This window comes from Pseudoalteromonas piscicida (assembly GCF_000238315.3).
GTDB classification, from domain to species: domain Bacteria; phylum Pseudomonadota; class Gammaproteobacteria; order Enterobacterales; family Alteromonadaceae; genus Pseudoalteromonas; species Pseudoalteromonas piscicida.
The window spans coordinates 173,014-230,684 of record NZ_CP011925.1 but is presented as its reverse complement, the minus strand read 5'-3'; the positions used below and the strand labels follow the sequence as shown (position 1 = coordinate 230,684).

Below are 57,671 nucleotides of genomic sequence, written 5' to 3'. Positions count from 1 at the left end.
CACCTACCGCTACACATTCTACATCCAAGCTCTTTGCCATCTGTACAATCAATTTTGCAATATCATTTTGTGAGGCAACAGACTGAGGGGTCGCAAGGAAAGCTGGTGGAATTTTAATGGTTTCAAACGTGAGCTTTTGCAAGTACAGCATGCTGGTATGCCCAACACCAAAATGATCAATTGAGATCCGCATGCCGGTTTGCTCTAATTCCGCCATCACTTCCGGTGCTTTATCAAGTAGTTCTATCAGGTCAACTTCTTTGATTTCTATTTCAATTTGCCGAGATGGCAACTGATGTTGCGCAGCCTGCTCCATAAAGTTTTTTATTACTGTTTTATTGGTGAGTTCAGCAAGCGAAAAATTAAAGCTAACCACAAGATTATCGTACTCGTAAAACCATGTTTTCATCGCCTGAAAGGCCAGTGCTCTGAGCTGTTGCCCAATTTCTACCATCAGATCGCCATCACATGCCGCTTCAAAAAAGTCTTCAGGTACCAACAATTGTTCATCTTGCTGCCACCTTGCGAGCACTTCAAGTTTTTTAATCTTGCGGGTATGCGCATCGACAATAGGCTGATAATAAGGAATAAACTCTCGATTATCTAACCCCTGAATGATCCGACTTTCTTGCACTAAACGCTGCTCCGACTCGTGATCTAGGCGTGCGTTATAAAATTGAAACTCCGTTTGTGTGGCTTTTTTAGCTCGATACATTGCGGTATCAGCATGCTTTAGCAAAGCTTCCGTGTTGTCACCATCATCAGGGTAAATTGCAACGCCAGCACTCACCGTGGCTTTTAGACTCACTTGGCGCAAACAATATTGTCCATTAACGCTACTCAATACTTTACTCACCACCTTACGTACATATTTTTTATCTTGGATCCCGTCAATGAGTAACACAAATTCATCGCCTCCCATTCTGGCAACGGTGTCGCATCCTCGAATTTGCTGAGTTAATCGACTCGCAATTTCTTTAAGTAATAAGTCGCCATAATCGTGTCCCAGTGAGTCGTTAATTTTTTTGAATTTGTTGACGTCAATAAATACCAAAGCAAACTGGTGACTCATGCGCTTAGCTCGTTTACATGCCTGCACTAAACGGTCATGCAGCAATAAGCGATTGGGTAACCCAGTTAATGCATCGTGATGGGCAAGGTGATTCATTTTTTTCGCCATTAATCTCGACTCTGTCACATCTTGAAAGACCATTACAGTGCCTAGGTAGCTGCCATCTTTAGCTATAATAGGTGAGAAGGAATCTTGGATAGCAAAGGTAAGGCCAAGATGATTGGTAATGGAAGTGAGTTCAGGTAAACAAATGGTATGGCCTTGCTTTAGACAAAGTTCAGGAAATTTATTCACCGAAGCTTTGGTTTCTTCGTGATACATAGACATAACATCATCAAATCGCCGCCCGACCACTTCTTCATTTAACATCGCGAGAATGGCTTCTGTGACTGGATTAATATAAGTGATCACGCCATTTACGTCTGTACAGATCACGCCATCACCAATAGAGCTCAGCGTCACTTCGAGCAATTCTTTTTCTTCTTCTAGTGCCTGAGCGAGGCGATTTTCTCTGTTGCTAGTATTAAAATAACAGAGATATCCTGTAACGGTACCCGCGACTTTAATTGGTAAAGCAACAGGACTAATAACTTTGCCACTGTGTTTGGTCGTGCAATTACCATAACTTTGCGTTACGAGCGCTTCGAACATGCTTGTTGCACCACTCTTGCCCTCGCTATGGATGTTACCGCTCACCGCGATTAAATTTTCAAGTTTTAACCCTATTACTGAGCTGCCAACACCCAGTATGGATTGCATTTGGTCATTGGCTTGTAGGATAACGCCGTCGCTGTCTAATACCATTTGTGGCACGGTAGAGCCATCATCAACCATAATTTTATTAGTATCTTGTGCTTGCCACCAAAGCAGCGCGACAAACAAAAAAACTAAAGCGCTGATGATGATATAAGTAACAGGTGACAGTAAGTATAGGCCCAATTTATCGGCCATAAGCATGGTTAAGGAGAGTAAAATACCAACAACTAAGAATATCCGTCTCATTGCCTAATCAAACCTAAGTATGGTGATGATGCATTTAGCGGTGTTTTGTACAATGATTGCCCTTGCCACCTGCACTTCTACGCTAAACCTAAACCCATTAGATAAGTCTATTGGCTGATTACGCAATAAGTAGGTATCAAACACAAAGAGATGTTTGCATCAGTGTTTAATAACTATTGTTCACAATAGCAACGAATTCAAGTTTTTATCTGATCTGAAAACGAAAGATTATTGCAGCAAAACCTCTGTATTACGTGTGCTGTAAAGGGGCTTTACAGCACACCGTTTGGTTATTTAAGCTGAGGTTTGAATAAGGGATGTGTTAACTAATTATTTTTAAGCTCAGGTTATTTAGACCACACCGCAAATTCATTGCCGCTCGGCTCAATAAAGTGAAAGCGACGACCGCCAGGAAATTCAAATATAGCCTTGCTTATCTCTCCGCCTGCTTGCTCTACTTTGCTTTGCACCGCTTCCAATTCATCGCTGTACAACACTACGAGCGCTCCACCTTGCGCTTGTTTAGAAGACACATCGGCTCGGAAAAAGCCGCCGTCAAGGCCTGAGTTTGCAAACGCAATATAATCTGGCCCGTAAGATTCAAATTGCCAATCAAACACCTGCTCGAAGAAAGCTTGTGTTGCTATTAAGTCTTTTGCTGCTAATTCTACATAGTTTATATGGTTGTTCATTTTTTATTCCTTTTAAAATCTGTGCTTCATTTATGCTGTTATCGCCTAATAGAAAGCATTTTGTAGTCGCTTCTAAATCAGTGTTAAAGTGTAGGCAATTTTATTCAGCGTTTATTATTGATTGTGCGATTATTATCTTTGCTCACTACTTTAGGAACTATCACATTCATGAGTTTCATCACTTCAGCTCACGCAACAGCAGCACAAGTGCCACTGACCACTTCGCAAATGCTTGGACAAAAGCTTATGCTCGATTTCCGCTATTACTGCGGTGAAAGCAAAAAGCCTAGTGGAGATTGTAGAGCAGCGATGACAACTTTACCGCCTGAGCTGTCCGAATTAATTAGTAAATACGACATCGGCGGCGCTATTTTGTTTGCCGAAAATGTGCAAAACACCGCGCAAATCGTCAGTCTAACCAATGCTTTGCAAAGTGCGGCACAACAAAGTAAAAGTCAACTTCCTTTATTTATTGCCATCGATCAAGAAGGTGGTCGTGTTGCGCGAATAAACCGTGAACAAGCAACGTCGTTTACCGGCAATATGATTATAGGGGCAACCTATCCAAAACAGGGCGATATTTACGCAACCAAAGTGGCAAGCGCAATTGGAAAGGAGCTAAATATCTTAGGGATCAACGTAAACTTCGCCCCAACGGTGGATGTGAACAGCAACCCGAACAATCCGGTGATCAATGTGCGCTCATTCTCGGAAAATCCGGAAGTGGTCGCCAAATTAGGTCTTGCTCAGGTAAAAGCATTTGAGGCCGCAGGTGTTCTCTCTGCGCTAAAGCATTTTCCTGGCCACGGTGATACACATGTTGATAGCCACACGGGACTACCTCGTGTTGATCACGACCGCGACAAAATAAACCAGCAAGATTTATTGCCCTTTGCCGAGATAATCAAAGCATCGCCTCCCGGCATGATAATGACTGCCCATATTCAATATCCGGCGCTCGACAACAGTAGAGTCGTTAACTCTCAAGGTGAGAGCATGATAAGGCCTGCGACTATGTCTTCTCAGATCATGACACAACTACTAAGACACGAGCTGGGATACCAAGGCGTGACCGTCACCGATGCGCTAGATATGGCTGGGATCAGCGACTTTTTTAATCCAGTCGATGCGACAATTGAAACGTTTAATGCTGGCGTGGATATCGCGCTAATGCCTATTGCTATTCGCAATCGTGCAGACATCAAACGCTTTGAGCAATATATGGCTCAGCTAGCTGACGCGCTTGAGACCAATAAACTAAACCAAGAACAACTTAGCAGTTCTATGGCGCGTATCGCTAAGATCAAGTCAAAGCTGCCACAATCAAGCGCTTCTTTGGCCATTGCTAATTCAACGCTGGGCAATCCAAGCCATCGTCGTTTAGAAGCAGAGCTTGCACTAGCGGCTATCACCGAAGTAAAAAACGATGGGGTATTACCGCTCAGAGATAACGCACAAGTTGTTCAGCTTATCATGCCTGACAGACAAAAATGTTTTGCACTGGAGCAAGCATTACAAACATACAGCAAAAACTCGCTGACACTTTCTTGTACAAGCCTACAAGCCTACGACCCGGACATTGCACATGATGCAATTAAACAGGCCGACGTGATAATCGCCGCACATGCATCACCACCACAAAGTGCAGTAGAAATTGGCGGCATGGACGATGTGAAAAAGTTACGAGAGCATGGGGTGGCGCGTAATGTACAACCCGAAGCGCTGAAAGCATTACTGCAATACGGTCAGCAACAGGGTAAAAAGCAGCTATTTATCAGCCTAAGAGCACCATACGAAATTAGTACCTTTGGTCCTCTTAGTAACGCAGTATTAGCAAGTTATGCTTATAATGTAGACGTAAATCATGATAAAAAAGTAGCTGGGCCTGCCTACACGGCGCTGGCCAAAGTGATTTTGGGAATAGCGAAAGCGGAAGGTTCACTGCCTGTTACAGTAAACCACTAATTGGAGGAATCTATGGATCCCAGTGCTTCTTTAAGTGCACCTCATGCAATAAGAAAAATGATCAAGGATGGTGATTATACGGGTCCTACTAAAGGGTTCGTGCCTGGGTTCACACAATGTAATGTGATTATTTTGCCACATAGCGAAGCATATTCATTCTTTCGCTTTTGTGAGAGTAATCAATCTGTTTGCAAGCTGATTATTCCGCCCAGCGAGCCGGGCAATTTCAACTTTGACACTTTAGGGAAAGATATAGACATTCGCTACCACCTCCCCAAGTATCAGATTTTAAAACATGGCCAGCTCGTTCAAGAATGCCATAATATAGAAGAGCACTGGCGCGACGACTTAGTTACCTTTGCTTTTGCCAGTTATCTTTCATTTGACAACTTACTCGCGCAGTATGGAATCAACCCGCCATCGGCGAATCCAACCACGCCTTTACCACTCTACATCAGTAATTTATCTTGCAACTCAGTAGATAAGTACGAGGCGAATCAAATATTGGCGATGCGCCCATTAACCAAGCTAAATCTTATTAGTGCCATTCAAGCGGCAACACTGAGCCGACTTCCCTATGCGTTGCCACTTCATTTTGGTGAGCCAAATGAGGTTGGGATCAAAGATCTTAGCAAGCCTAACTTTGGCGAGCCATTGACTTGTAAAGAGGGGCAGCTTCCGGTTTTTTGGGGTTCCAGCCTGACAGCTCAGTTAGCCATAGCAAAAGCGGCACCTGAGTTTTGTATTATGAATAGTCCACACCATTTATTGGTGACAGATAGACAAGATTTAGAACTTGCAGTAACGAAGTAGGAAATAAGCATGTTATTAAATTGCGACTTGGGTGAAAGCTTTGGCGCTTGGAAAATGGGGTTAGACGAACACGTAATGCCACATATCGACATGGCCAATGTCGCTTGCGGCTTTCACGCAGGAGATCCTGATGTACTCGCGCAAACACTCAAGCTGGTCAACACGCATCAAGTGACGCTTGGCGCACATCCAAGCTATCCAGACCGCCAAGGGTTTGGCCGCCGCTCAATGCAACTCTCTGAGCAAGAGATCACCAACGCCTTACATTACCAAATTGCCGCAATTGAAGGGATGGCAAAGGTGCAAGGCTTGACGCTAAGTTATGTAAAACCACACGGTGCGCTTTATAACGATATGATGAAGTCACAAAGGTTATTAAGCTGTGTTATCAAGGCCATTTCACACTACCCAAGTGAGCTTAAGCTGATGGTGCTAGCCACTGCGCAACAAGCAAACCACCAACAACTCGCCGACGACTATAAAGTATCACTGATTTTTGAGGCCTTTGCCGATAGGCTGTACACTGATGAAGGCTTACTTACTCCCCGTTCTGAAGCGGGCGCAGTGCATGACAAATCAGCGCTACTTGCGCAAGTTAAGCAATTACACCAGCAAGGCAGTGTCACGACTGCAAGTGGGAAGTCACTTTCCTTGCGCGCCGATACCTTATGTGTTCACGGTGACAATGAGGCGAGCATTGCCTTAATTGAAGAAATAAGAAACGTGATAAATCAATAATTTGTGATAGTCTGGCCGTACATGTTTAATAAGTGAAAGTTAACAAAGCGAAAGGACTTTACATGCAGCTCACAACAGAAAGACTTACCTTAAGACCCATACTTAATACAGATTGGCCGCTTTGGTTAGAACTTCATCAACAACCAGATGTCATGCGTTTCGTCGGTGAAATTACCGATGAAGCTACGCTGCGTGATAAATTTAACCATGGTTTAAGCGCCGGACTTGGGCAGTGGAACAAAGAAGATAACACTTGGCTCACCTTAGTGATTGAAGAAACGGCCACAGCGACCCCAATCGGGCTACACGGATTTTTAAGTATGTGGACACCGTTTCAACAGGCCGAGTTAGGTTTTATGCTCTCTCCCGAATTTCAAGGAAAGGGTTACGCCTTTGAAGCGTCTAGAGCAGTCATTGATTTTGCCTTGCACGAATGTAATTACCACAAGCTCATCGCCACCGTTACCCAAGGAAATCATGCCTCTCACCATCTACTCAAAAAACTAGGATTTGAGCTTGAAGGCACGCTAAAACATAACTTCCAAATTAACGGCGAGTGGGTAGATGACGAGAAGTTTGGATTATTGAGGATATGATCCGTACAGCAAGAACAAAACTTGTTGCACTCACTTCAGAGTATGCTGAGAAGCTTGTTACTTATCACTTAGAGAATCGCGATTACTTTGCACCGTGGGAGCCGTCTCGACCAGAAAGCTACTACTCAATGGACTATTGGTTGGGTCATGCAGAGCAAGCCGAACATGCCGCACGATCCGATACCGCTTATCACTTTATTGCGTTATTGCCAGAACGGCCTCAGATAGCTGGGCTATGCAGCTTCACCCAAGTTGCACGAGGTCCGTTTCAAGCTTGTTATTTAGGCTATTCCATAGCATCACAATTTGCGGGTCAAGGCTATATGACCGAGATCTTAGAAGCTGCAATCTCACATATGTTCGATCAGCGAAACATGCATAGGATCATGGCAAATTATATGCCTAGCAACGTGGCAAGCGCGAGAGTGTTGCAAAAACTAGGCTTTGAACAAGAAGGCTATGCTAAGCAATATCTGCGCATTGCTGGAAAATGGGAAGATCATGTTTTAACAGCCAAGCTAAGAGCAGAATAAACCCCGCGTTGACTATTTTTACATTCATTAACACCAACCTCTGTACTTAAAGACCCTAAAAAGGGTAAATTTTTAGTAAGTATATTGTAACAATCAGAGAAAATAATAATGAATAAAAAAATATTTCAACTCTCTTTAATCAGCTTAGGGTTAGTACATCTGAGTGCTTGTGACCTTTTTGGCGGTGATGATAAGAATACTCCACCAGAAATCGTAACCGCAATCGAAGCAAGTATTGGGGAGCGGAGCTTCCTAAGTGGTGGGGTGACAATTTCAGACAGTGATGGATCAATTTCGTCTCGCACTATAAAACAAACTTCAGGGCCAGACGTCATCGATCTTACCTTGGGCGATTCTAGTCTTTCTTTTACTGCACCAGAAGTCACTGAAGATACCAAAGTAGCCTTCTTGATAACTGCTACAGATGATGACGGTGATAAGGCAGAAAAAGAAGTTTCTGTCACCATCAAACAAATAAATAAATAAATAGAGCCCCTCTAATTACAGGGTCAGAACACAGCCTTGAATATAACAACACCTTAGAATTTACTCTGGATGTAAAAGATGAAGATGGCGATGCACTGGAGGTCACTTTCGAGCCGGCACTTTCGGGTGTTGTTGAATTAATTAATGCAACAACGCAGACATACAGCTATACCCCAACTCATAACAACATAACTAAAGAGATTTTGCACTTCGGCGTGAGCGATGGCGACCTCACAAACTCTGCAGAAGTTCAGATAGAAATTATCGATACAACAGCACCACGACTAATGACAAGTTTGCCAGAGTCCTCAGCGACTCGGGTTAGCTTAACAGGTGAGATCCAGCTGCACTTTGACGACAATATGTCCGCGTCTTGGTCAAGTGAAATTGGTACTTCAGAGTGTAATGGCGCAATTCATATAAGAGAATCTGGTAATCAAACTTGCGTAGAATTTTCAGTAGGACAAACACAGCAAGAAGATGGATACGCTTTTTCTTTAACACCAATGGAGCCCCTTAAAGCAGGCACTGAATATGAATTAACCATCTCAGAAACGGTGACCAACTTTTATGGGACTGCCATCGCCCAAGCTGAAAAGCTTACTTTTGTTACTGGACAGAAAGATTTACTTATCACCGAGATTTCATCGTCTAGGTATATCGATGATAACCGCTGGGTAGAAATCTACAACGGTACAGACGAAACTATCGATTTGAGTAATTATCAACTCGTTGCCGAAAGCATCGAGTTGGAAAACTACAATGATGGCGGCACTAAAGTCTTTCCGTTGAAGTCACAGCTACTTGAACCGGGCGAATATATCGTAGTGCAAAATGAACATGGACCTCAAACATGGCAGCGCAGCGTGACAAGCTCTAATCAGTTGATGCTAGTCGGCGATGGACAGTTTGCGCCAGCATGGTATATATCTGGGTATGTCGAATTACAAAACAAGCAAGGTGAAACGGTTGATTTTGTCCGTTTTGGCGAAAGTGATAAAGCACCAGCAACGCCTTCAGAATGGCAAGAAAGTGCCGAGTTATTACCAGTTTCAAATCAACTAGGTCAAAGCCTTGTTAGAACAAGCCTATTAACAGATACCAATTCGATTAGCGATTGGCAATCTGCCGCCTTTTTTACACCTGGCGGCAATAATGATGTGCTCTGTGATAAAGATGAGGACTTAGATGGAATCCCTGATTGTTCAGAGCAACCTGGTGGCACATTCGCAGGTCTACCTTTATACGAATGGGGTGCAAGAGCTGGCGTCAGAGATATTTTCATAGAAGTTGACTATATGGAAAGTAATGATGCAGGTATTACGCCTCACAAACCCGCACTCGACAAAGTAAAAGCGGCGTTTGCAGCTCAAGATATCGCAGTGCATTTTGACGTGGGTAATTTGTATCACCAAGCAGAAGGCTTATCACCTGAACAACATGATTTAGGAGGCGGAGAGCAGATCCCCTTTGTACAAACTACAACCTTTGCAAGTTCAGAGCAAGCGCCGAGTATTCTTGATCACAAAGCCAAGCATTTTGATCTTAAACGCCGACCGATTTTTCATTATATGCTGATGGCCAACAGCCAAGAAGCAGACGGCAGTGGCGGATCTTCTGGCTTAGCTGAATTATTTGGCAACGACCTTATTATCTCGCTGGGGAATTGGGGACTGAACTTAGAATCAGAACTTATGACCAATGTGACCTACAACTACCAAGCAGGAACAATTATGCACGAATTGGGGCATAATCTCGGTTTGTATCACGGCGGCAATGAAAATACTAACTTTAAGCCAAATCACTTTAGCGTGATGAATTATTTATATCAACTCAGTGGCTTATCAACCATTGGCAATAACGAAGGCGATCGATACTTACGTCGCTGGTTCCGTAAAAACGAAAACTGCTTTCCGGAAGGCTCTGCAATTTTAAACGGCCCGACAGATGATATTACGAACTTTGTTATTGACTACTCTCATGGTAAAAACCTGCCATTAGACGAAGCCAAATTGGACGAATCAAAAGGCCTTAATAATCCCAACTCAGAAGCCATTGATTTCAACTGTAATGGCAGCACTTCTGATGTTTTAGTGGACTTTAACCTCAATGATGACAGCGAAAACGCATCCATTTTGACTGACTACGATGAGTGGTCAAGTTTAATACTGAATTTTACACGCTTTTGGAGTGGTGCGAATAGCGGTCATTCGCATCAAACTACTGAAATACGTCCTAAACAGTCCATCATGCATTCCGACATTCAATTAGTACATGAGGAAACGGCACCACCGAAAGCGGTATTTGAACAAATTAAACGTTGGTCAAGCTATCAACAATAGATATAACGCACGAATAGGCCCTAGTTTGGGCCTATTTTTTACATTAACGTTAACCACTATTACGCTCAGAAGGCAGATCACTCATATATTCCACAAACTCAATTTCGTATCCGGCTGGATCAATAAAGTAAACGTTTTTTCGGTGTGGATGCTGCGCTCCGACTTTATCGACTACATAACCTGCTTCGGTTAACCTATTGACGACACGCTCGACACTTTGAACCACATAGGCAAAATGTGCCAAGCCGACTTGGTGACCTTCGAGTGCTCTGTTTTGACCCTCACCGTGATCGCTAAACGCTATATAATGATAGTCATCACCAAAATGCAGCCAGGTTCGTGCTTTGCCATACCACTTGCCGTGCCCTTTGCTTCTAACTTTCCAGTGAGGAAATGCGGCGCGATAAAAGTGAAGTACTTCTTCTAGGTCGCTAACTACCAAATTTACGTGTTCTAAGTACATATCATCCTATTCATTATAAATTTCGATAACTGCTGGCAACGATAAAACCGCAAGATAAGTTGAGGTAAAGCACTTTTTTATAGATTTTTAATTTGTTCACCGCAAAGAGTTGATTAAGCTGCAATATGGCGCATAGTGGAAATGATAATTAGAAACAGGATGAGTCATGAAATACTTTCTAGCAGGTGTCGCTATTGCAAGCTCAGCTTGCGCTGTGCAAGCCGCATCGCTTGAGCCAACCGATATATTTAATCTTGAATATGCTAATCAAATTGACATCACCAATGACGGTGACAAAGTCTTCTTCGTGCGCAACCGCATGGATATCAAAAGTGATAGAAAAGTCGGTAATATCTGGTCTGTAGACCTTGCTACCAATGCAATGCAGCCCGTTACCTCTGGATTGCACATGGATTATTCTCCTGTGCTGTCGCCTAGTAATGATCGCATCGCTTTTGTTTCTACTCGCGACGGTAGCAGCCAAATTTATGTGAAATGGTTAGCAACCGGTGCCATTGCCAAGATCAGCAATTTAGCCCATGGACCATCGGGACTACATTGGTCACCAGATGGTAAAAGCTTATACTTTAGCCAGTTTGTTCCCAGCCAAAAGGCACCACCGGTATCTGTTGCAGGGAAACCCAAAGGGGCAGAATGGGCAAAGCCACCCGTATTTATCGATGAGGTATATTATCGCGCCGACGGTGCTGGTTATACCGAACCTGGCTTTAATCATATTTTCAAAATTGACGCCAACGGTGGCAATGCAAAACAGTTAACCTCAGGCAACTTTGATCATGGCGGCGAACTGAGTTTTGCTGATGACGCAAAGACACTGTATTTTTCGGCTAATCGCCACAAGGATAACCAGTTAAACCCAACCAACAGCGAAGTCTATAAGCTAGACCTAAATTCGCTTGAAATCACAGCGGTAACTGACCGAGTTGGCCCAGATAATCACCCTGAGGTGTCGCCTAATGGCCGCTTTCTGGCTTACCTTGGTTATGATGATAAAAAAACCAATTACGAGAATAGCCTACTCTATGTCAAAGATCTCAAATCAGGCGAAACCAAAACCTATGCAGCCGATTTAGATAGAAGCCTTGCCTCTATCACTTGGGCCGCCAACAGCCGTGGCGTCTATGTAAGTTACGACAGTGAAGGGAAAACCACACTTGGCTATCAGCCGTTAAAAGGGCGTTTTGAGCTGATAACGAATGCCATTGGTAGTGTTAGTTTTGGTCGCCCCTATTCAGGTGGTGACTATGCCATCAGTGATCGTGGATTAGTAGCTTTTACACTCGCAGATACCCAGCGCCCTGCCGATGTTGCAATCGTAAAACGCGGCGAGCCAAGACCAATTACAAAGCTTAACGAAGATGCACTTGGCGATAAAACACTGGCAAAAGTTGAAGAAGTTTGGCTAAAGTCGAAACATGATCAATTGCCAATTCAAGCTTGGGTCGCCTACCCTCCCGGGTTCGATAAATCTAAAAAGTATCCGCTCGTACTTGAGATCCACGGTGGCCCAGTTGCAAACTACGGCCCACATTTTAGCGCCGAAGTACAACTTTTTGCCGTCCAAGGCAGCGTGGTGCTTTACATGAATCCACGGGGCAGCGATTCCTACGGCAAAGAGTTTGCCCAAACTATCCACCACAACTACCCAAGTCATGACTTTGATGACCTAATGACAGGTGTGGATCATCTGATCGGCGAAGGCTATATAGACAAAGACCGCTTGTTTGTTACGGGCGGTTCAGGTGGTGGCGTACTCACCGCGTGGACGGTCGGTCACACGGATAGATTCGCAGCAGCAGTCGTAGCAAAGCCAGTGATCAACTGGTATAGCTTTGTATTAACAGCAGATTTCTATCCATTTTTTGCGGACTACTGGTTCCCAGGAAAACCATGGGAGCACATGGAACATTATATGAAACGTTCGCCTATTAGCTATGTGGGTAATGTAAAAACCCCAACTATGCTACTGACAGGTGAAGCGGATTATCGTACGCCAATCTCAGAAACTGAGCAGTATTATCAAGCGCTTAAGCTACAAGGTGTAGAAACAGCTATGGTCAGAATCCCAGATGCCTCACACGGAATCACCAAAAGGCCATCCAACCTGCTAAACAAAGTGGCTTATATTCAGTGGTGGTTCGACAAACACGATCCGAAGAAATAAACGGGATCCCAACCAAGCCGGGGCAGTCTTGCCTCGGTTTATTTACTAATTTATCTAACTTGTTTATTGTTAAAGAAAATTCACAAAAATAGGGAATTCAATATGGATTATGTCTCTCTCAATCGTGCGGCATGGGAAGAACGAGCCAAGGCACATTTTGACTCTGAGTTTTATGACGTCAATCGCTTTTTGCAAGGTACCTCTTCGCTCAATCCCATTGAATGTGAGCTACTTGGTGATGTATCAGGCAAGAGTCTGCTTCACCTACAATGTCACTTCGGCTTAGATAGCCTATCATTCGCAAGGCTGGGGGCTAAGGTAACTGGTGTCGACTTTTCGACAGAAGCCATAACCCGAGCAAATACATTGGCTCAACAAACTCGGCTTAATGCCAGTTTTATCTGTCTGGATATCGCGCAATTTGGGCTTGAGAATACCACACAATTCGACATTGTCTTTGCATCCTATGGCACCATCTGCTGGTTGCAAGATTTATCTCAATGGGCTGCCACTATTGCCCGTGCATTAAAGCCCGGCGGTCAGTTTTGTCTCGTGGAGTTTCACCCCAGTATTGACCTTCATTTAGGTTACCCTTACTTCCCACAAACTCAGCCGGATATTAGCGAAGAATCAACCTATACTGAGAACCACCAAGATAGCGAACAAACCATTGCGACTTGGCCACACTCAATCGCCGAAGTGATGCAGTCCTTAATGCAAGCAGGTCTTACAATTACCCACTTCGATGAGCACCCTTTTAGTCCATATAACTGCTTTGAAGGTTTAGAGGCGGTGTCTGGACACGGCTTTCAATTATTGAGCAAAGGGCATCAAGTGCCACTACTATTTTCAATATTGGCGAATAAAGCGGAGTAGAACTCACTACTCCGACATCTTTATTTTATATCCAATACAATCACGAGACTTTTTTGCACAATCTTTGCGCACCTAGCTAGCTACCAAAATTCAATATGATCTTACAAGCTTTCTGTTTTAAGCTAATTATTGCAAAATACTAAATTAAAGTTTTACTTCAAAAATATTCCCGCTATAGGAAAAATATAACATCTTGATAAATATCATTTTTTATCGATTTATTTTTCCGAACATACCAATTTGTTTTTCTGGATTTTCTCTTTTTAATTTGTGAACTAAAGTTTAACACGCAGTTTGAGACACACTTTAATTACGAGGGAAAACCCCATGAATAGAAAATCTAGAACGATGTTGTCTGCCGTAGCGCTCGCAGTAACAACAACGCTATCAGCCCCGAGCTTTGCTGCAATGAGTGAAGCAAAAACCAACCAATTTTGGTGGCCAGAACAACTAAACCTAAGCCCATTAAGACAACACAGCCCAGAATCCAACCCTTACGGCGCAAACTTTGATTATGCAGCTGAATTCAATAAATTAGATCTTAAGCAAGTCAAAAAAGACATTGAGCAAACACTCACCAATTCACAAGACTGGTGGCCTGCCGACTGGGGACATTATGGTCCGTTTATGATCCGTATGGCATGGCATAGCGCTGGGGTCTATCGTGTACACGATGGCCGTGGTGGCTCGGCAGGTGGCCAACAACGTTTCGATCCGTTAAACAGCTGGCCTGATAATGCAAACTTAGACAAAGCAAGACGATTATTATGGCCGATTAAACAAAAGTACGGTCGTAGCCTATCGTGGGCAGACCTAATGGTCTTAGCGGGCAACGTTGCGCTTGAGTCAATGGGCTTTAAGACCTTTGGTTTCGCCGGTGGCCGTCAAGACGATTGGGAGCCAGATTTAGTTTATTGGGGTCCAGAAGATGCTTTCTTAAAAGACGAGCGTCGTGACAAGAAAGGCAAACTAAAGGGCCCATTAGCAGCCGTTGAAATGGGACTTATTTATGTCAACCCTGAAGGCCCACACGGTAAACCAGATCCATTACTTGCCGCGAAAGACATTCGCATGTCATTTGGTCGCATGGCCATGAACGACGAAGAAGTGGTCGCTCTTATCGCGGGTGGTCACACCTTTGGTAAAGCACATGGCGCGAAAAAGCCATCTGATTGTGTGGGTAAAGAACCAGCCGCTGCAGAGATTGAAGCACAAGGCCTAGGCTGGAAAAATAAATGCGGCACGGGTAAAGGTGCAGACACCACGACAAGTGGTTTAGAAGGTGCTTGGACGGTCACACCAACTCAGTGGTCAACCAATTATCTCGACAACCTAATGAACTTCAATTGGGTAATTACAAAAAGCCCAGCTGGTGCGACCCAGTGGATCCCAGATAACAAAGCTGCGGCAAACCTAGTACCAGACGCCCACATTGAAGGTAAACGCCATGCACCGATAATGTTCACCACAGATTTGGCATTAAAATTTGACCCTGAATATCGCAAGGTCATTGAACGCTTCCGCAAAGATCCAAAGCAATATGAATTGGCGTTCGCGAAAGCTTGGTTCAAATTGACTCACCGTGATATGGGCCCAAGAGCCCGTTATGTAGGTTCGGAAGTACCGAGCGAAGTACTTACTTGGCAAGATCCAATTCCAAAAGCAGACTATAAGATGATTGATAGTAAGGACATAAATGCCCTGAAAAAATCAATCTTGAACTCAGGTCTAACAAAGCAAGAACTGATCAGAACAGCATGGTCGGCAGCATCTAGCCACCGTGTTACTGATATGCGTGGTGGTGCTAACGGTGGCCGTTTACGCCTTGAGCCTCAGATAAGTTGGGAGATAAACAACCCTGACGAGGTAAACAAAGTGCTAGCTACATTGACGGACATTCAAACCCGCTTTAATAAGCGCGCTGGCAAAAAAGCAGTCTCTATTGCCGACTTGATTGTGTTAGGTGGTTCTGCAGCAGTTGAAAAAGCTGCAAACGACGCAGGCTACAAAGTAAATGTAGCGTTTAAACAAGGCCGTACCGATGCCTCACAAGCACAAACGGACGTCTTATCATTTAGCTACCTTGAGCCAAAGGCAGACGCGTTCCGTAACTATTACAGTGATGAGGCGTTTATGTCACCAACTGAAATGTTAGTAGACAAAGCCAATATGCTGGACCTATCTGTACCTGAGATGACAGTACTATTAGGCGGCCTACGTAGCTTAGACGCAAACTACAAAGGTGCAGAGCACGGTGTATTTACTGACAAACCAGGTCAGTTGAGCAACGACTTCTTTGTTAACCTGCTAGATATGTCGACTAAATGGTCAAAGGTAGAAGGTCAAGAAGGCCTATACGAAGGCCGTGACCGTAAAACTGGAGAGATAAAATGGACGGCAACACCAGTTGATTTAATCTTTGGTTCTAACTCTGAGCTTCGCGCAATTACCGAAGTCTATGCATCGGACGATGCCAAACAGAAGTTTGTAGACGATTTTATCGCCGCTTGGGTGAAGGTAATGCAACTAGACCGCTTTGACTTAAAATAAACCAATTAAGTAGAGCAAACAGGGCCTAATTTCGGCCCTGTTTTTTATTCGTGCTGCAAACCTTTCAAGGTCAAAGTCAGCTCTCAGATTATAAAGGTTTGATTTGTACTGCTGCCACGGCTATGCGCTAGGCAAAGTTAGTAAGTGGTTAGTAAACAATTCCTTCTATCAAACTCTAGTTTTCAAGGTCTCTGCCGATAACAGTTCACCTGCAGTAAACCAATTAATTTTGTATGAACACCTCTCCTAAAGTTAGTACTTTATCAACGCAAAACAGCGAATATAAAATTGAAGCAAATAAAGTAGGATACAAATTAACTTCAACTGAGCTAAATAGGCTTTCTGGCCGTGAAGCAACAGAAAAAGCTGAACAAGATAAAAGAAGTGAGTTACCAAGTCATATTCAAAAAATGGTTGAGCAGTTAGAAAAGCTTAAAGAACTTTTAGAACAGGCAAAGAAGCAACTTGAAAAGTTAAAAGCTCAAACAAACCAAGATGACGAAACTCTCAAAGCACAAATAGAATTGCAACATCAAATGGTAGCTCAGTTACAAATGCAAATGATGACCCTAAGTAAAGAGATCGGGGAAGCAATGAAAGAGGCTGATATCAGCGACCCGGGAGTTTTACTGTCAGTGCTAATCTGAACTGGTACAGCAAATATGGATGATTGTTTATCTGGCCGACCTTGAAATAGTTGGCTTTATACAATAGTTAAAGAGCCAATTCTCCAATGGCTGGTGGTAAATAGATTTTATATGCACTTATTTTATTCAGTTTTTAGTTTGTTACAAACGTGGATGTCAATTCAGCTAGGTTCTTCAATTTAGTTGGTGCAGAAAAAATCGGCGCTTAGCGCGCCGTGTGACCGGAGTGAACTTAATGATCGATCATATCTGCTAAAATTATGGCTGCGTGGGTTTCCACCACACCTGAATCGAAACCATACATATGCCCATATTTGTTCGCTAGTTCGGAATGCACATTGTTGACGATCTCTTCTTGCCAGCGTTTGAACCAAATGAAGTGGTTGCCGTCACTAAAAATTGGGGTGTAGGGTGCAACTTCTAATTGTTTACCGACTTCAGTTCTAACATCAACAATGTATTCCAGCAGATCTTTTACGTCCTTTTTTGAGCCTATATTGCCATGACCTCCATTAATAAAGTTCCAGTGCTTACTGAGGGGTTTCCTCAGAAGATTTTGTAGATCCACTTCGTAACCATGGAAATCTCCCGCTCCCGCGAAATTGTAAAACGGCAGCTGATCAGGGTTAATCATGTCGGCGAAATGCAGCACGCGATCGCTTGGAACTAGAATCATCGTGTTATCCGGTGTATGACCAGAACCTTCTGGTGCCATCATCTTCAGCCTTATTGAGCCAAATTTGACCGTTCTAGCTCTTTTCAAATCGTACACTTCATTTGGTGCTGGAACTTTAGGGGTTCTTACACCGTTTTCGTCCAATTCTGCGTGGAGGTTGATCTTGTCAGCAACGGTTTGACTAGCGATAACACGGACATGCCCCACCCTTGGATAACTTTTCTTAATTAAGTCAATTAGTTGATTACCTCCTCCGACATGATCTAGGTGATAATGAGAATACATAATAGCAGTGATCGGCTTATTGGTGATGGATTGAATACCTCGAAAAAGCGCATCAATACGGCCATCACCAAGAGGGTCAATCAGCAACACCGAGTCTTTGGACACCACAACGGTAGCATTGTAGTAATTTACTCCGATCCAGTAGGTATTTTTACCCAATTTTTGCACCGTGAATTTACTGTCATCAAACTGGCGTTCATAAAGGTTATTGATTTTTTGGCCGATTTTCAGCGAGTGCTTTGTTGATGGTTCGACTTCGGTTTGAACCGTTTCACCAGGGAATAAAATCGCGTGCTGGTTATTATGGTCATGGCCTTTCGCACTGACATTAAAAGCAAACACTGCAGCAGCAATAGGGGTTAAAGCTAAGGTGGATAGTTTCATTTTTCTCTCCTCAATAAGATGAAAAAAAGATAAAACAAAAACAAACATATCAAAAATGCATGTTTGTTATAGTATGTAGATCATTTACGCATAATTTTATACGGTGATGGTATGGGTGTACCTGAGTTAAATCTACGTAGTATTGACTTAAATCTGTTAACGATCTTAGAGAAGGTGTTGATCCACAAGCATATTAGTCAAGCCGCTCAAGCATTAAACATGAGCCAGCCAGCAGTGAGCCGAGCCCTGATGCGCTTGCGTAAGCAATTTGCTGATCCATTATTGGTAAAGGTGAAAAATGAGTACCGTTTAACTGCAAAAGGTGAGCGCCTTCGTAGCGAACTCGAGCTATCACTTACTACTATTCGTCATATGTTGGTGGATGACGAGTTTGATCCCCTGCAATACTCAGGCGTATTCACTATAGGGGCGCTGGATTTCGAAATGATGATGATAGTGCCGAAATTGTTAGCGCGTTTTCAACAGCGTGCTCCAAATTTGAAATTACAAATTGTGTCTTACAACTCGTTTATACCGCTTCATGACTACTTGGAAAAGGTGGCGGATTTACTACTGTACTCCACGGATGAGACACCCACCAACGTATTTAAACAGCGCTTATTTAATGATAATTATGCCATAGTAATGTGTTGTCAGCATAAATGGGCTCATCAGCCTATGACGTTAACCTGTTATTGCCAGAGCCGACATCTCATCATTTCTGGTAATGGCTTGTGCAAAACGGATATGGATCATGAGCTGAAAAGGTTGGATGCTCAGCGGGAAGTAGTGGCATCTTTACCACATTTTTCGATGGTGCCGGAGTTATTGATTAACACGGATCTGATTGCCACATTACCAAAACGTCTGGTCACTCATTTAAGTAGACGTTATGACATCACGGTGGCCGATTTACCGTTTCACACTGCCGATTTTCAAGTTGAACAATTTTGGCATCTCATTCATCACAATAGTCCAATCCACCAGTGGGTGAGGCAGGAAATAAAAAGCTTGGTGGATGAAGAAATCGGTGAAGCGGTGTAAGTCCACTCAATTGAATCGCCTTTTCACTCGGTCTCCTAACTGAGCATTAGCTCTTTCGACAGTTCTGTTATTGCACAGCGCTTCGCACAGTTAGACACCCAGAGTTCTTTTTAGGCAGTGCAGCAAAGATAATCCGAGATACGAACTTATCCGTCACCACATCGCTTTGCGCTTTATCGCTACTGTTATAGAGTTGCAATTGATTATTTTCGACGAAGTAAAACCCCAATTGCTTTAATCGTGCCGCCCATCGGTATCCCGATGCTAAATCACACTTTATATAAACACTTAACTCTCGATATTGCATTTGCGGATCACCGCCCCACAGCAACTGATAAGGCACATTTGCACGCTGTAAAGCCCCTTGCCAAAATCGTGATAAGCGCTGATTTTTATCTTTACAAAGTACCTTTCCATGTGGATTCCACAGACTTAAGATAGCGCCCCGTGTATCAAAGCGGATTGGCTGTAATGGTTGAAAATATACTTGTAAATAAAGCTGCCACAGGTTTGGTTCAATTTTCATGTTTTACTGCTTGTTTGATTGTATTGACCAGTTACCAAGATAGGCTCATGGCTGCAGGTTTGGCTGCTCCACGTAACCGGCTTATACATCTTATCAATAACTAAAAAATTATCACTTAACCAATACAGCAACTCGCTTTTGCTCGTTCTCCGTGAAGGTTTGTTTGAGTAGTGATTCGACTTTTTCTTTTGCGATTTGGCTATCACCAAGCTCGGCTAAAATATTTTGCTTTTGCAGCATAAAGCTTTGTAGTTTTTGCTGCCAATGCTTTTGTTGCTTCTGGACTTCAAGTATACGCGTTGCGGCTTTATCGCCGTAGTCAGCACTTAGTTCATTATAGTGTTTTTGCTGCCAGTTTGCGTTTAGGGTGTGTAACTGGGCTGAGGTTTGAAATAACACTTGTTCGCGCTTTGGAAGCCCACTGATATGCGTTTCAATTAATTGCTGTTTTTGCGACTCAGATATAGATGCGTCTGACAAAATTTGCCAGCGACTCAAAGCTTGCGTATCCCACGCATTATCATCTTCAAACCAAACTGCAATCACTTCATCCGTAAAAAATTGCCGCTGCAGTGCGTGTAGCAGTTCAACACGTTCTTGTAGATTAAGATGTGTGTCCACATCAATTAAGGCCTGCTTAAATTGCACGTAGAGACCTGCAACTTCGTGAAGGCATTGTGGTAATAATTCCAGATAAGCTTGCCACTGATCGGCTTGGTTATGGTTTTGTAGCTCAAAAAGCCAATCGTCTATTTGGTGCTTATGCTGTTTATTAATGATCTCACAATGTAAGCTTGCAGGTGCACTCTTTTTGGGTTGTGGGACCTTATGCGCATCATTTTTCAGCTCCGATAACTCCGCGAACCGGGGAACATGACGCGGCGTCTCTTGCTGTTCACTCTCGATATAAACCAGCGACAGCATAGTCAAAATGATTAGCAAAAGGCCCCACTTTTTCATAGCGCCAGACCTTTTAAGCGGCGAATATGCTGGCGATAAACGGTTAATGGGTCTGTTTCGAACAAGTGATGAATACCAATGGTGTGGTTTACCTGATCTAAATGGTTCATTTTGAATTGGTTATTGATCACCTGACCTAAATTACTAGAACAAGCTGATACTAGGCCGTCGTTGGCCTCATCAAAAACTTGAGAGAACAGTGCAAGTGCGTTGTCAGCAGGGTCAAATACGTTGGTCCACGCTTTGCTGCCACTCCATGAAAAATAATGCACGCCATTGCTCGCTAGACTTTGCGTTTCGCCACAATAATGGCTTGGCACACCCTCAGGGTATTTTTGGTTAAATGCTAATGTGCCAGCCGTGGTCAAAGCGCCTAGCGCTTCGAGTGCGTCTTTTGGTGCGGTTGCTTTACCAGATAACAAATCAATCAACCCCGCAAGGCCGTTAGCAAGCGACGCTAAAAACTGCTCCGAAAATGAACCACTGTCTACTCCACCGCGAACAACATCAGCAAAACGGCTACCCCAGTTTACGCCACCAATACTAGTCGCTGAGGCCACCCACTCAGGTTTAACTGAAGCAACGTAGCGAATAGTTTGCGCGCCTTGGCTGTGACCAATTAAATTAACTTTGTCTTTCCCCGTTAATGCTCGAACCAACGCAACTTGCTCTAGTAGTTGCTCACCACGCAATTCTGAATTATGGGCTGATGATACTTCTGCAACATAAACCTGCCCACCTTCCTCATGGATCACTTGTGGTACGCGATAAAAATAATCTACTCCGAGCAGATTATCAAAGCCAAACAGACCGTGAACTAATACCACGGGATACTCTAATTCCTCACCGCTGTGGGCGGGAGAGGTAACGACCGATAGCAACCCAAGCAGGGCGCTGAGAATTAACCTTTTCATGTACTTGCTCCAATTATTACAATTTAGTAACAAATAAACTTTAGATTACAATGGTCAGAGGTCAAGCCAGAATAGTGTAAAAAATGAAATTTTGATGAATATTACATAAACAAAAGTAAATAATGGGGGTGTAAGTTAGTACCTAGGATTCCCCAAAAGAAGCCAAAATACGGCTCCTTTTGCGAATTTCTAAAAATTTGGATCAATCGAGGGGAAGGTCTACAAGCAATCAGCGTGAGGATAAGTTGTGAGCTCACCTAAATGCACTTGGTAACTATTGCCGGTAATAGCTGTGGTACCGTAATGCCCGGCATCAGAACCAATAGTAAACGCCTCTGAAGCTGGGATCCCCGCTTTGATAAAGGCTTCAGCATCTGTTTTCGCATTACCATAAGCACGAACGACATCAATACCCTGCGCTTTTAAGCGATTAATTTCCGCAGTTTTATATTCTGCTGTTTTAAACAGGCTGGTTTCATTGCTAAGTGATGTGCGTAGAAAGCCTTGCGGTAAGCCCATCCAATTTAACCAACCGCGTGTCCCTTTAGCATACCAATACACTCTGGCTGTCAAAAATACGGGTTGATAGCCCAAATCAAGATAGTGGCGAACTAAATCATAAGCGCCATCTTTGGGGTCGGCATGATCTATTCCGGTATAGTCGCCAATTTGCTCGGCATCGGATTCGGTCAATGTGCCATCGATGTCAAACAGGACCGCTTGAGTGCCTGGCTCAACAACCGTGACATAACCTTGTGCACCAGTGCCATCAGCTGGTACGCCTGCGTATATACGATACTGACCCGCCGATAACTCAGGCAAGGTGATAAACGCCTTGCCATCGCCATTGGTGGTTTGCTCACCAAGATATTGCCAATTTGTGTCCGACTCAGCACGGTAGTAAAACTCCACCGACTCGAACTCCAAGTCTTTATGAGTGATGCTACCGTAGTCAAATTTAGCAGTGATCTGAGTTGAAGCACCGGCAGCGGTTACTTGATCGTGCACCATATGGTAACTCGGCAACCAAGATAAGTATTTGTTAAACGAGCTAGAAAAGCTACGCTTGACCATATTAGGTGCAGCATAATGGGTTTCTAATGCGGTAATACTTGGGCAAGTATGGGTTGCCAGTGATGAAAAAGAGGCAAATAACGCTGCGGTTAAAATAGAATGTCTCATGCACGACTCCGTGTTTATTATTGTCATAACGAATATGTCACCCAAGCAAATAATCGACTTACGTAGGTAACAAAGAGCAAGGCACAACAGAGTTGGCCTTGTCATAAAACGCTAGAGCATAAACTCGAAATGTGTCAAATTTGTTAACCTAAATATTTTATTTAACATTCCATAGATGTTCTACCATCTCTTGTGTACTGACTTCCATGCAACCTTGGCGGTTAACGCCTGCCCAAAGGGGGCTAAAATCGCCGCATCCTTGCTTTTCAGCAGCAGCGCGCAATGGCGTCAAAGCAGCTGATGCATATGGAAAAGTCGGTACGTCTTCGTTAATGAAGTTAAGATCTATCATTAGCCGATTTTCAATCCCACGGGCAGGGCGACCAGAAAACACATTGGTCACGGCAGACGGCTCAGCCAGTGATTTAAGTGCATCACGATGTACCAAAGAGGTGCTAGCTTCATCACATAGTAAGAAGCAAGTGCCTATTTGTGTTCCACATGCACCCAGTTCATGCATCATAGTAACATCATGATGAGAAGCAATCCCCCCGGCAGCCACTACAGGAACCGATAGCGCATCAGCGAGGATAGTTACCAATTGACGAGTATGTAGTTGAGACTCAAGCTTTGTCTCTGTGAAGGTTGCCCTATGCCCACCCGCTTCAATCCCTTGTGCTATTACGATGTCTGCACCATTTTCAGCTAACCATATCCCCTCTTCTAAGGTCGTTGCGGAAGATAAAATAGTCGTCCCCCACGATTTTACGAACTCGACCAATTCAGTATCAGGAAGCCCAAAATGAAAACTGATCACGGGAGGTTTATAAGGCGCGATGGCCTCAGCCATTTCCCTATCAAATGGGCGTCTTAAGATCCCCATGTCATCGCTAGGTGTTAACTCCAGCTCATCGTAATATGAAGCCAGCTTTTTCTTCCACTTGTCTTGTTGATAAGGGTCAAGTTCCGGCATTTCATGGCAAAAAAAGTTAAGATTATATGGGCCTGAAGCATATGCTTTAAAATGCTCAATTTCAGCAACGACCTGCTCTTTACTCAGCATCCCACAAGGAATTGAACCGAGTATTCCGGCATTTGTTGCTGCAGCCGCTAAGCGCCAATTTTGCACACCCGCCATTGGCGCTTGGATCATAGGAATAGAGATATTAAGTAATGTGGTAAACTGCATCACAAGGTCCTTGTTTTTGGGCAAAACGACATAAAGCCGAAAGTGCTTTCCAGTGTGAGGAAGAAGCGCTTAACGGTCAATGATTGTGCGGCTAATAAAGCAAACTTTCTCTTGCCAAAACAACCATGTTTGAAATAGTGTTTCTATAACAATACAAGGACGCCGTGATGAATATCTCTCTAAGAGCCATTGATAAACACAACTACGAAGCCATTTGCGATTTAGATGTCAGCCCTGAGCAGCAAGATTTGGTAGCCTGCAACATGTTTTCCATCGTGGAATCAAAATTTAATGATGGCTATACCACGCGCGCAATTTATCACGATGATGAAGCTGTTGGGATGCTAATGTGGGTACAAGAGAGTATAGAGCGCATCTCCATTTGGCGCTTTATGGTTGATCAGCAATGTCAGCAACAAGGGATTGGGCGTAAAGCGCTCACCCTCGCACTCAAAGAAATCAAGCTGACACCAAACCTTACCACCATAGAAATCTGTTATGTACCGAGCAACCCCGTTGCAAAATCGTTTTACGCGAGCTTTGGCTTTGAAGAAATTAGAATCAATGAAGATGATGGTGAAATGCTTGCTGTGATCAAACTGCCTCTCTAACAAGTTGTAATCTCCAGTAATTTGCGCAATTGGAAGCGTAGGTTAAACTCACTAAGAATGAAGTACGGTTGTTCAAGGGAAGTAGAGTTAACATGCACGAGCATACAAAACGCATTTGTGATTTTCTCACCGAAATTCAGCTACCTTTTCGATTTCATGAAGTCGAGGAAAATACATTTTTACCTGGTCTAAAAACGGTAAAAGGTACACTTTATATCGATAACGAGAAATTGCTATACCCCGGTGATATATTGCACGAAGCCGGCCATATCGCCGTATGTGAGCCGATATTCCGCGACCAACTCCATGAAGACGTGTATAAAAATGGTCTCAAAAATGGCCGAGAAAAACAAGCCATGCAAGGGGAAGAAATGGCCGCCATTGCTTGGTCGGTTGCTGCCATCCAATATATTGGTTTGCCTTTAGAGGTCGTATTACATAAGGATGGCTATAAAGGCGCTAGCGCTAGCTTCGTAATTGCTTTTAAGGAAGGAAACGGATTCGGCTACCCATTACTCAGTGCATGGGATATGACTTGCCCAGAACAAGGCTTTCCTAAAATGCAGAAATGGATCAGGGATCATCGCTGGATTAATGAATTAAGTTAATCCCTTCCCTATCCAAACCTTAAGTTATCTAGGGCCTGCTGACCTTTTCTGTTTGATTTTTGTTCTCCTGAGTGTGTTTTGATCGCGACGCTCGACTTGTCGCCTAGTAATCTAGGCAAAAGTTGAGCAACAATGAACAAAGCGCACTCAGGGGAACCCAAAGGGCAGCGCTTGATTGGCATTTCTACTGTGTTATCGCCTAACTTACATAGAATAACTATGCTACGCAGGCTCTGCCTTGTATAAATACCAATCAAACTGCTGCAAAAACAAACTTGAAAGGTCAGCAGGCCCTAGCAGCTCGAAATAAAAAAGCCCGACTACAAAGTCGAGCTTGGGGAGGCGTGGCGCTTTGGATTGCCACTTGCTTACTGATTAAATTCTTTCTCAGACAGTTTGCCATCTCCGTCGCTGTCTAGCTTATCAAAGATTGAAGCAAGAGATTCTGACAGTGACGCTTCGCTTTTAGAGATAAAACCATCTTTGTCTAAATCAAAATCGTTAAATTCTGCTGCCATTGCTGAGCCGGCAAAAAGTACTGTGGCGGCTGTAATTGCTGTTGCTAACTTTTTCATTGTGACCTCCTAGCCTTTAAAGTTAGAGAATTCAGAAGCGCTTAGCTGACCATTTTTGTCTGCATCTAGCTTCTCGAACTGACCAAGTAATGTTGATGATACTGATGCTTCTTGCTGGCTGATCTGCCCGTCTTTATCCTTGTCTACATCTTGAAATGATAAGGTTGCTGCCAGTGCCATCGTACTCACCAATACACCTATGGTCGTTGCACATACCGTTCTAAGTTTCATAGCCATTCTCCTCACTATGCCCGTCTCTCATTGCGGCTCTAGTCGCAAATTAACCTTTAAAGTTAGAGAACTCAGTTTCGTTTAGTTCTCCGTCAGCGTTTACATCTAGGTCTTTAAACTGCTCAATAAGCGCTGTATTTACTTTTGCTTCGCTCATGCTAATAGCACCGTTGCCATCTGTGTCATAGCTTGCGAAATCTTCACCAGCGATAGTATTTGCTGAAGCTAATGTTAAACCCGTGATTGATAGTGCGATAAGTACATTTTTCATCATTTTGCTCCTAAAATTTCCTAAATATGATTTGCTTCTGGACGGCTTGACTAGCCCTGGAAGTTTGCGAATTCAGACTCGCTTAACTCACCGTCGGCATTGCTGTCTAGTTGCGTAAATTGCTCTGCAAGCGACTGATTTACTTTTGCCTCAGTCATGCTGATGGTGCCGTTACCGTCAGTATCATATTTAGTGAAATCTTCACCAGCTAATGCAGAAGCTGAAGCGAATGTTAAACCTGCAATTGAAAGTGCTGCTAATACGTTTTTCATGATAGTCCAATCCTTCTGTCGTTTTCGTAATGGTGTTAAAGGCAGTGGGCGCTAAGCCCACCTAGCAATTAACCTTCGTAGTTCGCGTACTCAGATTTGCTTAGCTCGCCATCGGCGTTCGTGTCTAAGTCTGCAAACTGTTCAGTTAACGAAGTGCTTACGCTTGCTTCAGTAACGCTGATTGAACCGTTGCCATCAGTATCTAGTTTTTCGAAATCGCCACCAGCAAATGCTGATGCTGAAACCATTGATAAACCTGCGATAGATAGTGCTGCTAGTACGTTTTTCATAATCTAATCCTTCAATTGTGTCATTTTGTTCTGATGAGCTAGGCATGCGGCCCAGCTCTTTAACTCATTATTAAATCCAGTGCCAAATTAGCCTTCGTAATTTGCGTATTCAGACTTGCTTAGTTCGCCATCGGCATTAGCGTCTAAATCCGCGAACTGCTCGCTCAATGACGCGCTTACGCTCGCTTCAGTTACACTGATTGAACCATTGCCATCAGTATCCAATTTTGCGAAGTCATCACCAGCGAGTGCTGACGCTGAAACCATTGATAAACCTGCGATTGATAGTGCTGCTAATACGTTTTTCATAATCTTTTCCTTAAATTGGGGTATTTTTAAATTTTGCTATTATGTCGTCGGCTTGTGATTAGCCTTCAAAGTTATCAAACTCAGACTGGCTTAATTGGCCGTCTTGGTCGGCGTCAAGATCTTTAAACTGCGCCATCAAATTTGGATTTGCTTTTGATTCGCCTAGTGAGATGTAACCATCTCCATCAACATCGTATTTATCAAACTCAGAGTTTGCGTGAGCACCTACTGATGCGAAAGAAAGTACAGCTGCTGATAGTGCGATTGCTAAAGTTTTCATAATCAGTTCCTCTCATATTTCTAAACTTGTCGTTTCTGCTTCTCTACGTTGGTTTGTGTTGAAGCGAATGTTTTTTGCTTTCGAGATAACTATTCCAACTTTGATGCCAAAGTTTAAAAGAATATAAAAATCAACAAGTTAAAAACAAAGATGAATTTTCATTAAGGATGGATTCAGTGAGATTGTTGCCATTTAGCAACAGGAGATGTCGAGATAAAATTAAAACTTATTTATTTTCAATAAGTTAAACTGTCGCATAAAAGCAACACCTTAAAAAATTAGGATGTAAGTGCAGCCCAAAGCGGTTAAGTTTCATGCGACAATCATTCACATTCGGTATTGAGCAGAACCGCCAGAAAAAATTTTTATAAAAATATCGAAAATTTTTCCTTATCTTTCCTAAAAAATCAGAAAACAAATAAAAAGAATTAAAAATCAACACATTAAAATAGGTTTTCATCCCAAAGCAATTGCTATAAAAGTGACGGAGTGAGCAGGAAACTGACGAAAAACAGAAGTATTTTAAAAAAGTAGCAGAGAAAAAAGAGAGATGTTGCTAAAAAGCAACACACGAGGGCCTGTTGAGCTTTGCTGTTTGACTTTTGTTCTCCTGAGTGTGTTTTGGTCGTGACGCTCGACTTGTCGCCTAGTAATCTAGGCAAAAGTTGAGCAACAATGAACAAAGCGCACTCAGGTGAACCCAAAGGGCAGCGCTTGATTAGCATTTCTTCTGTGTTACCCCACAAGGATGTGGGGTAAGGTGACTTTGCAGAAGCACAAAGTCTTTATCGCCTGACTCACATAGAGTAACTATGCTACGCAGACTCTGCTTTGTATAAATACCAATCAAACTGCTGCAAAAACAAACTTGAAAGATAAACAGGCCCTAAATTTGTGTTAGATTACGAAGCGGTACCCAACCTTGCAGCTCAGACTTTTTACTTGAACACCACACCCAACCATTGAGTTGGTTATGCCCCAACAGGTGTTCATCTTGAACTACCGATAGTTCCTGAGCGGTATAGTCCATTAATGCAACACCTTGTTTGGGATTGACTAAGCGAAATACTTGAGCAGGTACCCAACCAGACACTTGCCCCTCAGTTTCACAGAAAAACCAATTGTCCCACCCCTCTTCGCCTTCATATTCTTCACCAACGTTCAATCTGGCGCCTTGTTTAAACGTGATGGGGGTCGGAAACTCATTGATATGTTCCTTGATTACTCGATATTCGATATCTAACTGCTTATTTTCCAAGTTTTAATTCCATGTAGACAGACAGCGGATCCGATTTGTAATCACCAAATTCTTTTCTTTCGATAAAACCAAACTGCGCATATAACCGGAGGGCTTCTGGTTGCTTAACTCCGGTTTCTAACCGTATCAGTGGATATTGACGATTATCTGCAAAAGCGATTAACTCGGACAAGATTGCTTTTGATAAACCAAGACCGCGATGATTTGGCTTTACATAAAGTCTTTTCAACTCACCATAGAGACAATCATGATGCTTTTCGACGATTGCGCCGCAAGCAATGATCTCGCCATGCTGGATAATGCCAATAAAATGCGCAGTAGGTGAACATAACTCTTGCAATGCCGATAGCTGGTTGCTTTCAGCGGGGTATAGCGAGTTCATCAGCGCATCAATTTCTACTATTAATGTATCAAGCGATGGAACACTCGCATCAAGTGCAACGATTTGCATTTATCATTTCCTTGATTTTCGGTATTAATTAACTAGAGTCGATAATTAAGCTGAATACTCAAGTACAACTATTACTAGTTTGGTAAAGCTCAGCTTCTCCCTCAGTTAGCCTTAATGTACATCAACCATTAGACTGGCGTTTTAACTCTTCTAGCATACGCTCATCGCCCATCAAGTTTTTGAGGATGGCTTTAACCTTAGGGTCCGATGCATTTTCGTAGAGAGACAGCAAATCTTGTGCGATCCTTTGTTGCTGCTTTGGATCAGCGCCTGACTGGAAGTACTGTGACATCAATCCTTCTGCTGCGAGACTTTTCACGTAATCATTAGGCTCTTGCTCTAACATTTTCACAAACGACTGTGACAAACGCTCATCAACGATAGGTGTACGCGACACAAGCTCAAGCGCCTGTAGCCTCAACTTTTCATCACTCATGTTATGCGTCATATTGAGGATAGATTCTACAGCTTGATAATCATATTGCTCTAATTCATTGCGATTTAGCATAAACATGTTCATTTGCAGCTGACTCATTGCAGCTAAACGTTCTGCCGCCGGCAAACTGTTATTTAGAATTTTCTGTTTTAAGTCGTTGCTGATTTGACTTGCGTACTCAGGATCAGTTTTGATCCGCATTTCGTAGTCTTCGGGTAAGTCTTCATAAAAGCCATAAATGGGGTTTTCTGCTTTCATCTCGTCAATTTTCTGCTGCTCACGCTTTTCTATCAAGGAGAAGATTAAAGACTCAAACTCATCCGGCGCTTGCTCAGAAAGTAAATCAGACTTTTCCATCGACAATGCCTGTAACCTCGTTTCAAGTTTATTGATCCGAGCCATTAACTTAGTAACTTGTTCAGACTCATCAGTTGAAATCTGAGTGCTCTGCGTATACTGAGTTGCATTATAGTGAGGCTGTTGAGCTGAGCTCTGATATACGTGCGTTGCCACAGGAGAGGTTGCTAATTTGGTTTGAATGACATTAAACCCAGAAAAAGCCAATGCAAGAACTGAGCATGAAAGCGCTATATTGAGTTTAAGATTAGACATGAACGAGTTACCCTTATAAAAAGTAGCAATGTAATAGATCTGCAAGACAAATACTGTAAATGATTGTACTGTAAATTGATACAGCAAGAGGCAATTACGCAGATAATTATTACACTTTGCATAAGGTGAAAAAACGAGCCTCTAAACAGCTTGCCATAATTGCCAACAAGGAATGACTGTGAATAATATACTGCAAACCGTCCACTATAAACCTATCACATTGCTTTTGCTTGGCATTGCGACCGTGACGTCTTTGCTTGGCAGCAGCCTACTTTGGCAAAGTCACCAAGCCTTATTTCAATGGGTTTTACCATCAGTCTCACTACTTCTTGTGTTGCGATTAGGGTGGCATGTTCGTAAAACCAGCTTGGCTACTAGTCCCAGTACTTTACACAAAGACATAAAACTCTGTTGGATAGCCCTGCTCTTATGTACTGGCGGAGATATCGTCAACTTCAATCTCTTTGAGCTTTATCATCGTCAAGATCAAACCATAAAGCATGACTACTTGATCGACTCTATTTGGTTTTTTGCCTTTGGTTATGGGCTTTTACTCGGACTGCTTATTCGGTTTTTAAGGCGAGAATTTGCATTAACATTAGCAACCGCGACCGTATTGGTTGTGGTGTCTATTGCGTTATCGTCGCTTAGCTATAAAATGATGTACCTACCAACGATAAGCCAATACTCCCTGCTGTTGAGCGCAAGTTATAGCTTATTAGTGACCTTGCTCGGTGTTTTTGGTTTTTGGCTTATGATTCAAAACCTTAAACTCAACGAAAAAACCAACTACGCAGTTGCCAGCGGCTTTATTCTAGCAATGCTAGCGGATGCTATTATCGGTCAATTTTGGCTGTTCGCAAACCAAGGGGATGGCTACTTTCCTATTGCAAGGCACGTTAATTGGGTCATCTATATTGGCTCGCAAACGCTACTATTATTGTTTCCTATTGCCATGATAAAAACTAATGTTGCTACACCCAAGGCATAGACAATAAAAAGGCCGAACGATGTCGGCCTTAACTATTTGTGCGCTATATCGATAAGCAACTTATCTTTTGACAATCGCATTGTGGTAAACGTTTTGTACGTCATCCACATCTTCAAGCATGTTGATTAGCTTTTCGAATGTCTCGATTGCTTCTGGATCTTCGATTTCTACGTGAGTTTGCGGCACCCAAGTGATTTCGTCTACCTCAAACGTGATCCCCTCAAACGCTTCTGTCAGTGCAGTTTTCGCCTTGAAGTATTCAGTGTGAGGTGCGAAAACAGAAACTTGGCCGTCTTCAACTTCTACGTCAGTAACATCAACATCAGCCATCATTAGCGCTTCCAAAACTGACTCGTCGTCATCACCTGCAAATCCTAAGATTGCAAAGTGGTCAAACATATGCGCCACACAACCTGGGTTACCTAAGTTTGAACCAGTTTTGGTAAACGGTAAGCGAACATCTTTGATAGTACGGTTCATGTTGTCTGTTAAACAGTCAACGATGATCATGCTGTTGCCTGGACCGTAACCCTCGTAACGCGCAGGCGTGTAATCTTCACCTGCACCGCCTGCCGCTTTTTCGATTGCTTTATCAATAACGTGTGCAGGAACTTGATCTTTCTTTGCCTTGTCGATTAATCGACGTAGTGACAAGTTCGTTTCAGGATCTGCGCCGCCATTTTTAGCAACAACGTAAATCTCTTTTCCGTATTTTGAGTTTACTTTTGTTTTTGCCGCCGCCGTTTTTGCCATGGCGTTTTTGCGGACTTCAAATGCTCTGCCCATCTTAATGCTCGTTTTTATAAAAATTGGCGAAGATTTTACCAAGACATTTGAGTTACGGCTATACCCTTATTATCCGTGATGGTAATTTGCTTTAAGTCACACAATTATATGTTTGTTTTGCGGCTATTTTGTGGCGGACCTAAGCAACTTTACTATAGTTAATATTGTTAAAATTTAACGCTACGGGTGGCTTATATATGATCACGTTTGGTTTGGGAAAAGCAAAGAAGCAAGATGGACAAGATACAGCGCTATTTCAACACTTTAAGGCAAACACCCCTTACTTAGAAGTAGATTATCAAACAGATATTTTTCAGGTTAGTCAAGCCTTTACCCGCTTACTCGGATACCCAGTTACCCACGAGCTGAAATCTCTCGCTTTTATATGTCACACCTCAACCGATGCCGCCGCACTTAAGCGTGGGCTCGCTCAACTTGAGCACCAAGCACATGTAAAGATAGCGCTCTCTCTCAATACTGCGAATGACCACAAACCGAAGAAGTTGTTACTGGAGCTATCACGTGCTCAAGAAGGCAGAATTTTAGTTATTGCGACTGACATCAGTGATTACCTCACAACCATTGCCAACATGAGTGCAAATTTACAAGCTTTATCAGCGTCCTTTGCGATTATCGAATTCGACATGCACGGTAAAGTACTGAGCGCGAATGACAACTTTTTGTCTGTCATGGGTTACAGCCTAGAGGAAATACAAGGCAAGCATCACAGTCTGTTTGTTAAGGATGACTACGCAGCCAGTGAGGAGTATCAAGCATTTTGGCAACGCCTAAACAATGGCGAATTTTTTGAAGGTGAATTCGCAAGGCAAACAAAATCAGGCAAAACGATATGGATCCAAGCCACTTACAATCCTATTTTTGACGAACAGAATAGGCCCATTAAAGTCGTAAAATATGCCTCAGATATCACCGCACAAAAATCAAAAGCTGCTGATTTTCAAGGGCAAGTTGATGCCATCAAACAAACTCAAGCCGTTATTGAGTTTGACCCTTACGGCAACATAAAGACTGCAAACACGCTATTTTTAAATGCGGTTGGTTACACATTAAGTGAAATACAAGGCCAACACCATCGACTATTTGTGGCACAAGAAGACGCTGAGAGCAGCGAATATCAAGACTTTTGGCATGCTTTACGACAAGGTAAGCATCAATCAGGTGAGTTTAAACGCCTAACCAAATCAGGAAACACTCTGTGGATCCAAGCAACCTATACTCCCATCTATGACGAAAATGGCCAGTTAGGCAAAATCGTCAAATATGCCTCGGATATTACTCAAGCAAAACTGGCGTCTTTCGACTTTGCCGGACAACTCAAAGCCATCAACCGCTCGCAAGCCGTTATCGAGTTTGATTTGCAAGGTAATATTTTAAAAGCAAATGAAAACTTCCTGTCTGTCATGGGCTACAAGAAAGAAGAAATCATTGGCAAGCATCACAGCATGTTCGTCGACAGCTTTTACGCGCAAAGCAGTGAATACAAAACATTCTGGCAGCGTTTAAAACAAGGCCAATTTGAAACAGGCGAGTTTCAACGCAGAGGGAAAGGTGACAAAGAAATTTGGATTCATGCCACCTACAACCCAATTTTAGATGAGCAAGGGAAACCGCTAAAAGTCGTGAAATTTGCGACAGATATTACCGAACAAAAAGCCATTGCTGCTGATTTTGATGGTCAGCTTCAAGCCATTCGTAAATCACAAGCCGTCATTGAGTTTGCAATGGATGGTACTATTTTATGGGCCAACGAGTCATTCCTAGATACGATGGGGTACTCACTTGACGAAATCAAAGGTAAACATTACCGTATTTTTGCTACACACGAACAAGCCACTAGTTCTGAATACCAGCAATTTTGGCAAAAGCTCAATCGAGGTGAGTTCGACTCAGGGCAATACTTAAGATTGGCAAAACAAGGTCGAGAGGTATGGATCCAGGCGTCTTATAACCCTATCCTCGATCAACAAGGCCGTCCCTTTAAAGTCGTTAAATATGCAACGGATATCACAGAACAAAAACAAGCGGTTGAACATATTAAAGATGCAATCTTGGCAATGGAACAAGGTGATTTAAGACATAGGATCACCCACCACATAGGTGGCGAGTTCTCGGTGCTGCAACAAGTAATGAACGGCTTATTCGATAAATTAAGCGACTTAGTTAACACCATAAACAGCGGTGCAGAGCAAGTGTTTGATGTGGCTAAACAAATCGCGAATAACAACGAAGAACTCAATAGCCGCATTGAAAATCAAGCGGCGAGCTTGGAAGAAACCGCCGCCACTATGGAAGAGCTTACCGCTACGGTTAAAAAGAATGCGAGTAGCGCGAGCAATGCCGCAGAGAAAGCGACTATTGTTAGAGAAAAAGCACACTCGGGTAAAGCATCGATTGATGATGCCATTACCGCAGTAGGTAAAATCGAATCTTACAGCACGAAAATCTCTGACATTATCAGCGTCATTGACGAAATCGCTTTCCAAACCAACCTCTTAGCCCTCAATGCTTCCGTTGAAGCAGCGCGGGCTGGTGAGGCTGGACGCGGATTTGCCGTGGTTGCCGGAGAGGTGAGAAACCTTGCTCAACGTAGCGCATCAGCGGCTCGTGAAATCAAAGCATTGATCAAAAATAGCGTTGATGCTGTGGCGCAAGGCAGCAAACTTGTATACGAGTCTGGCACTACTTTCGATGAGCTAATGCAATCAATTGCCGAGGTGAGCAAAATGGTGGCTGACATAGATAACGCTGGGAAAGAGCAAGCTGAAGGGATAGCTGCGGTTTCCACCACCATCGCGCAAATGGATAATATTACTCAGCAGAACGTTACTCTGGTTGAAACAACATCTCGTTCAGGTAGAAATATGGAAAATCAAGCCAAACTACTTACCGATCAAGTTGCATTTTTTCAACTAGATGAATAGTTAAGGACGCACAATCTATACAACCACATACAAGTAATTTACCGCAATACCCGTTGTACCTTTAATGCATCGGGTATGTTATGCTCGTCCGGCTGGCTAATCTTCCTTTTGTTTATCGTTTTACCCCATTTGGACTGTTTTATTAGGCAAAAGGAAAAATGATGATAAGTCCAGTTACACCAAGCGATTACCAGGAACTACTGGCTGTTTGGGAAGACTCTGTGCGAGCCACTCATGATTTTATCACTGAGGCGGATATCGCTTATTTTAAACCTATTATTATTGAACAGGCGTTTCCAAACGTTACGCTGCACTGTGTAAAAAATAGCGACGCGGATATTGTCGGTTTTATTGGTGTACATGACCGAAAGATCGAAATGTTGTTTGTACTCGCGAAAAGCAGAGGACAAGGTGTCGGAACTGAGCTGCTTCACTTTGCACTTGAAACACAAAATGTGCAGTTTGTTGATGTCAATGAGCAAAACCCAGAAGCCATCGGCTTTTATGAAGCAAAAGGTTTTAAGGTATATGAACGCTCACCAACTGACGATATGGGAAAGCCTTTTCCAATCCTGCGAATGCGACTTATAGAATCTAATTAATTCATATTTTAAGCTCAACAGGAGCTAATCGTGTTGAGCTTTACTTACCTCGAAATAAACTACTTAATGGTGAAAAACATGTGTTGCGTCAAGTAACGTCAGCATTTCTCTCTCAGGTAAACACTCTTGATTAATATACTGAGTGAGTTTGGGGTCACTCTCACAAAATAATATATCAAGTGCCAACCTATTTTTGCCATAAATACCGCGATGTATCATATTGGCTGAGAAAGCGAGAAGATCACCCGCTTTCAGTGGAATAGTTTTACCTTCTGACAGACTTTCATGATTATGATGCCCTGCCTGCTCTAACCTCACGTTTAACTCTTGCACTGTGTCCCAACGCGTGTGAGTACCTGGGATCAATTCTATTCCGGGCTCATCTTCCAGTGCTAACCGAAAATGAACCACTTCGGGCCCCGACAACAACGCTTGTTTTTGCTCTTCGATGGTTAAATGGTATTGCGGATCTCGGTGCCAATAATTGAGTTGAGTGATGTTCACTGGGTTAAAAAATAGCTGAGTATTCATAAACCTAAACTCACCCGAAAATATGGATGTGGCTAGAGACACCAGAGGAGTAGAGGCAATGAATTGAAAAAGGACAAGCCGTTGCTGTTCGCCTAGGTACTTTGGTGCAGTAAGGTAGGCAGAATTTACTGCTCTGTTTTGATAAAAGTCATTATTGTCAGCCCGCCACGCATGATGAAACGCTAAAACGACTTGCTTTATTTTGTTAAGTTCGCCGGACGGTATAAAATTGTGTTTTATAACGTAGCCACACTCGTCAAATTCATGGGCTGATTTTACCATCACATATTGACCTCTGACATTGTCGGAAAATTCCAGTAAATAAATTAACCCCCATGCGGCTTTATAAAAGCTAAGAGGCATTTAGCCCAATCAGAGTGCATATTTATCACCTCTTATCAGTGGCTTAAAAATAGTCGTTCTTTTTCATACCAATTCGCTCAGACAAGCGCACCTTTAGGCCATTCAAAGCGAACTGGTATTATTTACCTGAACTTCAGGTCATTGAATTTTACAGTCATAGAGCACCTAAAATAGCTTCTGCTTTACTAACTTCAAATTGCTTAGGTTGTTCCACATTGAGTGTTGTCACGATGCCATCTTCAATAATCATAGCGTAACGCTGCGAACGTACACCGCCAAATGAACCGGTATCCATTTCAAGTCCTAGCGCTTTGGTAAAGCTCGCATCACCGTCTCCAAGCATCATAATTGTTTCTGCGTTTTGTGCATCACCCCAAGCTTTCATTACAAAAGCATCGTTTACCGATACACATGCGATGATATCAACACCTTTTTGAGCAAGTTTATCTGCATTCACGACAAAACCGGGTAAATGAGATGCAGAGCAAGTTGGCGTGAAGGCACCGGGAACCGCAAAAAGCACTACCTTCTTGCCAGCGAACAACGCTGTTACTTCGTGATTAACCATGCCGTCAGCGGTAAGTTCGCTCAATTCGGCTTGTGGTAATTTTTGTCCAACTTCAATCATTGTTTAAATCCTTCATCTAAGGGCTAATTGCCTTGAGTTTGTTATATAACCTGAGCTTGGGATAGCTAATTTCTTATCCAAACCTGTGGTTATGATAGTCGAGAAATTGTGACTCATGACTACATTTCGATTCGTTTTATATCTACTTGTGGGATTTCGTAACCGGTAAATAGCAGCCATTGTTTTTCTGCTATATATACAAGCCCGCGACTTCGGCTAAAGCTACGTTCTGGAACTCGGATAATATCTTTATGCGCTTTACTGGCAAAGTCAAAATAACTAATGCGGAAGTCTCCATGACGAACATACAAATAGTAAAGTCCCGCATCGGACACTGACCAGCTTGCGCTCGAAGCCAAGTGTGCATTTTCAAATAACAGCGTATCGACCCCAGTTGCCAAATCGATACGCCACATTTCTTGTGTCTCGCTTTTATATACGTACAACATCCCTTCATGTTCAAGTGCGGTGGTGCCAGTAGTTAACTTCACTGGAGCGGTTTTTGAATCAAGAAAAATGCGAAATACATTATTGTCATCAGAAATATAAATTGAGCTACCGTCTTGAGACCAACTGGGTTTACCGTGATACTTTAGCCCAGTTTTTAGTTGCGTTACTTGTTTAGTGGCCATATCCAAAAGTTGAAGTTGGCTTCCTTGATGTGACTTTGTGGTAAAAATCACTTTAGTGCCATCAGGTGACCATGCAGGGTGCATTGCTTGTAACCCAAGCTCTGTCAGTTGTATTCGCTGATCACCTTCCAAATTAGACACCCAAACTTCATCAAACCCTGATTGGTTAGACACAAAGAGTAAACGCTCCGAAACAGGTGAATAACTGGGATAACGGAAGCTAGTTTGTGATTGTAGTAATGGAAAGGGTGAACTGGTGACCTGCGCGTTTAGGTCAAGTTTCATAATAGAAGTATTAATGTTCCAGTCATGAAAATATAAACGCCCTGATTGACTAAAGCTTGGATAACTTAACCCGTCAAACAGCAATGTCCCCAATACTTTACCTTCAAGTGAAAGTTTATACGCGCGACGTGCGCCATGTTCAATCATTGACACAACCAAATAATCATCATTGGGATGCCAACTCACGCCTCGCAGGTCATCATGTCCACTTAATATTTTAACTTCCTTCCCGGTATCCAGATTTTTCAAATAGAGATTTTCAAGTCCGTTCGGCAAGTTGCGACTAATCGCGATTTGCTTGGCATCGGGAGAAAGCGCAATACTTTCAAGCCCACTCCCGTCACAATCTAGCTCACAGCCTAACTCTGCCGCTGTTTTATCGTTTAAATTTAGCAAGGTTACTTTTGGAGGATCCGTAGGGCCTTGCTTTGCGATAAACCCAAGGAGGTTTTTTTCAGCTGAATAGCTTAAGGTAGTGGTCGTATCTGAAATACAGCTAGCTATATCTGATTGTGTTTTGGTCACTATATCCAGTGACTTAATCGTACATACTTCTGAGCGCTTTTCTATATAAAAGAGCGTACGATTGTCTCGCCCCCACACTGATACCGAGACATTTCCAGGACCATCGACTAATACTTCAAGAGGTTCATCTGGACGTTTTAGATTTTTTAAATATAGTCCTGCATGACTGCCAAATTTTCGCCAAGCAAACGCTAGGTATTGCTCATTCGGGGAAACACTAGGAAAAAGCTCACGTCCTGGGTAATCCGTCACACTTTCGAGTTGATGGCTTGACTGTTCAACTAAGAAGTATATAAAAACACTCAGTAGAATGAATAATGTAGCTACTACCCCTGCCACTTTGAGCTTGAAAGGTAAATTCTGCTCGTCAGGCTTACTGGGAGTAGCCTGGATATCGATGAAGGTTGGCTGAGCTTTTAGTCTATATCCAGACTTTCTTATGGTTTCGATCACCTCAAAATCAGCGGTGCTGCTTTCTTCCTCGTTACTTGCAAGTAGGGTTTTAAAAGTTTTGCGAAGATGCCAAATTGCATTAGTTAGCGCTTTCTCTCCAACAAATAAGTTCCCCCCCAAACCTGCTCAATGATTTCTTCTCGAGTAACCACGCTTGGGTAAGCAAGCGCCAATACTGTCAACACTTCGATAAATTTAGGTTGGACACAACACTCCTGCCCGGCACTGGACAAAATATGCCCAACCGGATCAATATTGACATCTAATAACTGATAAGTCGCACTGTGCTGCATTTTTATAACCATGAGTAAATACGTTGTAAATCATACCTAAATTAGCGACCAAAAGACAAAAGTAACGCGACAAACATCATGGCAACAATGCAACACCTCAAGAAATAAGATTTAACAAATTGAATTATATACTTATTTTAGAATAGATATTAAATAGAGTTAAAAACGTCAAAGAATAGATGTCCAATTCGTTGCATGAATCATAGTGACGGTCACAATGGCTAAAATGAGGTGCAGTGCTTTTTTGCTTAGTCAAAACAATGAGGTATGTACTTCTTTCAACAAGCCCTAACTATCTAATAAATAAACAACAATCAGAAATTAAAAGAGGGACTCCCGTGTCACCTAACAATAATATTAAATTACTCGCCCTGTCTATTGCGCTCGCATGTAGCAATACAGCAACTGCAGAAGAGCAACAAATCGACCGTCAACAGGTTGAACAAAGTAGTTCGGTAGTTAAAACGCAAGGTGAAGATAAAGCACTAGAAAAAATCGTCATCACCGGTTCTCGCATCAAGCGTGATAGCTTTTCGGTACCTACTCCTATCGCCACTATGGGGGCTGAGTCTCTCAATGATGCAGGCTTCGGTTCGCTTTCAGATATTCTTTTTGAAGAAATGCCTCAGGTCAGTGAGGGTACAGGGAATGGTAACTCACAAAGCAGCGTGCAAAATACTGGGCTTTCAACTATCGACTTACGTGAGCTAGGAGTTAGTCGGACATTAACGTTAATTGATGGCCGAAGAGTGGTATCAAACAGCTATTCAGGCAACTATGTGAGCCTATCAACCATCCCTAAAGGTATGGTTGAGCGAGTTGAAATCATTACCGGTGGTGCGTCAGCGGCTTATGGCTCCGATGCAGTTGCAGGTGTTGTGAACATCATAACTCAGCAAGATCAAGAAGGGGCTACATTTAGTGCTCGTGGTGGTGAAAGTACCGAAGGCGGCGCTCGTGAATATACGGTAAATGCTGATTACGGTACGACTTACGATAATGGTAAAGGCTACTTATTTGTCAGTGCTACTTACGACGAAGAAAAGGGACTAAGCTACTGGGATAGAAAGCGTGCTCAGCAGCAAGATAGCTGGGACTACGATACCGACCGTATGTGCAACGTGATGCTCACTGCCAACTACGACCCTGATACAAAAAGTGCCTATCACTGCATGAGAGATATTGATAAATCACAGTGGACAAGTTTAAGCGACTCAATTCCCGGTGGTGTATTTGATGAATCAAGCAGTGCCAAACCTAACTCCGGCTTTTGGTACGACGGCACCACCTTACGTGACGATTGGCAAGAAGAACTTCACGGTATCGATTTCAACCAATTTACAATGTTAAAGGTGCCTGACAAAGATCTCTCAGCGGCAGTTAAAACAGAGTACGAGTTTGACTCAGGTACAGAAGCATACTTCCAACTGCAATATAGCCGTAATACCTCTCGCAATGTTAAATCGCCAGAAAGCGAAGATGAGTGCGATGCGATTGTGACCTATGACCCAAACAGCAATCAATTTGGCTCCGACTGCATGGGCCGTATCCCTTATGATAATCCATATATGCCAGAAGCAATTCGAGCTGAGGCAAGCTCAAAAGGCGTAAAATGGGATAGGCTGTTTTCTGAAGTTGGTAATATCGTCAACAGCAATGAAAGAACAACAATCAGAACATGGGGTGGTCTACGCGGTTATATTTGGGATGACTGGGAGTGGGATGTTTCTGTTGGCTACGGCAAATTTAAGCAAGAACAAACCCGCAGTAACGAAATCTACGTTGCGCGAGTTAAACAGGCGCTAAATGCTGAGCGCCTTGCTGATGGTACGATTCAGTGTAAAGATGAGCAAGCACGTAGCCAAGGCTGTGTACCAATTAATTTATTCGGTGAAGGCTCAATCACACCTGAGGCGGCAGACTATATTCGCGCCAATCCTTCCATTACAACGGATATTGATCAGGTAACGGTATCTGGATTTGTTACTGGTGATTTATTTGAACTCCCAGCAGGCGCCGTTGCTTCAGCTTTTGGTTTTGAATACAGAAAAGATACACAGAGCGTATCGACCAACGTGCCAAATGGTGGCGTAACGTTTAACTATGTGCCCACATTTGAAGGCGATGTAAGTGTTCGTGAAATCTTCGGTGAATTATCATTACCGCTATTAAAAGACGCACCAATGGCAAAATCGCTTAGCGCCGAGGTCTCTGCTCGTATCGCAGATTACAGCTGGGCAAATACGGGACTAATCCAAAGTTACAAGGCTGGCTTTATTTATGAGCCAATCGAAGGTTATTCCATTCGTGCAAACTGGGCTCGAGCCATGAGAGCACCGACAATCACCGAACTTATGTCACCACCTCGTGGCGACTATAATAGCTTTGATGATATCTGTGATAGTGTTACTGCAACGTCAACAGGTGCAGGCCACGATAATTGCCGTAAAGATGCGGGAATACAAGCCGCTATTGCCACTGAAGGTACTTTTAAAGACGAAAATAACGGCTACTCACCCAACTCAGGAAATAGCGAGCTGTTTGAGGAAACCGCAGATACCATCACCTTTGGTTTATCTTTAGCGCCTTCCTTTGCACCGGATTTTAGAATTGCGCTAGATTACTACGATATTCAAATTGATGATGCGGTAAGCTCACTTGCTAACGAAGACATCATTAAGTTCTGTTACGCTTCGTCTATGGAATTCGGTGACAATAACGAGTTTTGTCGTGATATTAAACGCGATGAAGAAGGGCAGATTTATGAAGTCAATCAACGAGTCATCAACACGGATGAGATCCGCACTAAAGGTTACGATATCGCACTAGAGTACGTGTTTGACGCTAGCGATTACGGTAGTTTTAAGGTAAAAGCCGATTGGACGCACGTAATTGAATATTCAATTACCAGTACGGGGCCTGACGGGCAATACGAAGACCTTTATGAAGGCTACCTCAACACCGATATCTTTGAAGACAAAGGCGCTATTTCACTGACTTGGTATAAGAATGATTGGCGTGTACGCTGGAGCACAAAATATAAAGGCGCAGTGGAAGCCAGCCGTTCGAGATATGAAGACTGGCAAGCTGCAATCGCCAAAAATAACGAACGCTGTACAGCTGGTGAGACAAGCTGTATCGCAGATCCAGAGCCGCTCTGGCAAGGTGCGCTGCCATCAGTTACAACTCATAGTTTAACGGTAAACTACAGCATGGAGCTAGGCGATAACCGCACTCTCTCTGTTTATGGTGGTGTGAATAACCTATTTGATGAAAAAGGTCCGTTTATCGTCGGCGGCTCAGGTAACTTTGATAGTGCCTATGGCTCAGGTGTAGGACGTTTTGCGTTTATTGGAGCAAAATACCAGTTTTAGACTTCTGCATTGACTTGAGGGGCTACCACTGAGTAGCCCCTTATCTTTACAAACCAAAAAGTGTATCGCGTAACTTATCTGAGATTTTATCAATCTCTGTATTGCATTGATTGTAGCCTTGGCAATTAATAATTGCGCTCATAACCATGTTTTCTGACGGCAGATACCAATTTAACGTCGCGTACCCAATCTCAGCACCGTTATGATGATAAACCGGTTTATTTCCGACGTGCTCGCTAAAGATACCCATGCTGTATTGCTGTCCGATGACATCAGTATCCACCCATACAGATTCGCCCAGCAATTGCTCACGCACCTTAGCGGGAATATCTGGGCTCGTTATTATGATTTTAAATAAGTCACCAAGGTCCTTAGCCGTCGATACAATCGGTGCATCAGCCACACCAATATTGGCATAGTAAGGCTGCGTATTAATTTCATTGCCCTCATCATCAACAAAGTACCCTGATGCAATTTCACCAAACGCCTTTTCGATTCCTCCATAACTCATACTACTTAAGCCAAATGGTTCAAAGATATACTCACGCATCGCCTTTGAGTGATGCTCCCCCAAAACTTTATCCATAATTAGGCCCGCCAATAAATACCCGGTATTAGAATATTTCCACGCAGCTCCGGGTTTGAAATTGGCGTCTTGATTGAGGGCAAACTGCAGTGCAAAGCTGTCCGTTTTTATTAAGTCTGGCTGTTGTAATACTGCAGCAAAAAATTCACCGTTAGCATCATTGAGATAATCATATAATCCAGCCGTATGATTGAGTAACTGCCGAACATACATTTCGTCACCGTTTTCTATCTGTTGTAAAAGTTCGTCAGACAAATAATCACTTATCGGTGCATCTAGATCTAATAACTGTTGTTCATGCAACATCGCCATTAAGAGCGCTGTTACTTTTTTCCCCGCACTGCCATTTGGGATCCTAGCGTCCGTGGTCATGGGTATCGTATTTTCTTTATCTGCTAACCCTGCAGCACCTTGAAATTGAATTGAAGGTGAATCGATATAAAGCACAATACCAGGAATACCCGCTTCAACACTTTGTTCAAGCATTCCTTGAAAATCAACTACCGCAACAGAAGGAGAGACAGGGTTCGGGTTATCATTCGACGTCGGCTGACTATCATTACAGCCAAATAACGACAGTCCACCACACAATAATGTGACCAGTTTTAGTGTTCTCATGAGAAATACCTCGTTTAGTTTAAGTGATAAAACAATAACTAAGGTATGCATGCCATGCTGTCTCTGACTTTTTCAAAATGTATCAAACAGTAACGACTTCCTTTATTTTCATGCATAATGTCAGACCATTATGGAAAGCCAGAACAAGCTGGATACAATTCGATACAACTTGCAGAAAGTCGATACAGCTATACTCGCTTACACTCACTACAGTAACTAGCAAATTAATAACTAATAGAAATTGCTATGAAAACACATTTATTGATTGCAGCCGTGCTTATGGCCGCAAGTGCAGCGCAGGCCAAAAGCACTGACGCAAAAAAAGAAGGTCACGGCTATTTGGCAATTGGTTACGGGATAAATTACAACAGCGATATTTACAATAATGCCGAGACCTCGCTTTCGCCCACTGTACATGGTGCGTACTATTTTAGTAACGGTCTATTTATCGAGTTTCCAGGCCGCGCTGAGAAGTTTGACCCAGCACTTGCACTCGGTTATCAGTTTTATAAAACAGAAAATTGGGAATTTGATGCCCTACTCTCAACCGCTCATGGGCGAATAAATTACCGTTTTGGCGGGACTCGCTATGAGCTAAACACTTCGTCTTATCTTGGGGTAAGAGCTACAGGGAATGTATTTGGCTTACAAATTAGAACTATTGTTGCACCAAAAGTGATTAACTCAGATTATTCAGATGGTAGATACGCTTCATTATGGATCTCTAAACCTTGGCAATACAAAAACTGGCACTTTTATAGCGCAGTCGGTGCACAATACCGAAACTCGGCCATGTTAGATTATTACTACGGTGGTGCTCCATTTAAAGAATACGATGCCAAAGGCGGGGCTAATCTTGGGGTAAAGCTCGGATTTTCACGCGCTTTAACAGAAAATTGGATAGTCGATGGCCACGTCAGCTACACCAAATATGCATCAGGTATTATGGATAGTCCTATCACTAAAGCAATTGTCAGTTTTAACGATAGAATTGAGCATGGTGAAAGCATTGGCTTGTCACTTAGCTACGTATTTTAAGGAGCTAAATATGAAAATACGACTATTTGGCTTAGCCCTACTGGCAATGCAAACTCAAGCAAAAGAAGAAATTAACGTCCCCGTATGGACCGTAAAACCAGGGCAATGTGTTGCACTCGAACAAGGCCAACAGTGTTTTATCGACCTCTCAGTGACGTGGCAAACCTCGGTGACCGGTAATTTTTGCCTCCATGCCGATGAAAAAGAGTTAGTTTGCTGGCAACAGCAACAAACCGCGAGTTGGCAAGGCGAAATCTTAGTCGAGAAAGACTTACTCATTACCCTAAAAGATAACAATGATATTCTCGCAAGCTATGCGCTGCAATATGCTTGGGTATTTAAACAACAAAAAAGTAACGCGGTGCGTTGGCGACTTTTCTAGGAGTAGTTGTGGTAGCCGAGTTAGTCCTAATAGAAGACGATAAAGAATTGGCCCAGTGGCTGAGTGATTACCTCTCTACCAAGGGATTTTCAGTGCGGCTATATCATGATGGTCAAGACGGGCTGGAGCACGTTTTAGCCTCTCCTCCCAATTTGGTGATTTTAGATGGCATGCTGCCAAGTTTAGATGGCTTTGAAGTCTGCAAGCAACTTCGTCAGTCGCTAAGCATCCCAATATTAATGCTAACAGCAAGGGATGAGGAAATTGATGAAATTATCGGCTTAGAGATGGGTGCTGACGACTATCTCAAAAAGCCAGTAAGAGGCAGGTTATTAGAAACTCGCATAAAAGCGCTATTAAGGCGCCATCATCCTCAAGATACAGCTCCCAAACAAACACTTGAGTTTGGCGATCTCTATATCAATAAAGAAGACAGAAGCGTTACTCTTGCTGGGCAGCCCGTTAACTTATCCAGCAATGAGTTTGATGCGCTTTGGGTACTTGCCAGTAAAGCTGGAAAAATTGTTACCCGAGATGAGCTTACTAAAGCACTCAGAGGATTTGATTATGATGGGTTTGACCGCTCTATAGATTTGCGTGTTTCGCGACTGAGAAAGAAGCTCGGTGATGATGGCCAAAACCCATTTAGAATAAAGACAGTATGGGGTAAAGGATATCTGTTGGCGAAGGAAGTATGGTAATGTGGCGCTTCGTGTTTGCTTTGCTTACCATCTTAACGCTCGCAAGCGTTATCACAGGGCTGATATTTGACTCGCTTATCGCCTCATCCTCAGAGAATAATGAAGCCCACTACGATCCACTGAGCACAACCTCACCAATTATTGCCGCAATGGCTAAAGACAACATACCAGAATCACAAATTATTGCGATCCCACTGCACCAAACACTAACCGCTCAACTTGTACCAAGAGCCGACTATCCACTTCCTGTGAGCTTAAGCCGCAAACTCTCTCAGCAGCGGTTTATTTACCTCGAAAGCGAATCATCAGTAAGCGCTTGCATACTTACAAGCCAAGAAAATGTCTATGTTTTGACAATGCAGAAGCAATTGCAGACTAAATATGGCCTGCTCATGACCTTGTTATTTTACGCTATCGTTATCGTTGTTGTCGTCGCCTTTTTAACCCCATTTATTGCCAGGCTGTTAAAGCTCAAAAATGCCGCACATCAGCTGGGTAAGGGCGAACTCAACGCCCGCGTGCAAGTCGGCACGGTATGGTACTTAAAGGATATTGAGCAAGCATTTAATCAAATGGCACGACAAATAGCCGGGTTAATGACTGACATGAAGCTATTAAGCAGCGGACTTTCTCATGAATTACGTACGCCTCTTGCAAGGGTGAGAATGGGGCTAGATACACTGGCTGAAACTCATGATGATGAGCTGCGGGCACAGTACGAAAATAGGATCAACCAAAACCTTGATGAAATGGAGCAAGTGATTGATGCTATTTTAGATTACGCAAGATTGCAGCACCGTCTTGATGACGTGGAACTTCAGCCTGTTGACTTGAATGCAATGGCTCGCCAGTTAGCCAATAACGCCCACCATCATGACTTAACACTAAAACTTTCGTCAAAGCCTTGCTGGGTCATTGGTGATGGCCAGTACTTACGTATGCTAATCAATAACTTACTATCTAACGCGATAAAATATGCCAACGGTAAAATATCACTAGAAACCCGAGTCGATAATGACAAGGTTAAGCTTATTATTGAAGACGACGGGATAGGTATAAGTAACGAGGTTCGAGACAAAGTGCTACTACCGTTTTATCGCGACGATTCTCAATCGCAATCAGGGTATGGCATTGGCTTGGCCTTTGTGCAGCGTATAGTCACTCGTTTTGGCGGTACTATTGTAATTCAAAAAAGCCCCGCGCTGGGCGGGGCCAAAATCACTGTTTCGCTGATACAGACTCAGCAAAAGTAACGTTAACTCTGAAGCTGTGGTAAGCAGTGCTACAGTTCACCGCTTGGCAACGAAACAATGTACAACAACCTACTATTCAAAGGGAGCTAGGTTAATGTGGTCCGCTGTTGTCAGCAGGCGTTTGCCAATTGCTCTGCCACACGTAGTTACCATGGATATAGAGCAGTTTATCAGACTGAATAAGCCCTCTATCTGCTTCGGTATACCCGAGTGCTTTATCACTCGCTATGGGCGTTGCTAGCTCGGCACGGCTACTCCCGCGATAAGTGAGCGTTGAGTCCACACCGTGGATAATTTCAAATGCGGCGAGATCGTTTTGGCTATACCAGTTATAACTACTTTCATTCACTTGCTCTGTATTCCAGTAAACAATCGGCAAAGTGAACCGGGTTACTGAGGCATTGTCTTTTAGCATGGCCAAAGCGCGATAATCATATTCCAGCGGTGTAAATCCCCCTACAAACGTATGATCTTTTAATAGCTTGGGTTCAGCAGGATCTGCCACATCAAACAAGCTCACTTTGGTGCCAGGCTGCACGTTTCCATCAGGGTCTCCAAGGTGCTGACCTACCCCAAGAAGCAAACCGTCACCAACAGGGTGCAGATAAGAAGAGAAACCGGGGATCTCTAAACTTCCAACGATTTTAGGCTGTGATGCGTCAGATAAATCCAGAACGTAGAGAGGGTCTATTTGTCTAAAGGTCACGATATAGGCAGTATCGTTAAAATATCTAACCGCATAAATATCTTCATCCACAAGCCCCGTATCCGGATTAATTTTGCCAATAGGGGTTGGATTTTGGCTATTTGGTAGCGTCGCCACAGTGTTGAGTTCATTCCCTTGTGGTTTGAGCATATACAACTTATGACTATTACCGATATCTGTATCATACTGACTCGTTACTACGCGCAGAACGCCATCTTTTTCATCAAATCGAGTCGCAGCCATCGTATCGCTAACACGAGCAAGTTGACCTTCCACCTCACCAGTTGCTTGGTATGTCACCCCTTCATCCGTTAACAATAACTTATGTAATACTATGCCTGATGGATCCCAGATTGATGTGTTGACATCACCATCACTGTCATTAAAGGAGTAATTGTAAAGATACACTGCTGTTGCAGACATATAAAAGCCAAAGGTGCGCGTACTGACGCAAGTTGTTTTCACCTCATCAGGATTGCGAATGTCAATCTCAGTCACTGTTGTTAAGCCATTATATCCATCTTGCGCAGTAGCATCTGCTGGCAAATAACAGCCATCTGCGGCAACCAGTGGCGCTACACTTCCTTGCTTTAAATTTCTAAATTGAGGTAATAAATCGTTAATGTTAGTGTCCATTAAGCGATTGTAGCTTGCTACTTTGTCAGCGCTATTAAAACCACTGTAGCGTATAGTATGGTCGGCGATAACATAGAGTTTGTCACCGATTAATCTGCTGCCAACTAGTGAACCATCAATTTGAAAGCGTTTTTCGACCTCAGCCTGTGCGGGTAGGGATACGTTACTAAAAGCAAGCTCAATCACGCCTTGATAATTGACCTCAGGTTGCACCTCTTGCGATGACATACCATCAGCAAAATCATACTCATAGTCCATTAATACGCTGATGAGTTGATTGTTTTTAAGGTAAAGATTTTGGCTTGCAAACTCTGAATCTGATACCGCTAATTCATTAACTTGTGTAGGGACATCCGTAGCTTCTGTATCTAAGATCCTAACGAAGGTTTTGCTGTCAGTATCCGCATATGCAACGCTGGTCGAGCCACCGATAAATAAGTAACGGCCATCGAATTTAATCCGGTCGCTTTCTGATACCCCTTCAACCAGTTGATTGGTGCCTGAGTAAGGTGCACTATCTGTGGTTGCTGATGGGTTTTCCAAATCATCGCCATTATTCAATCCACCGCTGGCAACGAAAATACCGTTTTTGATAAACTGACTAAACTGAGCTGATGAAGCTGACTTCAAAGGCGCAGAGCTATTATTAAGTGCGTTAAGTTCTGGTAATTTATCTTCATCATTGTCGTTACTACCACCACATGCGCAAAGGCTAGCGGCAAGCGGAAGACTGAGCCAAATTTTGCATCTCATGATATGTTTCCTTGTAAGTTAAGTGCCAACGTAAGCCTAAACTTTCACACTAAAATTTCTGTTATCTTCGCTACTTGTTTTGTTATTTAATGTTACCCTTTCTGGTAATTTGTACAGCGACTGGTAAATTACACTGGTAGTAATAATGCGCTTTGATTGACACCTCTAAAAAGCCAGTGCAAAGCCCAAATTCAGAACTGGAGTTCCAAGTTGAATAAGTTATTAATGGCCTTAACCTTGCTGATTACCATTCAGGTAAATGCCACGGCGGTGCCATGTGACGCCAATGACAGCGAGTGTACGCCAGTCGATGAATGGCGATTTGGCATTGCCCTTGGCGGCGGTGTTATCTCCAACCCACTCCATGACGGTGAAAATATTCCCTTGGTTGTTGTGCCCTATATTAGTTATTACGGTGAACACCTCTTTCTCGATAATGGGACTTTGGGCTATACCTTTCACTACACTGATAAATTTGATCTTAGCTTGATCGGCACATTTAATACCGAGCAGGCCTATTTCGAGAAATTTCACCCAAGTAATATATTCGTGCAAAAAATGGGGTTTGATGCCAGCAATGAGCTGCCTGGCGGTGAATTTGCCGCAGAGCAAACCGCAATTTCTTTGGATGATATCGAGTCGAGAAAATGGGCCATAGATGGCGGCGTTTTAGCCCACTGGATAATGAGTGATAGCGTAAAAATCAGCGCATCATGGCTCACCGATATCACCAACACTTATCAAGGTTACAATGCTGATGTTGGAGTCAGCTATCGTTTTAGATTCGATAGTTCACCTAACACTTATGTGTTTATTAAAGCGGGGCTAAAATGGAAAAGTCGACAACTGGTGGACTATTACTACGGCATAGACAAAGCGGATACACCGAATAGTGAGCTATGGTATAAAGGCAGCTCAAGCTTCCAACCCTATGTTAGCTTTGCCTACTCTTATCCCGTGAGTGAGTCTTGGACCTTTAAATTTAACGCCAAATATCAGCAACTTGATAGCACAATGACAGATAGCCCGATAGTCGAGGATAGCTATACCGCGACGGTTTTTGTCGGGGGAAAATATGAATTTTAGGTTGTACTTAATCATAATTATAATTTTCAGCGCACCAAGTAGAGCTTTAACCAAACCCAACAATGGCATTAATTTAGAAATAAAACCGATTACATGTATGGTGAAACAAGCAGGGCAACGCTGTGAAATGACGGCAAAAATTGCTTGGCAATCGCCCTCTAAAATGAACCTATGTTTATTTCAGGAAAAACAAAAATTACAATGCTGGGAGCAGGCCAAGGAGGCAAAATCAACACAAATTATCCAACTCTCAAAGTCCATGCTCTTTACCCTAAAAGATGCTAAAAATAACGTTGTTGCAAAACAAAATATTGAAGTACACACAAGCGTCAACCAACAATATAGACGCAAACTCAGAAGCGATTGGAGTGTGTTTTAATGGCCAAGGTATTACTTGTCGAAGATGATGTAAAACTAGCGGAGTTAACCGCAAAGTTCTTGATCCATAACGGCTTTGAAGTCGTTCAATTACACAATGGTATTAACGCCATTAAAGCCATTGAAGCAGAAAAACCTGACATTCTCATTTTAGATATTATGCTACCGGGACTTGATGGTTTTTCTATTTGCAAAGCTGCGCGCGGTGAGTTTAAAGGGCCGGTTTTATTTCTTACCGCCAAAGACAGCGACTTCGACCATGTAAAAGGGCTTGAAATCGGTGCTGATGATTACATTATCAAGCCTGTTGAGCCATACGTACTGCTTGCCCGTTTGAATGCGCTATTAAGACGTACACAAAATGATGAAGTTCAGTCTGATTCTATTACCTTAGGCGAATTACAAATAGATAAATCGGACCGTAAGGTCTATTTGGCTGGAGATGAGGTTGAGCTCACGAGCTATGAATTTGATTTGCTAAAGACATTAGCAGGCCATGCGGGCGAAACGCTGAGTCGAGACTATATCTATAAACATGTTGTTGGCCGCGAATATGACGGATTAGATAGAAGCGTTGACGTACGTATTAGCCGTTTGCGTAAAAAGCTTGGCGACAATCTAGAGCAACCCGCGAGGCTTATTACCGTGTGGGGTAAGGGCTACCTCTGCTCTAAGTCTGCTTGGGGCTAGTGTATTTGTGCTAAAGCTATTACTCAGCCTCTATTTGGCTGTGTTTACCAGTATTGTCGTTATCAACCAAGTGAGCGAAGCCATTTGGTCTCATTGGGTGCACTCCGCGCCCGATGAGTTGCGACATGCAAAAGCAGTTGCCAACACACTGAAATCCACGATTTCCTCAGACCAGCTACCCCAAGAGTCAGAAACGCTCAAAATACTCAACATGGATGATGTCGCTTGGCTGCCTGAGCAAGCCAGCACTTTAGTTCAAGGGGGGATTTTAACGAGTTTTGACGATGAAGGCCGCGCTTGGCTGACTTTCAAAGTACCTGATTCAACGTTGCTGCTGCAATTAGGGCCATTAGCACCGGCGGCTTCTGCTGCCAACAAACAATGGATCATCAAGTTGCTTTCTTATGCCGTGCTCGCGTTTTTACTGATGCTGTGGATAAGACCCTTGTGGCTTGATTTATTGCAACTGAGATATATCACCGAAAACCTCACTCAAGGTCAACTACCTAAAGCGACCCGACATTCCCGATTTTCTGCCATTTCAAATTTAACCGAGCAGATCCGCGACTTAGCATCTCAAGTTGCAAGGCTCATTGAAAACCAAAAACTACTCGTTAATGCGGTTTCTCACGACCTGCGCACTCCACTTGCTCGACTTAAATTTGCTTTAGCTATGCTGCCGGAGCAAAGTCGTGAGCAAGCAAGTGATATGGCGGACGATGTGGTCGAAATGGAGGCAATGATTGATGAAATGCTAGCTTACGCACGGCTTGAATTTGAAGTAGAGAAACTTGAGATAACGCCAATTGACCTTTGTGAACTTGTCAGCGATCAGATAAGCAAACTCAATAAGCTTACCGTTAAAAAAATAACGTTCAAGAAAATGAGTAATACAGTCATCATCTCTGGCAACCTACATTATCTTTCTCGGGCTTTGCAAAATATTGTACAAAACGCTGATAAATATGGTCGCTCAACCATAGCGATTAATATTGAGTGTGACAAAAGCAATGCCTATATCCATATTGAGGATGACGGTGATGGAATTCCTAAATCTCAGTGGGAGTCGGTTTTTATTCCCTTCTCACGCTTAGATGAAAGTCGCAGCAAAGATAACGGTGGTTATGGCCTTGGGTTGGCTATCGTGCGTAAAATCGCCACTTGGCATCGCGGCAGTTGCCATGTTGAGTTCTCCGAACTTGGCGGCGCTAAGTTCACTCTGACTTTGCCACTGGCAAAGTAGTTTATCTAGAAGTATGTATAGCGGTGGATACCGCATAAAACAAAGATTTTACCTTTACCATTTTATTTGAGTAAAATTTTTATACCGGTTGTATTTAAACATGACTTACAAGGAAAGTTTATGGCTTTATTAGATCAAAGGTCTCTCCATCATATTGATCCACGCCTAGCTGGTGTTGAGATGCAATTAAAAGAGGCCTATTACAATTTAGATAAAACCACATCCAGTTTTGATAGCGATCTTGACAATAAATTGAAGCCACTTGAACGCTATAAGTGGTGGGCAATTGGTATTGCAATCCCCTTACTATTTCTTGCGCCTTTTCTCTTAATCTCAATAATTCCTATCTACTTTTTGTTAAAACACTCTCTTGAGTCTTTCACCAAGGGTGTGTTAACTCGAGCTTACATGATGGCGCCAATTGCTTCGGCGCTTAACTTAGAGTATTCAGCCGGCGGTAATTTACTTATCTGCGAGGAAGCTATTAGTGCAGGTATATTAACCAAAGGAGGACGAGCTGTAGCTGAAGATGGATTTAACGGCGAAGTAAATGGCATTCATTTTTACTTTACTGAAGTACATATACGCACACATCATCAGAATAATGACAGTAAACGTTTGTTTAATGGTGCAGTTATAAAACTGAGTATGCCTGAACCTGTAGATACTCCAATCGTGGTGTTACAAGATGCGGGGCTTTGGAATATGCTGATAAATCGACGTCAATCTCTAAAAGGATTACAGCGAGTTAAATTTGCACAAAGAGACTTTGAAAAAGAGTATCAAGTCTATGCTAAAGATGAAGAAACCTGTCGCGAAGTACTCACGCCAGAATATATGGCGAAATTATCGCAAGTCAAAACGTTCTTTTCATCCGGTAACCTACCAAAAGGGTTAAAAATCCCCGAAGTAAAAGCCCAAATGTTTATTGAAGGTAGCGATATACTGATCTCTCTTGACTATGGCGCCAACTTATTTAACCCAAAAAAGCTGCAAAAAGAGTACGATCCCAGCTGGGCAGAAGACATAGCAAAACAACTCTTACTGATTGAAAATCTAGCAAAAAGTCTGGTGCACTGATGCTAGACTTAGATAGTTTATGGTTGAAAATGCAATAATCTAACGACAAACACAATGACTGTTATAACCATTACAAAAAAGCTCTGAGGTCCTTAAACCAACTTAGCTATTTTTTACACTAGGTTAGACACGGAGTTAGTTCAAAGATGATACAGTGTTCTCTGTTCAAAAGAATAATGTAGATCGCTTACCCCCTGCTACTGTAAGCAGGTTTATCTAGCGCTTAAGGAAAACAGCATGAATATTATAAAACCCGCCACCCCCTTACTTTTTGCAGCCGTCATGCTCACCAATCATGTCCATGCTAACGAAGCCTTTCCAACGCTAAAAGGACCTTGGCTCGGCCAGACACCGCCGGGGTTAACCGCGCAGCTTTTTGCCCCCGATATCATCTCGATTGACGGCCGTTATGAATTCGGCGTGTCGTTCTCTCCCGACCTTACAGAAGTGTATTTTACTGCCTTTGAAGAGCAAGAAAATGTGGATTCAAGCCCACGGATCATGTATTCAAAAATAGAAAATGCACAGTGGACTCAACCTCAAGCAGCAAATTTTACTGATGGAAGAATGAGTTATGAACTGGTCCCCCATGTAAGCCTGAACGACAACCGGATTTACTTTACCGCGCGTTCAGATGACCCCAAAGCGTCCGGAATTTGGTACGTTACTCGTAGCAAAGGTGGCTGGAGTGAGGCTAAAAGGTTCGATTCAGCAATAAATACGGGAAAGTTTTCAGACTTCAACCAAAGCGCAAATGGCGACACTGTTTTTTCAAATATGTCAGAACGCAAAATGTATACCGCTGAAAATAAAAACGGCGCGCTTACGACTCCCAAAGCCATTGATATTGAGTTTGGATTTCATGGTTTTATTTCGCCCGCTAACGATTACCTATTGGTTAATAGCCGTCACAGAGGCGATAAAAGTCGAAAAGATAACGATCTATATGTCTATTTTAAGGAGCAGGATGGCACTTGGTCGAGCCCTATAAACTTAGGTGAAGGGGTCAATACCCCGTATTCAGAAACCGTCCCAAGAGTTACACCCGATGGTAAATACCTGTTTTTTGGCAGATATAATGAACCCGGTAATGTATCAAACATTTATTGGGTAAGCACCGAGGTCATTACCCGGCTAAAAGAAGCTTATTTTGCAGGAAAGTCGACTAAGCAGATTTAGCAACGTGTTAGATGTGGCAGCTCAGCTTAGAGCTGCCAGCTACCTATCTTTAATTGCTGATGGCTAATTTACACTGAGCCGAACTATTTTTCTCGTCCTGCAAACTCTACCTCAGCCATCTCGATAGCACCGCGTTTTTGCATGGTAATAAATAAGCGTTTACCCTCCCCACCACCAAAAGCCACATTGGTCGGGTGCTTGCCTTTCAGTTTAATTTCTTTCATTAGCTTGCCCTGAGGTGAAACCACAGCGACCACACCAGCGCCATAACGGGCGATATAAAGATTGCCTTGGTTGTCAGTACGCATACCATCTAAGCCAAAATCGGTAAACGAGATAAATAATTGTTTGTTACTAATATTGCCTTGTTCATCTAACTCATAGCGCCATACTTTACGTTGCACGCTTTCATTCACATAAAGCGTTTTATTGTCAGGGCTAACTTCTATGCCATTGGTGGTGCCCATATCCGCTTCCAATAGGGTTACCTCTCCACTTGTATTTATACGCCAAAGGTTACCGCTGCTGGCTTGCCAATTAGGATCGCTGGCGAAAAGAATTCCGTTGTCCATGCTCGCAAGGTCATTAGGTTGATCCATGCGATTATCGTGAGCAAATACCGTCACGGATTGTGACAAATCACCACCTTGTGCAAGTGCCGATTTGGTGACTTTAAGCACATTATGATTGACGTAATCGGCTATATACATATTTCCTTGCTTATCAAAGCGAATACCGTTACCAATAGAGCCATTTTTTAACGTCAGCAGGGTTTCGGCTTTACCTTGTGCAGTCACTTTACCAATAGTGCCTTGCTGCTGATGGTTAACCGCATATAACACGCCTGCATCGTCCACCGCAGGTCCCTCAATACCTTGCGTGAAAACACCATCCGTTATCCAATCTTGTGTATCTACAACCGTGTTGGCAGCTACATAACCACTGCTCTGTAGCAAAAATAAACTGAGTATGACCTTTCTCATGAGTTTCCTATTTACAATGAAGGAAAAGCGCTCGAACTGGATATATTCCTGTTATGACCACTTCATCCGTTAAATTTTGCAGCGCTAGCAGTTGGCTATCGAGGTGCGGAACTTGTAAAGCCCCTTTACAAACTTCAAGTACTTGCTGACTCAATGCAATAAACTGCGTCACCTTTAACGCCGTTGAGTGTGCTTCTGTAGGTTTTGGACTTTGCTGTAACAGTGTTAACGCCTCAAGCCCCGCTTGCCAGCGTTGCAATATCGCGCCAATGTACGCTAAGACAGTGTTATCACCAGCGATATAGCTTGCGACTCGCTCCTCAAGCAGCCTCACCTGACGGCTTTCAACCGCAACATAGTCGACAAATTTATCAAGCGCTGCAAACTGGTGGTACTCGTCGTTTAAGAACTTAATATGGTGACGCGTGTAATAGTGACTTGGCTCTACAAGCTCAGCAAGATGAGTGAGTAATGCAAGCGTAGCCTTACGCTTTGGCTCATCCAAGGTTGTGCTGATAAGCCTATTAAAACCCACTTGTTGCTGCGTTTTATGACCTAAGCCAATCACGTTATGTGCAAAATCGCTAATATGATCCAATCGCGCGTACATCTGCTTGCTATCCGTAAGCGTTTTAGCGGACCATAAACGCTCGGCAATCACAAAAAGTCGCGGCCATATTCTGACATCAAGATTATGTTCGGTGACCATTTCGCTCCAAATGGTCGCCTCGCCACCTAAAATATGTCCGTCGTTTACTTGGCTCAACAGTGTTGAAACCTTGACTGGTTGTGGTTTTTCAAGCGCCTCAAGTGTGAGCGGATAACGGCTATTACCAATCATTACCGCGCCTTGTTGCTGTGCTTTATGAAACTCAAACTGTAACGGTCCCATCCAACTATCCATGGTAGCGGCAAATTGCTGAGTCTTGCTAGTAATTGGCCTATCTGTTTGTGCTAGCTGATGGCGGTTGTTATTTAGCTTTATAAGTACTTGTTCACCCAACACCACAAGCTCCCCTTTGACTGCGCTACCTTTTAGGCGTGGGATCGTAAAGGCTAAACTTAATACTCGCGGTTGAGTGAGATCCACTGTCGGTAGCACCGGATGTGGGTCGTTACGGTAATGAAATGATGAATACTGCGGCTGATCAATATAAAACCCGGTTGATAAAATGCCTTGATAACCTGCTTCTGCAATTGCATTCAACGAATCATGACCACGCCAAGACTGCACGACAGTATCCGTAGGCAACGCCGGATGAAAAATTTCATCCCACCCCATCATCACACGTTGATGCTTAGCAATAAGCTTTTGTACGCGAATATTAAAGTAGTTTTGCAGGTCGTGACCGTTTTTCAACGCATGTTTTGCCATTAGTTCCTGTATTTCAGAGTTTGCCAACCAATGCTCAGGCTCTACCTCGTCACCACCAATATGCAGGTAGCCATCTGGAAATAAACTCGCCATCTCAGCCAGTAAATCGTCGATAAAGGTGTACACATCAGGACTTGCGATATTGAGCAGGGGCTTAAATACTCCCCAATGGCGCTCCATCTCATAAGGTTGCGCTTTAGTCATCAGCTCTGGGTAAGCGACGGCAATCGCGCTTGCATGCCCCGGCATACCAAA

At 43.1% G+C, this 57,671-nt stretch carries 57 protein-coding genes and 1 pseudogene (2 of these 58 only partly in view); 29 read left to right on the top strand and 29 right to left on the bottom strand.

Going from position 1 to position 57,671, the window contains the following annotated elements:
* Both PPIS_RS20505 and PPIS_RS20500 read right to left on the bottom strand, forming a co-directional pair.
* Positions 1-2,074, bottom strand: the 5' portion of a protein-coding gene (locus tag PPIS_RS20505) for an EAL domain-containing protein (RefSeq protein ID WP_248694187.1). The gene continues 152 nt to the left of window position 1, outside the view; the window shows 2,074 of its 2,226 coding nt (coding positions 1-2,074); the start codon lies at positions 2,072-2,074; its stop codon lies off the left edge, out of view.
* Positions 2,075-2,421: 347 nt separating this feature from the next.
* Positions 2,422-2,766: a VOC family protein gene (locus tag PPIS_RS20500; protein WP_010375725.1), complete on the bottom strand. Its 345-nt coding sequence runs from the start codon at positions 2,764-2,766 to the stop codon at positions 2,422-2,424.
* Positions 2,767-2,934: 168 nt separating this feature from the next.
* Here PPIS_RS20500 and PPIS_RS20495 point away from each other — a divergent pair, with 168 nt between their 5' ends.
* The 8 genes and pseudogenes from PPIS_RS20495 to PPIS_RS20465 all read left to right on the top strand — a co-directional run bounded on the left by PPIS_RS20495 (position 2,935) and on the right by PPIS_RS20465 (position 10,239).
* Entirely contained in the window at positions 2,935-4,731 is a 1,797-nt protein-coding gene (locus PPIS_RS20495) for a glycoside hydrolase family 3 protein (RefSeq protein WP_010375724.1), read from the top strand.
* 12 nt (positions 4,732-4,743) lie between these two features.
* Positions 4,744-5,544, top strand: a complete 801-nt coding sequence (locus PPIS_RS20490) for a D-glutamate cyclase family protein (protein ID WP_010375723.1) — start codon at positions 4,744-4,746, stop codon at positions 5,542-5,544.
* 9 nt (positions 5,545-5,553) lie between these two features.
* On the top strand, positions 5,554-6,282 hold the full coding sequence (locus tag PPIS_RS20485) for a 5-oxoprolinase subunit PxpA (protein ID WP_010375722.1): 729 nt from the start codon (positions 5,554-5,556) through the stop codon (positions 6,280-6,282).
* A gap of 62 nt (positions 6,283-6,344) precedes the next feature.
* The gene (locus PPIS_RS20480) at positions 6,345-6,878 is read left to right on the top strand and encodes a GNAT family N-acetyltransferase (RefSeq protein WP_010375721.1); all 534 of its coding nucleotides are present in this window, start codon (positions 6,345-6,347) and stop codon (positions 6,876-6,878) included.
* Positions 6,875-7,411, top strand: a complete 537-nt coding sequence (locus PPIS_RS20475) for a GNAT family N-acetyltransferase (protein WP_010375720.1) — start codon at positions 6,875-6,877, stop codon at positions 7,409-7,411. Before PPIS_RS20480 ends, PPIS_RS20475 begins: the two co-directional genes overlap by 4 nt.
* Before the next feature lie 108 nt (positions 7,412-7,519).
* A complete protein-coding gene (locus PPIS_RS20470) occupies positions 7,520-7,897 on the top strand; it encodes a hypothetical protein (protein ID WP_010375719.1) in 378 nt (125 codons plus the stop codon).
* Positions 7,894-8,094 (top strand): annotated as a pseudogene (locus tag PPIS_RS25845) (hypothetical protein); the annotation flags it as partial. The gene PPIS_RS20470 and the pseudogene PPIS_RS25845, both read left to right, overlap by 4 nt.
* Before the next feature lie 6 nt (positions 8,095-8,100).
* Positions 8,101-10,239, top strand: coding sequence for an Ig-like domain-containing protein (locus tag PPIS_RS20465; protein WP_021032579.1), 2,139 nt, complete (start codon positions 8,101-8,103; stop codon positions 10,237-10,239).
* Positions 10,240-10,288: 49 nt separating this feature from the next.
* Here PPIS_RS20465 and PPIS_RS20460 read toward each other — a convergent pair whose 3' ends face one another.
* The gene (locus tag PPIS_RS20460; RefSeq protein ID WP_010375714.1) at positions 10,289-10,702 is read right to left on the bottom strand and encodes a VOC family protein; all 414 of its coding nucleotides are present in this window, start codon (positions 10,700-10,702) and stop codon (positions 10,289-10,291) included.
* Positions 10,703-10,868: 166 nt separating this feature from the next.
* Between PPIS_RS20460 and PPIS_RS20455 the strand changes: the two genes are divergently transcribed.
* The 4 genes from PPIS_RS20455 (at position 10,869) to PPIS_RS20440 (ending at position 16,960) form a co-directional block, all read left to right on the top strand.
* Positions 10,869-12,887 carry a S9 family peptidase gene (locus tag PPIS_RS20455; protein WP_010375712.1) on the top strand — a complete coding sequence of 673 codons (2,019 nt, stop codon included), beginning with the start codon at positions 10,869-10,871 and terminating at the stop codon, positions 12,885-12,887.
* A gap of 102 nt (positions 12,888-12,989) precedes the next feature.
* Positions 12,990-13,763 carry a class I SAM-dependent methyltransferase gene (locus PPIS_RS20450; RefSeq protein ID WP_010375710.1) on the top strand — a complete coding sequence of 258 codons (774 nt, stop codon included), beginning with the start codon at positions 12,990-12,992 and terminating at the stop codon, positions 13,761-13,763.
* A gap of 327 nt (positions 13,764-14,090) precedes the next feature.
* Complete coding sequence (gene katG / locus PPIS_RS20445) at positions 14,091-16,313, top strand: catalase/peroxidase HPI (RefSeq protein ID WP_010375708.1); 2,223 nt, start codon at positions 14,091-14,093, stop codon at positions 16,311-16,313.
* 233 nt (positions 16,314-16,546) lie between these two features.
* Positions 16,547-16,960, top strand: coding sequence for a hypothetical protein (locus PPIS_RS20440; protein ID WP_010375706.1), 414 nt, complete (start codon positions 16,547-16,549; stop codon positions 16,958-16,960).
* A gap of 232 nt (positions 16,961-17,192) precedes the next feature.
* On the opposite strand, the gene PPIS_RS20435 is transcribed toward PPIS_RS20440, so the two are convergent.
* Positions 17,193-18,305: a VarG family subclass B1-like metallo-beta-lactamase gene (locus PPIS_RS20435; RefSeq protein ID WP_010375704.1), complete on the bottom strand. Its 1,113-nt coding sequence runs from the start codon at positions 18,303-18,305 to the stop codon at positions 17,193-17,195.
* A 111-nt stretch (positions 18,306-18,416) separates the two neighbouring features.
* On the opposite strand from PPIS_RS20435, the gene PPIS_RS20430 reads away from it, so the two are divergent.
* Entirely contained in the window at positions 18,417-19,349 is a 933-nt protein-coding gene (locus PPIS_RS20430) for a LysR family transcriptional regulator (RefSeq protein ID WP_010375702.1), read from the top strand.
* Positions 19,350-19,416: 67 nt separating this feature from the next.
* Here PPIS_RS20430 and PPIS_RS20425 read toward each other — a convergent pair whose 3' ends face one another.
* The 5 genes from PPIS_RS20425 to PPIS_RS20405 form a co-directional block, all read right to left on the bottom strand.
* Complete coding sequence (locus PPIS_RS20425) at positions 19,417-19,875, bottom strand: hypothetical protein (RefSeq protein WP_010375700.1); 459 nt, start codon at positions 19,873-19,875, stop codon at positions 19,417-19,419.
* 111 nt (positions 19,876-19,986) lie between these two features.
* A complete protein-coding gene (locus PPIS_RS20420) occupies positions 19,987-20,835 on the bottom strand; it encodes a lipase secretion chaperone (protein WP_010375698.1) in 849 nt (282 codons plus the stop codon).
* On the bottom strand, positions 20,832-21,749 hold the full coding sequence (locus PPIS_RS20415) for an esterase/lipase family protein (RefSeq protein ID WP_010375696.1): 918 nt from the start codon (positions 21,747-21,749) through the stop codon (positions 20,832-20,834). The genes PPIS_RS20420 and PPIS_RS20415 overlap by 4 nt, the downstream gene beginning before the upstream one ends.
* A gap of 219 nt (positions 21,750-21,968) precedes the next feature.
* Complete coding sequence (locus PPIS_RS20410; RefSeq protein WP_010375695.1) at positions 21,969-22,931, bottom strand: LNS2 domain-containing protein; 963 nt, start codon at positions 22,929-22,931, stop codon at positions 21,969-21,971.
* 157 nt (positions 22,932-23,088) lie between these two features.
* Entirely contained in the window at positions 23,089-24,120 is a 1,032-nt protein-coding gene (locus PPIS_RS20405; protein WP_010375693.1) for an NAD(P)H-dependent flavin oxidoreductase, read from the bottom strand.
* Positions 24,121-24,287: 167 nt separating this feature from the next.
* Between PPIS_RS20405 and PPIS_RS20400 the strand changes: the two genes are divergently transcribed.
* Both PPIS_RS20400 and PPIS_RS20395 read left to right on the top strand, forming a co-directional pair.
* The gene (locus tag PPIS_RS20400; protein ID WP_010375690.1) at positions 24,288-24,731 is read left to right on the top strand and encodes a GNAT family N-acetyltransferase; all 444 of its coding nucleotides are present in this window, start codon (positions 24,288-24,290) and stop codon (positions 24,729-24,731) included.
* Between the two features lie 92 nt (positions 24,732-24,823).
* Positions 24,824-25,339: a hypothetical protein gene (locus tag PPIS_RS20395; RefSeq protein WP_010375687.1), complete on the top strand. Its 516-nt coding sequence runs from the start codon at positions 24,824-24,826 to the stop codon at positions 25,337-25,339.
* A gap of 368 nt (positions 25,340-25,707) precedes the next feature.
* Here PPIS_RS20395 and PPIS_RS20390 read toward each other — a convergent pair whose 3' ends face one another.
* The 11 genes from PPIS_RS20390 to PPIS_RS20340 all read right to left on the bottom strand — a co-directional run bounded on the left by PPIS_RS20390 (position 25,708) and on the right by PPIS_RS20340 (position 30,324).
* Positions 25,708-25,914 (bottom strand): EF-hand domain-containing protein, encoded by a 207-nt coding sequence (locus PPIS_RS20390; protein ID WP_010375685.1) that lies wholly within the window; start codon positions 25,912-25,914, stop codon positions 25,708-25,710.
* Positions 25,915-25,923: 9 nt separating this feature from the next.
* Positions 25,924-26,145 carry a crotonobetainyl-CoA--carnitine CoA-transferase gene (locus tag PPIS_RS20385; RefSeq protein ID WP_010375684.1) on the bottom strand — a complete coding sequence of 74 codons (222 nt, stop codon included), beginning with the start codon at positions 26,143-26,145 and terminating at the stop codon, positions 25,924-25,926.
* Between the two features lie 49 nt (positions 26,146-26,194).
* Positions 26,195-26,416 (bottom strand): PLC family EF-hand domain-containing protein, encoded by a 222-nt coding sequence (locus PPIS_RS20380; protein ID WP_010375683.1) that lies wholly within the window; start codon positions 26,414-26,416, stop codon positions 26,195-26,197.
* 50 nt (positions 26,417-26,466) lie between these two features.
* Complete coding sequence (locus tag PPIS_RS20375) at positions 26,467-26,688, bottom strand: EF-hand domain-containing protein (RefSeq protein WP_010375682.1); 222 nt, start codon at positions 26,686-26,688, stop codon at positions 26,467-26,469.
* Positions 26,689-26,756: 68 nt separating this feature from the next.
* Complete coding sequence (locus PPIS_RS20370; RefSeq protein ID WP_010375681.1) at positions 26,757-26,978, bottom strand: EF-hand domain-containing protein; 222 nt, start codon at positions 26,976-26,978, stop codon at positions 26,757-26,759.
* 87 nt (positions 26,979-27,065) lie between these two features.
* A complete protein-coding gene (locus PPIS_RS20365) occupies positions 27,066-27,287 on the bottom strand; it encodes an EF-hand domain-containing protein (RefSeq protein ID WP_010375680.1) in 222 nt (73 codons plus the stop codon).
* 58 nt (positions 27,288-27,345) lie between these two features.
* Entirely contained in the window at positions 27,346-27,567 is a 222-nt protein-coding gene (locus PPIS_RS20360; protein ID WP_010375679.1) for an EF-hand domain-containing protein, read from the bottom strand.
* A 473-nt stretch (positions 27,568-28,040) separates the two neighbouring features.
* Positions 28,041-28,292: a hypothetical protein gene (locus tag PPIS_RS25765; protein ID WP_081629157.1), complete on the bottom strand. Its 252-nt coding sequence runs from the start codon at positions 28,290-28,292 to the stop codon at positions 28,041-28,043.
* Positions 28,293-28,453: 161 nt separating this feature from the next.
* Positions 28,454-28,825 carry an SH3 domain-containing protein gene (locus tag PPIS_RS20350; RefSeq protein ID WP_010375677.1) on the bottom strand — a complete coding sequence of 124 codons (372 nt, stop codon included), beginning with the start codon at positions 28,823-28,825 and terminating at the stop codon, positions 28,454-28,456.
* Positions 28,815-29,276, bottom strand: a complete 462-nt coding sequence (locus tag PPIS_RS20345) for a GNAT family N-acetyltransferase (protein ID WP_010375675.1) — start codon at positions 29,274-29,276, stop codon at positions 28,815-28,817. The genes PPIS_RS20350 and PPIS_RS20345 overlap by 11 nt, the downstream gene beginning before the upstream one ends.
* Positions 29,277-29,397: 121 nt before the next feature.
* Positions 29,398-30,324 carry a hypothetical protein gene (locus tag PPIS_RS20340; RefSeq protein WP_010375674.1) on the bottom strand — a complete coding sequence of 309 codons (927 nt, stop codon included), beginning with the start codon at positions 30,322-30,324 and terminating at the stop codon, positions 29,398-29,400.
* Between the two features lie 178 nt (positions 30,325-30,502).
* Between PPIS_RS20340 and PPIS_RS20335 the strand changes: the two genes are divergently transcribed.
* Positions 30,503-31,315 (top strand): hypothetical protein, encoded by an 813-nt coding sequence (locus tag PPIS_RS20335; protein ID WP_010375672.1) that lies wholly within the window; start codon positions 30,503-30,505, stop codon positions 31,313-31,315.
* A 60-nt stretch (positions 31,316-31,375) separates the two neighbouring features.
* Here the strand turns inward: PPIS_RS20335 and PPIS_RS20330 are convergent, their stop codons facing one another.
* Positions 31,376-32,101, bottom strand: coding sequence for a YebC/PmpR family DNA-binding transcriptional regulator (locus PPIS_RS20330; protein ID WP_010375669.1), 726 nt, complete (start codon positions 32,099-32,101; stop codon positions 31,376-31,378).
* A gap of 197 nt (positions 32,102-32,298) precedes the next feature.
* Here PPIS_RS20330 and PPIS_RS20325 point away from each other — a divergent pair, with 197 nt between their 5' ends.
* Positions 32,299-35,043 carry a methyl-accepting chemotaxis protein gene (locus PPIS_RS20325; protein WP_036958049.1) on the top strand — a complete coding sequence of 915 codons (2,745 nt, stop codon included), beginning with the start codon at positions 32,299-32,301 and terminating at the stop codon, positions 35,041-35,043.
* A gap of 161 nt (positions 35,044-35,204) precedes the next feature.
* Complete coding sequence (locus tag PPIS_RS20320; RefSeq protein WP_010375665.1) at positions 35,205-35,645, top strand: GNAT family N-acetyltransferase; 441 nt, start codon at positions 35,205-35,207, stop codon at positions 35,643-35,645.
* Between the two features lie 63 nt (positions 35,646-35,708).
* Here the strand turns inward: PPIS_RS20320 and PPIS_RS20315 are convergent, their stop codons facing one another.
* The 4 genes from PPIS_RS20315 to PPIS_RS25515 form a co-directional block, all read right to left on the bottom strand.
* Complete coding sequence (locus PPIS_RS20315) at positions 35,709-36,539, bottom strand: phytanoyl-CoA dioxygenase family protein (RefSeq protein WP_010375663.1); 831 nt, start codon at positions 36,537-36,539, stop codon at positions 35,709-35,711.
* A 154-nt stretch (positions 36,540-36,693) separates the two neighbouring features.
* Positions 36,694-37,167 carry a peroxiredoxin gene (locus PPIS_RS20310; protein WP_010375661.1) on the bottom strand — a complete coding sequence of 158 codons (474 nt, stop codon included), beginning with the start codon at positions 37,165-37,167 and terminating at the stop codon, positions 36,694-36,696.
* Positions 37,168-37,286: 119 nt separating this feature from the next.
* Positions 37,287-39,182: a PD40 domain-containing protein gene (locus tag PPIS_RS20305; RefSeq protein WP_010375660.1), complete on the bottom strand. Its 1,896-nt coding sequence runs from the start codon at positions 39,180-39,182 to the stop codon at positions 37,287-37,289.
* Positions 39,146-39,355 carry a winged helix-turn-helix domain-containing protein gene (locus PPIS_RS25515; RefSeq protein ID WP_010375658.1) on the bottom strand — a complete coding sequence of 70 codons (210 nt, stop codon included), beginning with the start codon at positions 39,353-39,355 and terminating at the stop codon, positions 39,146-39,148. Before PPIS_RS25515 ends, PPIS_RS20305 begins: the two co-directional genes overlap by 37 nt.
* A gap of 338 nt (positions 39,356-39,693) precedes the next feature.
* Between PPIS_RS25515 and PPIS_RS20300 the strand changes: the two genes are divergently transcribed.
* Positions 39,694-42,729 (top strand): TonB-dependent receptor domain-containing protein, encoded by a 3,036-nt coding sequence (locus tag PPIS_RS20300; RefSeq protein WP_010375657.1) that lies wholly within the window; start codon positions 39,694-39,696, stop codon positions 42,727-42,729.
* Positions 42,730-42,775: 46 nt separating this feature from the next.
* Here the strand turns inward: PPIS_RS20300 and PPIS_RS20295 are convergent, their stop codons facing one another.
* Positions 42,776-43,933, bottom strand: a complete 1,158-nt coding sequence (locus PPIS_RS20295; RefSeq protein ID WP_010375656.1) for a serine hydrolase domain-containing protein — start codon at positions 43,931-43,933, stop codon at positions 42,776-42,778.
* A 246-nt stretch (positions 43,934-44,179) separates the two neighbouring features.
* Here PPIS_RS20295 and PPIS_RS20290 point away from each other — a divergent pair, with 246 nt between their 5' ends.
* The 4 genes from PPIS_RS20290 to PPIS_RS20275 are packed head-to-tail and all read left to right on the top strand — an operon-like array spanning position 44,180 to position 47,307.
* Positions 44,180-44,971 (top strand): MipA/OmpV family protein, encoded by a 792-nt coding sequence (locus tag PPIS_RS20290; RefSeq protein ID WP_010375655.1) that lies wholly within the window; start codon positions 44,180-44,182, stop codon positions 44,969-44,971.
* Between the two features lie 10 nt (positions 44,972-44,981).
* The gene (locus tag PPIS_RS20285) at positions 44,982-45,353 is read left to right on the top strand and encodes a DUF3019 domain-containing protein (RefSeq protein ID WP_010375654.1); all 372 of its coding nucleotides are present in this window, start codon (positions 44,982-44,984) and stop codon (positions 45,351-45,353) included.
* An 8-nt stretch (positions 45,354-45,361) separates the two neighbouring features.
* Complete coding sequence (locus tag PPIS_RS20280; protein ID WP_010375653.1) at positions 45,362-46,054, top strand: winged helix-turn-helix domain-containing protein; 693 nt, start codon at positions 45,362-45,364, stop codon at positions 46,052-46,054.
* On the top strand, positions 46,054-47,307 hold the full coding sequence (locus PPIS_RS20275) for a sensor histidine kinase (protein ID WP_010375652.1): 1,254 nt from the start codon (positions 46,054-46,056) through the stop codon (positions 47,305-47,307). Before PPIS_RS20280 ends, PPIS_RS20275 begins: the two co-directional genes overlap by 1 nt.
* A gap of 91 nt (positions 47,308-47,398) precedes the next feature.
* Here the strand turns inward: PPIS_RS20275 and PPIS_RS20270 are convergent, their stop codons facing one another.
* Complete coding sequence (locus tag PPIS_RS20270; protein WP_010375651.1) at positions 47,399-49,402, bottom strand: beta-propeller domain-containing protein; 2,004 nt, start codon at positions 49,400-49,402, stop codon at positions 47,399-47,401.
* Between the two features lie 210 nt (positions 49,403-49,612).
* On the opposite strand from PPIS_RS20270, the gene PPIS_RS20265 reads away from it, so the two are divergent.
* The 6 genes from PPIS_RS20265 to PPIS_RS20240 all read left to right on the top strand — a co-directional run bounded on the left by PPIS_RS20265 (position 49,613) and on the right by PPIS_RS20240 (position 55,058).
* Entirely contained in the window at positions 49,613-50,488 is an 876-nt protein-coding gene (locus PPIS_RS20265) for a MipA/OmpV family protein (RefSeq protein WP_010375650.1), read from the top strand.
* Positions 50,478-50,867: a DUF3019 domain-containing protein gene (locus PPIS_RS20260; RefSeq protein WP_010375649.1), complete on the top strand. Its 390-nt coding sequence runs from the start codon at positions 50,478-50,480 to the stop codon at positions 50,865-50,867. Before PPIS_RS20265 ends, PPIS_RS20260 begins: the two co-directional genes overlap by 11 nt.
* On the top strand, positions 50,867-51,556 hold the full coding sequence (locus tag PPIS_RS20255) for a response regulator (RefSeq protein ID WP_010375648.1): 690 nt from the start codon (positions 50,867-50,869) through the stop codon (positions 51,554-51,556). Before PPIS_RS20260 ends, PPIS_RS20255 begins: the two co-directional genes overlap by 1 nt.
* A 7-nt stretch (positions 51,557-51,563) precedes the next feature.
* Positions 51,564-52,799, top strand: coding sequence for an ATP-binding protein (locus PPIS_RS20250; protein WP_010375647.1), 1,236 nt, complete (start codon positions 51,564-51,566; stop codon positions 52,797-52,799).
* A 120-nt stretch (positions 52,800-52,919) separates the two neighbouring features.
* On the top strand, positions 52,920-53,879 hold the full coding sequence (locus PPIS_RS20245; protein WP_010375646.1) for a DUF3137 domain-containing protein: 960 nt from the start codon (positions 52,920-52,922) through the stop codon (positions 53,877-53,879).
* A 237-nt stretch (positions 53,880-54,116) separates the two neighbouring features.
* Positions 54,117-55,058: a PD40 domain-containing protein gene (locus tag PPIS_RS20240; protein WP_010375645.1), complete on the top strand. Its 942-nt coding sequence runs from the start codon at positions 54,117-54,119 to the stop codon at positions 55,056-55,058.
* An 83-nt stretch (positions 55,059-55,141) separates the two neighbouring features.
* On the opposite strand, the gene PPIS_RS20235 is transcribed toward PPIS_RS20240, so the two are convergent.
* Both PPIS_RS20235 and PPIS_RS20230 read right to left on the bottom strand, forming a co-directional pair.
* The gene (locus PPIS_RS20235; RefSeq protein ID WP_010375643.1) at positions 55,142-56,041 is read right to left on the bottom strand and encodes an SMP-30/gluconolactonase/LRE family protein; all 900 of its coding nucleotides are present in this window, start codon (positions 56,039-56,041) and stop codon (positions 55,142-55,144) included.
* A gap of 7 nt (positions 56,042-56,048) precedes the next feature.
* Positions 56,049-57,671, bottom strand: partial view of a family 20 glycosylhydrolase gene (locus PPIS_RS20230; RefSeq protein ID WP_010375642.1) — the 3' portion only. It continues 738 nt past the right edge of the window; the window shows 1,623 of its 2,361 coding nt (coding positions 739-2,361); its start codon lies beyond the right edge, outside the window — the gene reads right to left on this strand; it ends in the stop codon at positions 56,049-56,051.

Coding starts and splice junctions, on each gene's coding strand:
- PPIS_RS20500 (WP_010375725.1), bottom strand. CDS start 2,766: ATGAACAACCATATAAACTATGTAGAATTAGCAGCAAAAGACTTAATA.
- PPIS_RS20495 (WP_010375724.1), top strand. CDS start 2,935: ATGAGTTTCATCACTTCAGCTCACGCAACAGCAGCACAAGTGCCACTG.
- PPIS_RS20490 (WP_010375723.1), top strand. CDS start 4,744: ATGGATCCCAGTGCTTCTTTAAGTGCACCTCATGCAATAAGAAAAATG.
- PPIS_RS20485 (WP_010375722.1), top strand. CDS start 5,554: ATGTTATTAAATTGCGACTTGGGTGAAAGCTTTGGCGCTTGGAAAATG.
- PPIS_RS20480 (WP_010375721.1), top strand. CDS start 6,345: ATGCAGCTCACAACAGAAAGACTTACCTTAAGACCCATACTTAATACA.
- PPIS_RS20475 (WP_010375720.1), top strand. CDS start 6,875: ATGATCCGTACAGCAAGAACAAAACTTGTTGCACTCACTTCAGAGTAT.
- PPIS_RS20470 (WP_010375719.1), top strand. CDS start 7,520: ATGAATAAAAAAATATTTCAACTCTCTTTAATCAGCTTAGGGTTAGTA.
- PPIS_RS20460 (WP_010375714.1), bottom strand. CDS start 10,702: ATGTACTTAGAACACGTAAATTTGGTAGTTAGCGACCTAGAAGAAGTA.
- PPIS_RS20455 (WP_010375712.1), top strand. CDS start 10,869: ATGAAATACTTTCTAGCAGGTGTCGCTATTGCAAGCTCAGCTTGCGCT.
- PPIS_RS20450 (WP_010375710.1), top strand. CDS start 12,990: ATGGATTATGTCTCTCTCAATCGTGCGGCATGGGAAGAACGAGCCAAG.
- katG (WP_010375708.1), top strand. CDS start 14,091: ATGAATAGAAAATCTAGAACGATGTTGTCTGCCGTAGCGCTCGCAGTA.
- PPIS_RS20440 (WP_010375706.1), top strand. CDS start 16,547: ATGAACACCTCTCCTAAAGTTAGTACTTTATCAACGCAAAACAGCGAA.
- PPIS_RS20435 (WP_010375704.1), bottom strand. CDS start 18,305: ATGAAACTATCCACCTTAGCTTTAACCCCTATTGCTGCTGCAGTGTTT.
- PPIS_RS20430 (WP_010375702.1), top strand. CDS start 18,417: ATGGGTGTACCTGAGTTAAATCTACGTAGTATTGACTTAAATCTGTTA.
- PPIS_RS20425 (WP_010375700.1), bottom strand. CDS start 19,875: ATGAAAATTGAACCAAACCTGTGGCAGCTTTATTTACAAGTATATTTT.
- PPIS_RS20420 (WP_010375698.1), bottom strand. CDS start 20,835: ATGAAAAAGTGGGGCCTTTTGCTAATCATTTTGACTATGCTGTCGCTG.
- PPIS_RS20415 (WP_010375696.1), bottom strand. CDS start 21,749: ATGAAAAGGTTAATTCTCAGCGCCCTGCTTGGGTTGCTATCGGTCGTT.
- PPIS_RS20410 (WP_010375695.1), bottom strand. CDS start 22,931: ATGAGACATTCTATTTTAACCGCAGCGTTATTTGCCTCTTTTTCATCA.
- PPIS_RS20405 (WP_010375693.1), bottom strand. CDS start 24,120: ATGCAGTTTACCACATTACTTAATATCTCTATTCCTATGATCCAAGCG.
- PPIS_RS20400 (WP_010375690.1), top strand. CDS start 24,288: ATGAATATCTCTCTAAGAGCCATTGATAAACACAACTACGAAGCCATT.
- PPIS_RS20395 (WP_010375687.1), top strand. CDS start 24,824: ATGCACGAGCATACAAAACGCATTTGTGATTTTCTCACCGAAATTCAG.
- PPIS_RS20390 (WP_010375685.1), bottom strand. CDS start 25,914: ATGAAAAAGTTAGCAACAGCAATTACAGCCGCCACAGTACTTTTTGCC.
- PPIS_RS20385 (WP_010375684.1), bottom strand. CDS start 26,145: ATGAAACTTAGAACGGTATGTGCAACGACCATAGGTGTATTGGTGAGT.
- PPIS_RS20380 (WP_010375683.1), bottom strand. CDS start 26,416: ATGAAAAATGTACTTATCGCACTATCAATCACGGGTTTAACATTAGCT.
- PPIS_RS20375 (WP_010375682.1), bottom strand. CDS start 26,688: ATGAAAAACGTATTAGCAGCACTTTCAATTGCAGGTTTAACATTCGCT.
- PPIS_RS20370 (WP_010375681.1), bottom strand. CDS start 26,978: ATGAAAAACGTACTAGCAGCACTATCTATCGCAGGTTTATCAATGGTT.
- PPIS_RS20365 (WP_010375680.1), bottom strand. CDS start 27,287: ATGAAAAACGTATTAGCAGCACTATCAATCGCAGGTTTATCAATGGTT.
- PPIS_RS20360 (WP_010375679.1), bottom strand. CDS start 27,567: ATGAAAACTTTAGCAATCGCACTATCAGCAGCTGTACTTTCTTTCGCA.
- PPIS_RS25765 (WP_081629157.1), bottom strand. CDS start 28,292: ATGCTAATCAAGCGCTGCCCTTTGGGTTCACCTGAGTGCGCTTTGTTC.
- PPIS_RS20345 (WP_010375675.1), bottom strand. CDS start 29,276: ATGCAAATCGTTGCACTTGATGCGAGTGTTCCATCGCTTGATACATTA.
- PPIS_RS20340 (WP_010375674.1), bottom strand. CDS start 30,324: ATGTCTAATCTTAAACTCAATATAGCGCTTTCATGCTCAGTTCTTGCA.
- PPIS_RS20330 (WP_010375669.1), bottom strand. CDS start 32,101: ATGGGCAGAGCATTTGAAGTCCGCAAAAACGCCATGGCAAAAACGGCG.
- PPIS_RS20325 (WP_036958049.1), top strand. CDS start 32,299: ATGATCACGTTTGGTTTGGGAAAAGCAAAGAAGCAAGATGGACAAGAT.
- PPIS_RS20320 (WP_010375665.1), top strand. CDS start 35,205: ATGATAAGTCCAGTTACACCAAGCGATTACCAGGAACTACTGGCTGTT.
- PPIS_RS20315 (WP_010375663.1), bottom strand. CDS start 36,539: ATGCCTCTTAGCTTTTATAAAGCCGCATGGGGGTTAATTTATTTACTG.
- PPIS_RS20310 (WP_010375661.1), bottom strand. CDS start 37,167: ATGATTGAAGTTGGACAAAAATTACCACAAGCCGAATTGAGCGAACTT.
- PPIS_RS25515 (WP_010375658.1), bottom strand. CDS start 39,355: ATGCAGCACAGTGCGACTTATCAGTTATTAGATGTCAATATTGATCCG.
- PPIS_RS20295 (WP_010375656.1), bottom strand. CDS start 43,933: ATGAGAACACTAAAACTGGTCACATTATTGTGTGGTGGACTGTCGTTA.
- PPIS_RS20290 (WP_010375655.1), top strand. CDS start 44,180: ATGAAAACACATTTATTGATTGCAGCCGTGCTTATGGCCGCAAGTGCA.
- PPIS_RS20285 (WP_010375654.1), top strand. CDS start 44,982: ATGAAAATACGACTATTTGGCTTAGCCCTACTGGCAATGCAAACTCAA.
- PPIS_RS20275 (WP_010375652.1), top strand. CDS start 46,054: ATGTGGCGCTTCGTGTTTGCTTTGCTTACCATCTTAACGCTCGCAAGC.
- PPIS_RS20270 (WP_010375651.1), bottom strand. CDS start 49,402: ATGAGATGCAAAATTTGGCTCAGTCTTCCGCTTGCCGCTAGCCTTTGC.
- PPIS_RS20260 (WP_010375649.1), top strand. CDS start 50,478: ATGAATTTTAGGTTGTACTTAATCATAATTATAATTTTCAGCGCACCA.
- PPIS_RS20255 (WP_010375648.1), top strand. CDS start 50,867: ATGGCCAAGGTATTACTTGTCGAAGATGATGTAAAACTAGCGGAGTTA.
- PPIS_RS20245 (WP_010375646.1), top strand. CDS start 52,920: ATGGCTTTATTAGATCAAAGGTCTCTCCATCATATTGATCCACGCCTA.
- PPIS_RS20240 (WP_010375645.1), top strand. CDS start 54,117: ATGAATATTATAAAACCCGCCACCCCCTTACTTTTTGCAGCCGTCATG.
- PPIS_RS20235 (WP_010375643.1), bottom strand. CDS start 56,041: ATGAGAAAGGTCATACTCAGTTTATTTTTGCTACAGAGCAGTGGTTAT.